Genomic DNA, 49,233 nt, shown 5'->3' on the forward strand with positions numbered 1-49,233 from the left:
GCCTGTTGGGCCTCGATGCGTTCGATCTCCGCGTCGATCCGTGCGAGGGCCAGTCGGGAATCAGCCGGATCGATGCTTGCCAGGATCTGCCCGGCGCGGACCCGTTGGCCCGCCCGGACATGGAGGTCAACGACGCGCCCAGAAACTTCGCTGCTGACCGCGATCACATGGGCGGCGATCCGTGCGTCACTGCTGTTCACCTTTCCAGCGCGCAGGGTCAACCAGCCGAATATCACCGCCAAGCCGATCAACAGCACGGCGATGATCACAACGAGCCTTCGTCGACCCGGTCTGGCCTTGCGGGCTTCGGAGGCGTGAGGGGGCAAGGCGTTGGCGCTCATAGGTCTTCCAGCCTTCTGTTGATATGCTCGATCACGCGCGAGGCCGTGGCCAGGTCCTCATCGGACAAGCCCTCGGTGATTTCACGCCGGACCTGCTGGGCGATTCTCAAAATTTCGGTCAACACGGGCGTGGCGGCCCCGGTCAGGTGGACCGCATTGACCCGCCGGTCGCCGGCGATCGCCTGGCGATGTATTAGGCCGCGGCGCTCCAGGTCGTCCAGCTGACGAACGAGCATCGGGGGTTCGATGCCGATCCGCGACGCCAGTTCCTTCTGGCTCAGCCCATCTCCGGCTTTCTCCAGCTCGAGCAGTGCGTGCCAGCGGGCCTGCGTCAGATCGGCATGCTTCAAGCGCTCGTCGAGGCGGTTGCTCATCGACGACCTGCAAGCGCGATGGCGCGGCCGAGAGTGAATTCAAAAGGCATCGTCCTGGCGAATAGCTTGCAAAATATTAGCATGCAAAGCATTGCTTCGATGCAATCCGGCTTGTCTGTCGGCGGCGACTGGGCCGCGAATGACCTCACATTCATGGTCTGGTTCGGCCTTTCCAGTGGCCGCGCGAGATTGCTGTCCGCACTTTGGGCAGCCCAGGGCGACCTTGTGGAAAGCCGGTCTCTTGGGCTTAGTCGGCACACTGTGTACGTCTATGTCTGCGATCTGCGGACGGCTTTGTATCCGGGGCGATCCACACAAGGTCGAAGTTCGGCTACGCCTTGACGATCAGCGGGCTGGCCGAGTGCGCGGCTGCGTTGGAAGCCATGTCCAGGGACGCGTTGGCGGCTGGCCGCGCCGCAAGACGAATTGCCGCCTGATCGCCTACTCAGGGCTGCTTTTTCCAGCCCTCACGGTCGTGGGGCTTCCGGTATCGACCGCAAGCTTCGAGCACGGCCACGACGACGACGGCGTTTGTGGACGCCACCTAGGCCAGGCGTTTGGCCACCAAAAGATTGGGTGGATTCGCCATAGGAACGTCTACGTGAGATGGATCGACGTGCATCCGTGTTGGAGGAAGATCGTTGCGAAGCTCCCTAGTTTTTGTTGTTTTGATTTCCAGTCTGGCGGCATGCCAGACGGCGCCCAAAGTCCAGTCTGGGTTCCTTTCGTCCTATGACGGATTGACGGAGCGTTCGGACACAATTCGCGCTTCCGTTCGCGAAAGGCGCGACGACGCGGCAGCCGAGGCCATTGATCAGCTGTTCATAGAGCCGAGCGTGCTTCAGCCCGGCGCCGCGGACGGCCTTTCCGACGCCGAGACGGCCTTGGTGTTGGCGGAGGCCGATCGTCAGATCTGCTATGAGCTCAGCGAGCGGTTCACTGTCCTGTCGGAGCAGGACTCTTCGGCCGCCCGGGTTCGGACGGCCGTCACCGGTGTGCGTCCAACTGGCCAGGCCGCTTCTGCGGCGTCAGCCGTGGCGGGGTTCTTCATTCCCGGTCCGATTGGAGTGCGCGCACCGGGTTCAACGGGGGGTCTGGCCGTGGAAAGTGAGTTGATCACGACGGATGGTCGGCAGGCGGCCGCCTTGGTCTGGGCGCGCAATGCGAACGTGATTGGTACGGATTCTCCATCACTCTCGCGGGTCGGAGATGCGCTTCAACTCGCCGAGCCCATGGGGGACGCGGTCGGCGATGCGTTTGCGCCGAGAGACCGGAAACCTCGCAAGATCGCCGATCCGGATCCGTGTCGCCGGTTTGGCGCACGCGTGCAGCCCGCCGGCTTTCTGGCAGGCATGGCCACGGGTCTGTACTTGCCTGAACTCAGCGGCGCGGGCGCAAGGCCAGGAGAGCTGACCGAGCCCCCAGAACATTCGCCTCTGACGGACCCTTGACTGGCCGGCGACCTCTCTGGTCGCCAGCCCGTGCTGGTTTCCGACAGAATGACTGGCGCGCGCCTCCCCGTCCTGACGTCACTCTCCATGGCGACTAGAACCGCACTGGCATGTTTGATGAACTGGATCTCCAGTGGCTTCCTGCCGCGTCCGGATCGCTTGCCACACGGGTCCCGTGGATTTTCTCGGCCAGGCGGTAGGTGTGGTCTATGACGATGGCCATGCTTCTCCCGCATGGTTTGATCGCCCTCCTCCGGAACACTGACGCCATCGTTTCAGGGGGGCGGTTCGGGACGCGCTTTCATCACAGCAACGTGATAATGAAATCGCCGCTGTGCGCCTCCAGCCTAATCAGGTCAGGACGTCTGGAAAGGTTCATTGGGGTTACGGAGTTCAGACCCGGCCCAAGCCAAAGCCGCCGCCAGGGCGTTCATGCCGCACCAGCGGTCATCCGCCATGAAGCGGGCCTCAAACTTATCATACGGCATCTCGGGGAGGAGGGACGATCGGCCCGTTGAAATTGTATTACAACATCGATCCAGTCCTCGGTCGTGTCCTCTCCAATGCGGCTGTCTTGCTGGGGGGACGGGTCGCAAATGCGGTCATGGGTCTGGCGGCCATCGCCCTGACGGCGCGCGCGCTCGGGCTGACGAGCTTCGGGGTGCTGATCCTAATCCACGCCTTCGCCCAGTTCCTTGGCGAGACGGTGAAATTCCAGTCTTGGCAGACGGTGCTCCATTATGGCGCACGCCCGCTGGCCGAGGGGCGACCGGCGGATTTCGGGAAGGTGCTGCGCTTCGCCCTGGCGCTGGACGCGATCGGGGCTGTCGTCGGGGTCGCTGTCGGGCTGATCGCCACCCTGGCGTTCGGGGATCGGCTGGGCCTGTCGCCCGAGCATCGCCCGGCGGCGGCCCTGTATGTCCTGTCGGTGGTCTTCATGGTGTCGGCGACGCCGATGGGATTGCTCAGATTGCTGGACCGGTTCGATGTCCTGGCCCGACAGACGGCGCTGGTCGCCCTGGTGCGGCTGATCGGGTGCGGGATCGGATTTGTGACCGCCGCGTCGATGCCGGCATTCCTGATCTTCTGGGCGGCAGGCGTGGTCGCCGGCTTCGTCTATATCGCCTGGGCCGCCTGGTCGGAGCTTAAGGCGCGCGGCCTGCTATCCGGCCCGACCTGGCGCGGCGGCCCTCTGACCGAAGGCATGCCGGGGGCCTGGCGGTTCGCCTGGTCGACCAACCTCAGCGCTACGGTCGACGTGGCCTTCACCCATGTGATCACCCTGGCCCTCGGGGCCCTGGTGGGACCGGCCCAGGCGGCGCTCTGGCGGATCGGACGTCAGGTCGCCGACGCCATCGCCAAGCCCGCCCGCCTGCTGACCGCCTCCCTCTATCCCGAACTGGCGCGTCTGCACGCCGGCGAGGGCGGACAGGCCGGGATGTGGCGATTGGCGCGAGCGATCGGCCTGCTGGCGGGAGCGCTGGGGGTCCTGCTGATGGGGCTGACGCTGGGCGGCGGCGAATGGCTGTTGCGGATCACCATGGGGCCGCAGTTCACCCAGGCCGCGACCCTGATGACCTGGCAGGTCGGAGCCGCCGTGATCGGTCTGGTCGCCCTGCCGTTCGAGCCGATGCTGGTGTCGCTTGGTCGGGCGGGCACGGCGCTTTGGGTCCGGCTGGTGGTCTGCTTCGCCTATCTGGCGTTGCTGGGACCGGTCGTGACGCATTACGGAGCCTTAGGGGCGGCGGTTACCTTGGTGATCGCCTCGGCCCTGATGGCTCTGGGTATGTTCATGTGCGTGTTCCATAATCGGAGGAATCACCCGCAGGACGGGGCAGACGACGATCAGAAGGCACAGGCTTGACCTCACCCACCCCGACCGCGCCGGACCGCCTGGTCCGCCATGCCGATTTCCGGACACTCACCCAGGCGCTGGATTTCGCGGCGATGGGTGAGACGGGCCTCACCCTGTATGGCGGGCGCGGGCAGTGGCTGCGCGCGATGACCTATGCCGAACTGCGGACCGAGGCCCTGGTCCTGGCAGGCCGTCTGCTGGCCGGCGGCCTGAACCCCGGCGACCGGGTGGGGCTGGCCGCAGAGACCGACGCCGACTTCATCCGCGCCTTCTTCGCCTGCCAGTATGCCGGTCTGGTGCCCGCCCCCCTGCCCCTGCCCGCGCCCCTGGGCGGACGCGAGGCCTATGTCGAACAGATCGCCCGGATGCTGGGCGCGGCCCAGGCCTCGGCCGTGTTCGGTCCGGCCGCCTATGCCGAGTGGCTGCGCGAGGCAGCGGATGAGGCGGGCGGCATCGCGATCGGGCCGTCGCTCGACGACCTGCCGGAGGCCGGGGATATGGCCCTGCCCGACATCGACCCCGACGACCTCTGCTATGTCCAGTTCTCGTCCGGCAGCACGCGGTTTCCGACCGGGGTCATGGTGACCCATCGATCCTTGATGGCCAATGCGGTGGCGATCACCCGAGACGGGCTCCAGGTCGTGTCCCGGGATCGTGCCGTGTCGTGGTTGCCCCTGTATCACGACATGGGGCTGATCGGCTTCCTGCTGGCCCCGCTGTGCTGCCAGATGTCGGTCGATCTTCTGCCCACCAGCGCCTTCGTGCGGCGTCCCTTGCTGTGGCTGGACCTGATGTCGCGGAACGGCGGCACCGTCTCCTACAGCCCGACCTTCGGCTATGAGCTGTGTGCCCGGCGGGCCGAGACCGCATCGAGCACATCTTTCGACCTGTCGTCCTGGCGGATCGCGGGGGTCGGCGGGGACATGGTGCGGGTCCGCCCTCTGACCGAGTTCGCCGAGCGGTTCGTCGGCTCAGGGTTCGAGCCGACAGCCTTCGTCGCCAGCTATGGCATGGCCGAGGCGACGCTGGCCGTCACCATGGCCCCGCTGGGGAGCGGCCTCAGGGTCGAGACGCTCAATTTGCTGGACATGGAAGGCGATGGCGACGTCACGCGTGCAGCGTGCGAGGAGCGATCGCGGGGTTTCGTCCGTTGCGGCCCGGCCCTGCCGGCGCACCGGATCGAGGTCCGCGATGCTGACGGTCGGCCGATGCCTGACGGCCAGGTCGGGCGCATCTTCATCCAGGGCCCCAGCCTGATGCAGGGCTATTTCGGCAATCCCGACGCGACCGCCGACGTCCTGTCAGACGACGGCTGGCTGGAGACCGGCGACCTGGGCCTGATCGTCCAGGGCGAGATCGTACCGACCGGGCGGGCCAAGGATCTGATCCTGATCAACGGCCGCAACCTGTGGCCGCAGGATCTGGAATGGAGCGTCGAGGCGGAGCTGGACAAGGTCCGCAGCGGCGACGTCTCGGCATTCCATGTCACCGACGGCGACGCGGAGCAGGTCGTGGTGCTGGTCCAGTCCCGTTCAGGCGATTCGGCGGCGCGCGAGGCCCTGACCATCGAAGTCGCGGCCCTTCTGCGCGCCCGGCACGGGATCGAGACGACCGTCCATCTGGTCGGGCCGCACGACCTGCCCAAGACGACCTCGGGCAAGCTGAGCCGGACCCGGGCACGGGCAATGTTCCTGGCCGGAACCTTCCACGAGGCTCGGGCCTGATGGTCGTGGCGCGGCGGGTCGCCATCACCGGCGCCACCGGCTTTCTGGGCCAGCATCTGCTCAAGGCCTTTGCCGACGCGGGTTGGACCGTACGTGTGCTGGCGCGGCGCGATCCGATCGCGACCTTCGGCAGTATGGCGAGGTTGGAGGTCACGCCGGGCGACATTGAGGACGAGGGTGCGTTGCGGGCCCTGTGTCACGGGGCCGATGTCGTGATCCATGCCGCCGGCTTGGTGAAGGCCCGGCGCGATGCGGATTTCCACCGCATCAACGCCGACGGAGCCGACCGGCTGGCCCAAGCCGCACAGGCCGTCGCACCGGCCGCCCATGTCATCTTGATCTCGTCTCTGGCTGCGCGCGAGCCGCAGCTGTCGCCCTATGCGGCCAGCAAGCGGGCGGCAGAGGTCATGATGGCGGCCCGGCTTGGAGACCGGCTGACCATCGTCCGGCCCACCGCCATCTACGGCCCCGGCGACCGCGAGACCTTCGCCCTGTTCGCCGCTGCGGCTCGTGGACAGCGCCTGCCGGTGCTGCATCCTGCGGCAAGGGTAACCTTTATCCATGTCTCGGACGTAGCCCGAAACATGCTCGCGCTTGCCGACGGCCGGCCTCGATCGACCCCCGTCACGATCTGCGACGATCGTCTGTCGGGTTACAGCTGGCGGGAACTGACCTCTGCGGCGGCACAGGCCGTCGGGCGCGAACCCCGGACTTTTCGCCTGCCCGAGATCGCTCTCCAAATCGCGGGCACCCTGTCCGGATTGTCGAGGATTTACGGGCGCGCTCCGGTGTTCACGGCCGGAAAGGCCCGCGAAATCCTGCACCGCGACTGGAGCGTTTCACCAGAAGAACGCGGGCCGGCACCTGCTGTCGTCTTCCCCCTTGTCCACGGATTCACCGACACCGTAGCTTGGGCGAGACGCGCGGGCTGGCTCTAATCGGACAAACGAGCATCAGACGTGTGACAGTTCTCTGGCAATTTGTCAGAGAGCCGATTAGGCAGTGGATGTTGGGGTTCCATGGGTAGGCGCGCGTGAGTCAGTCGGCAGTGACGGACCTGACGGTCCATCAGATTCAGCAGGCGGTCGAGCTGGTGCTCGGACGCGCAGTGACGATCGATCGTGACACCGACATCGCGCGCGATCTCGCCGTCGATTCCCTGGCCCTGATGAACATCGTCATGGAGCTGGAGGATGCGTTCGATGTCTCGATGCCGCTCGACCGACTGGCGACGGTCCAGACCATCGGCGACCTGGCCGACATCATATCCTCCCTGCGTCAGGAGGCCTGAAGAATGGCTCTGTTCGATCGATATCTGCCTCAGGTCGAGGCCTACCAGTCCATCCGCGCGTTCGGGGCCGACCCGTTCAGCATGCGGTTCGACGCCATCCTGTCCCCGACCGAGGCCGAATACGGCGGGCGACGCGTCATCCTGCTGGGCACGAACAACTATCTGGGGCTGACCTTCGATCCGGCCTGTATCGAGGCCTCCGTCGAGGCCACGCGAGCCTGGGGCACGGGCACCACCGGCTCGCGGATCGCCAACGGCAGTTTCGACGGGCACCTGGCCATGGAGACGGCGCTGGCCACCTTCTATGGTCGCCAGCATGCCATGGTCTTCACCACCGGGTACCAAGCCAATCTGGGCGTCCTGTCGTCCCTTGTCGGGCGCGGCGATCACCTGATCCTGGACGCCGACAGCCATGCCAGCATCTATGACGGGGCGCGGCTGGGCCATGCCGAGGTCATCCGTTTCCGCCACAACGACCCCGAGGATCTGGCCAAACGCCTGCGCCGCCTCGGCGATGCACCGGGCAACCGGATGATCGTGGTCGAGGGCATCTATTCGATGATGGGCGACGTCGCGCCCCTTCGCGAGATCGCCGCCATCAAGCGCGAGACCGGGGCCTATCTGATGGTCGACGAGGCCCATTCGCTGGGCGTTCTGGGGGCCACCGGACGCGGTCTGGCCGAGGCGGCGGGCGTCGAGGACGACGTCGACTTCATCGTCGGCACCTTCTCCAAGAGCCTGGGCGGGATCGGCGGATACCTGGTGTCGGATATCGCCGATTTCGACGTGCTGAGGGTCGTCAGCCGCCCCTATATGTTTACCGCCTCCCTGCCACCCGCCGTCGTCGCCGCGACGCTGACAGCGCTGGAGCGGATGCAGGCCGAGCCAGGCCTGCGCTCCAAACTGGCCGCCAATTCACAACGGCTGTTCGACGGCCTGAACGCCTTGGGCTTCACCACCGGGGCCACGGCCTCGCCGATCGTGGCGGTGGCCATGTCGGACACGGCCGAGGCCCTGGCCTTCTGGAACGGGCTGCTAGCTCAGGGCGTCTATCTGAACCTCGCCCTGCCGCCCGCGACGCCGGACAGCCGCCCGCTGCTGCGCTCCAGCGTCAGCGCCGCCCATAGTTTCGAGCAGATCGACGCCGTTCTGGACGCCTTCGCCACCGTCGGCCGGTCGATGAACCGGGTGGCTCCCGCCGCTCAGCGCGCGTCGCGCTGAGCCCGGCGTTTTCGCCGCCATAGCCTGTACAGCACCCCCGGCGAGGCCAGCACCGGATGGCGGATTCGCCAAGGAGTCAGCGGAACGACCAGTCCGGTGTGCCGCTCGATCTTCCACACGGCGTACTGCGTCGCGCCGGTGAAGGTGAAGGCCGCCTTGATCAGCCGGGCGATGTTCAGCGGCTTGCCGAGCCTACGCCGCCGCCGCCATTCGGTCAGGATGCGGTGACGCTCGGTCGGGCTCAGGGACGGGCTCAGACGCGCGCCGTCCTGCTGAAACGCGATCCCGCCCGCCGCCCAGGCCAGCGGCAGGATGGCGGCATAGCGATCCGGATCGAAGCCGACGATCTGGTTCTCGCGCCCGGCACGCTCGACCCGAAACTCGGCGCGATAGGTCTGGGCGAACAAGGCCCGCCACCATACCAGCGGTTCTCCGCTGCCGGGCCCCAGCACGGCGGCATAGCGGGCGGCGGTGACCGCCGCGTCGGCGACGGCGCGCGTCACCGCATCGCGGTCCGCTTCGCCCCTGGTCCAAACGAGGGCGCAGGGCTGAACGAACCGGGTCCAGATGGTGGTGTCCAGCCGCTGGCCCGCCGCCGCCTCGGCGAAGGTCGTCAGGGGCAGGACGGCGATCTTGGCCCTCAGCACCGTCTCGCTATGGGTACATTCGCGGAAATCCACCTCGGGCCACAGCTTGCGCTCACGCCAGCCGCGCAGGCCCGTCCGGTGCGGCCCGTCGGTCAGGATGTAGAAGTCCAGCACCCCGTCCAGATCACCCGTCCGCAGGATCGAGCCATAGAACAGCACCGCCGCCGTATCCTGTTCCGCCGCCAGAGCCTCGGCGAAGGCGTGCACGGCCTCCCGAACCGGCGTGGCCAGGTCGCGCGCGACCAGATCGATCAGGGGCACGGTCATGCGGTCACGAAGGTGAAAGCGGGCCCCTGACGCATCGTGACGTGCCCGCCCGGATAGACTTCGCCATCGAGCACGAAGGCCTCCAGACCGTGGAGCGAAACCGCCTGTGGGGTGTGCCGCCGATAGCCCGCCCGTTCGAGCCAGATCGGTTCACCCCCGGCCAGTATGGCAACCAGGGCCGGAATCAGCCGACGCGGCGGGGCATCGACGTCGAGCAGCTTCAGACCCGGACGCGGTCGTCCGAACGGCCGGAATTTCAGCGGGAACCGTTCCAGGGTGCTGGCCAGGATCAGGAACCGCTGGCGGGTCTCGCTCGCGCTGCCGTCAAGGGCCAGGGCCAGCCGCTCGCCCGCGCCGACCCCCTGCGCGCCGCCGAAGGCCGTGCTGAAGACGGCTCCGATCAGGGCCGCGCCCACCGCCAGGCTGTCAATGATCCCGATCCGGTGCGCGCCGGTCGCCATCCGCGTGGCCCCGACATAGGCCCCGGTGCCGAAGACGAAGCCCCGGAGCGCGGGCACGTTATCGCCATCGCCATCGCGGGTGACCTCCAGCATGGGCCGGGATGTTCGGTTGGCAAGCGATCGCGCCGCCGCCATCGCCGCCTCGACCGACCAACGCGCGGGGAGGCCCAGGTCGCGCGCCAGCACATTGGTCTTGCCGTGCGGGACGACGGCCAGCAGCGGCAACCGGCCCTCGAAGGCTGGCCAGGCCCGGGTCACGACGTCCCGCAGCGTTCCGTCACCGCCGTCGACGATCAGCAGATCGACCTTAGCCTCAGCCATGGCTTCAAGAGCTCTTGCCAGCGCCTCGGGCGTGTCGGGGGCGGCATGGATCACGTCCGGCGACACAGGCCCGGGCGACCGGGCGCGGTTCCTGTGGCTGCGCGGATTGTGGATCACCCCGACCCGCATCACCCCTCCAGCCAGGACACCAGCGGACGGCGGGCGCCCAGCCCCTGAACGATCTGGACCGCGTGGACGACCAGGCACAGCGCCGTCCAGACGCCGACGGCGATCAGGCCGATGTCGGGCCGACCGACCAGGGTCGCCGCGCTCAGCAGCAGCAGATTGGGGTTCCGCCGCGCCGTGATCAGCCGGAAGAAGCTGTCGAACCGCCGCCAGGCGTGCATATGCATGCCGAACAGCCGGATGAAGATTCCCTCCTCGATCCGCTGCGCGACATAGCCGCCGACGATGACGGCCAGCAGCAGTTCCGGATGCGGCAGGTCGAACCCTGACGCCTGTACTCCCACGAACCAGGCCCACCACCAGAACGGTGGATGGATCAGGTCGATTCCATGGTCGAACACATTGCCCCAGGGCGACGACCGCAGCGTGACCCGCGCCAGCTTGCCGTCGACCGTATCGAGAAAGGTCATGACCCAGGCCGCGACCAGCCCCCAGCCGAACTCGCCGACCCAAAAAAGATTCATCGCCGCCAGCACCAGGATCAGGCTGGCGAGGGTAACCTGGTTCGGGCTGATCCCGGTCAGGGCGCACCAGCGGGTCACGATACGCGCTGGAACCGGCCAGACGTATTTGGTCACCAGATCGGTGATTCCCTTGTACGATCCCTGGAACAGTCGGGCCTCGACAGCCCGGGCATTGCCGGCGTCCAGCCGCTCCAGCACCGGGGCCTCGCGTTTCCTCAGGGCGCTGTTGTAGGTCAGGTCTGCGGGGTCGAGCCGGGTCAGGTCGCGCAAGACAGCGGATGCGGCATTTCCAGCCAGCAGGGCCTCTGCGGCGACATGGGCGTCCGCCTCCCGCACATGGGCGGCGACGGGCGCACCTTCGGCGCCGATCATCACACTGTCGGGCCTTGAGATGACGGCCTTGATCAAGGCTTCGTCGAACACGTGGTCGGCCCGTGCCAGGACCACCGTGCCCGAACCCGCTGACTCGCCCTGCGAAACGCCTGCCCGCGCGAAGATGCGGCCCAGCCGTTCGGCCGAACTCATGCCCCAGATCCGCGCCGAGCCCTCACCCAGCACCCGCGCGCAACGCGTGGCATCCGTCATCTGCTATACGCCCCGTTGTCGGCCCGCTCGCGGGGCCCGAATCTTCATAAAACAACTGCGGCCCGCCGTGGCCAGAAACTGATACGATTGCCCCCTTTTCGTCTCGCCCACCTGTCGGATCCACACCTGCCGCCGCCTCCTATGCGGCTGGTCGAGCTGCGACTGAAGCGGCTGGTCAGCGGCCTGGCCTGGCGTCGCAAGGTTCATCATCACCGCCCCGAGGTCCTGGCCACCTTGATGGCCGACATCGCGGGGGCTGGACCGGACCACATCGCCGTCACCGGCGACCTGACCAATTTCTCGACCGAGGCAGAATACGACGCCGCGGCGAACTGGCTGACAGCGCTGGGGCCCGCCGCCGACGTCACCGTCTCGCCCGGCAATCACGATGCCCTGATCGGGTCAGCCGATCCCGCACGGTTCGCCCCTTGGCGGGCCTGGCTTGGCGATCAGGGCGACAGCTTTCCCTTCGTCCGGCACCGTGGCCCCGTGGCCATTCTGAACCTCTGTTCGGCCATCCCGACGCCGGTGCGTCTGGCGACGGGACGACTCGGGGCCACTCAGATCGCGCGGCTGGAGGCCGAGCTGACGGCGGCGCGGCAGGCCGGTCTGTGCCGCATCGTCCTGATCCATCATCCGGTGGTGGACGGCGTTGTCGCGGATCGCAAGGCCCTGACGGATAGGTCAGCACTTCAGGCCATGCTGGCGCGCACCGGGGCGGAACTGATCCTGCACGGCCATGCCCACCGATCGACCGTGTCGTCGGTCGCGGGACCGGACGGACCGATCCCGGCACTGGGCGTGCCGTCCGCTTCAATGTCGCCCGGTCAAGGCGAGGCGGCGCGCTGGCACGAGATCGCGATCACGCCCTGCGAGACGGGCTTCGATATCGACATCGCCGCACGCGGTATTCAGGCGGACGGCACCATGAACAGCCTGGGTGGCTACCAGTTGGCGACCCGCACCAGAGGCAAAAATCGGCTGACCTGACGGCGGCCGGCCAGAATGGCGTGACTGGCAGAACTAGGGAGACTAGCGATCGCGAAATGGTGCTATTATAAACAGGGCCGTGCACACTCAGGGATAGCGGGTCTGGATCCGGATCGTGTTGTCGCCCGGCGTCACCGCGAACCGCACCGAGCGGAACGACGGCAGCCCCAGCCGCGCCGGAGCGTCGTTGGAAAAACCGAACCCCTCGGTCGGGCGACCGATGGCGCTGCGGTCGAAATCGCTGTCGCCGTCGGCGTCGTGATAGATGACCACCGCATAGGTGCCCGCCTCCGGCAGGTTGAAACAGGCCCGCGTCGTCGGCGCCACCGCCCGCGTCCGCACCCGCAGCAGCTTGCCACCGGGAGCCAGGAACCGCCGCGCATTGTCGGGATAGATCGTCACTGCGATCTGGCCCTCGGCTGCCCGCACGCCGTTGACGATGACGTTCAGCCGCGTCCCGCCATCCGCCGCGCCCTCGCAGGTCTGGGCCTGGACGGACCCCGCCATGGCGATCAACGCCGCACCGGACACTAGGGCCGCGATCAGGAAAGGTCTGGCTTTCACGATTTGTCCCTGTTTCCTATAGGCCGCGCCGGTCCGGACCGGTTATCTTGGCCATCATGACGAATCCGACCGCAACCGCCTTTGGATATCCGCACACGCTTGTCGCGGAAACAACTCATTGGCTTGTTCTGGTCCGGCCGAAACAGCCCACATGGGGATCGCTGGCCCTGGTGTGCAAGGAGCCGGTCCAGGCCTTCGCCGACCTCAGCGCCGAGGCCTTCGTCGATCTGAAGGTCGCGACCACCGGCATCGAGGCCATGCTGGGTCGATTGGTGGCCTATGAGCGGATCAACTATCTGATGCTGATGATGGTCGACCGCGACGTCCATTTCCACGTCATCCCCCGGTACGACGGGACGCGCGAGGACGCCGGTCTGACGTTCGCCGACGCCGGATGGCCCGGCCCGCCCGCCGTGGGCCAGACGGTCGATCTGGACGCCGATCAGGCCGAGAACCTGGCCCGACGGCTTGGTGAAGCCTGGCCCCGGACGGAGGTGGCGGCGCAGTGATCCGGCTGCGCATCCTCGACCGCTATTCGCTCCGGCTGACGCTTTGGCCGATGGTCGGGGCGATCGTCGTGACGCTGGTGGCCCTGTTGCTGGAGCGGGTGCTGCGGCTGCTGGACGCCCTGTCACAGAGCGACGGACGGTTCGGTTTCGTGCTGGAGCTGACGGCCAATCTCGTTCCGCATTATCTGGGCCTGACCCTGCCTGCTGCCTTCTTCGTGGCCCTGTTCATCGTGGTGTCGCGGCTGAACGACGGGTCCGAGATCGACGCCATGCTGGCGAGCGGCCATTCCCTGACCCGGATCGCGGCTCCGTTTGTCGGGCTGGGCGTCGCCCTGATGGTCCTCAGCATCATCCTGTTCGGCTTCGTCCAGCCCTATAGCCGATATGCCTACCGCTCGGTCCTGCACAGCGCCCAAAGCGCGGGCTGGAGCGGGGCCGTGCCGGAACGGGCGGTGATATCCACTGACGACGGCCTGCTGATCACCGCCAACACTACCGATGCCTCAGGCCGGTCCTTGAAGGGCGTCTTCATCCGCCAGCTCAACCCGAACGGCGCCGAGCTGATCACTACCGCCGACCGAGCCGATGTCTCGATAAATCCTGAGAGCGGCACCGCCACCGTCACCCTGCACCAGGGTCGCCAGATCCGGATCGGTCGCGACGGCAGGCCCAAAGTCTTCGTCTTCAGCGGCTTCTTCGCCGACATCCCCCTGACAGGGGCCACGAAGCTGCTGCGGGATCGCGGCGGGGATGCGCGCGAGCTGACGCTGGTCGAGCTCGTGACCGGAGGAGGTCGGACCATTCCGCTGCAGGAACGGATGGCCGAGTTCTATGGCCGACTGGCGCGCGCCCTCGCTCTCCCGCTGCTGCCGCTGCTTGCGCTGCCGCTGGGTCTGGCGGCCAAGCGGGGCGGGCGGGCGCCCGGCGTCATCCTGGCCGGGGTCATCCTGATCGCGTTCCAGAACCTGCTCCAGCTCGGACAGGGGCTGGCGACCAGCGGGCGCGCCGACGCCATCGTCGCCGTGGGCCTGCCTTTCGCGGTGTTCGCCGGCCTGTGCGTCTGGATCTTCATGGGTAGCCGAAGGCGCCCCGGCGACACCCCGATCGCGCGCCTGACCCAGCGGCTGGGCGCGTTAGCGCGGCGTGTGATCCGGCTGATCCCGTCGCGGCGATCTGCCCGCGCATGATCCTGGCCCGGTTTATCCTCAAGGTCGTGGGGTTCCGCATTCTGGCGGCGCTTGCCGTGCTTTTCGCTGTACTTCAGGTGCTCGATCTGCTGGACGCGACCACCGACGTGCTGGAGCGCGGGCTGGGTGTCGGCGGCGTGATGAGATACGCCGCGCTGCGCGCGCCAAGCCTGCTGATCCAGGCCATGCCGATCGCGGTCCTGGCCGGCAGCTTGCTGGCCTTCACCCAGCTGGGTCGGGAGAACGCGATCATCGCCATGCGGGCCAGCGGCATCTCGACGTTTCGCCTCATCGGCCTGTCGCTACCCGCGGCCTTGATCGTCGTCGCGACCCATCTGGTGATCGGCCAGGCGATCGCCCCGCGCACCGATGCCGCGCAGGAACGCTGGTGGCGGGTCACCGAACCGCTGGCCGACCGGAAGGCGCCGGAGAGCCGCAGCTTCCGCGTCGGAGCCGACATCGTCACCGCAACCGCAGATCCCGACCTCGACACAAGCCTGAGCGACGTCCGCATTTATCGCAGGACGCCAGAGGGCTTGTTGCTGACCCGCACCACGGCGTCTACGGCCCGTTTCGACGACGGCGCCTGGACCCTGAGCGACGCAAGGACCGTGACGATCGCCCAAGGGGCGGAGGGCGTGCGCGATGCCGCGCGCCTGACCTGGCCGACCACCCTCCGTCCTGTCGACATCCAGACCGTGTTCGGCGACACCGCCACGACCACCTCGGCGGAGGCGCACAGGGCCTTGCGGGAGGGAGCAGCCCTGCGATCGCCCGCCTTCTACCAGATGACCTTGCAGCGGGCCTGGTCGGCGCCGTTCGCCTCGCTTGTCATGCTGCTGCTGGCGATCCCGGTGGGCCTGGTCAGCTATCGCGGCGCCCAGGCTCCCGTTGTGCTGGCGCTTTGCCTCGGGGCCGGGTTGCTGTTCCTGGTCGTCGACGGGCTGCTGGCGGCCGTTGGCGAGAGCGGGGTCTTGCCGGTGCTGCTGGCCGCCTGGGGCGGGCCGATCGTATTCGCCGCCGCCGCCATGATGGTCCTGTTGCGGGAGGAAGGCGCATGATGCCGTTGCAGATCGTCCCGGTCGTCACCCCGGCGGAGCTGGACCGGTTCATCGCGCTGTCCGACCGGATCAACGCGGGGGATCCGAACTATGTGCCGCCGCTGCGGATGGAGCGACGTGAGGCCCTGTCGCCCAAGAAGAACCCCTTCTTCGCGCATGCCGATGTCCAGCTGTGGCTGGCGATCCGCGACGGGCGCGACGTCGGCCGGATCAGCGCCCAGATCGACCATATGGCCCCGCCCAGCCCGGACGGTCCCCACGGCCATTTCGGCCTGATCTGCGCCGAGGACGACGCCGCCGTATTCGCCGCCCTGTTCGAGACCGCCGAGTCCTGGTTAAAGGCGCGGGGCTGTCGCCGGGCTCTTGGTCCGTTCAACCTGTCGATCAACGAGGAGGTCGGCCTGCTGATCGACGGCTTCGACACCCCACCGATGGTGATGATGGGCCACGACCCGGCCTATGCAGGGTCCCGGATCGAGGCCCTGGGCTATGCCAAGGCCAAGGACGTCTTCGCCTATACTTCGTCGTTCGAACACGACCTGCCCGAGCCGGTCACGCGGCGGGTGAAACGCGGGCCGCCGCCGGGCCTCGTGCTGCGCCCGCTCGACATGCACCGCTACGATGCCGAGGTCGATGCCCTGACCGACATCCTGAACGATGCCTGGTCCGACAATTGGGGTTTCACGCCCGTCACGGAGGCAGAGACCCGTCAGCTGGCCATTGCGCTGAAGCCGGTGATCGATCCGCGCCTGACCTGGTTCGCCGAGATCGACGGCGACGTGGCCGGTTTCGTGGTCTTCCTTCCCAACGTCAATGCGGCGATCGCGGATCTGAAGGGGCGGTTGCTGCCGTTCGGTTGGGCCCGACTGCTGTGGCGGCTGAAGGTGCGGCGCGTCAAATCGATCCGCGTTCCCCTTATGGGGGTCAAGCGTCGCCATGCCAGGACACAGAAGGGGATCATGGCGCCGTTTCATCTGGTGCATATCGCCCGTAGCCAAGCCCGCGCACTGGGCTATCGGCACTGCGAGATGTCGTGGATCCTGGAGGACAACACGGCCATGCGAGGCATCCTCGACGCGCTCGGGGCCCGCATCTACAAAACTTACCGCATCTACCACAAGCCCCTGGCATGAGCGGTTTTACGGCCTTGATCCTAGCGGGATCGCGCGGCGGCCCGGAGACCGTGGCCAACCACGCCGGCGTGGCGCACAAGGCCCTGATCCCAATCGACGGGACGCCGATGATCCTGCGCGTGGTCGCCGCCCTGGGCGAGGCTGGAGCCAGCCGAATCGCCGTCTCGACCAATGATGCCGAGGTGATGGCGTTGTTGGCGGGGTATGAGGTCGAATGCATGCCTCCACGGGCCCAGCCCAGCCTCAGCGTCCTGTCGGCCTTCGAGACCCTTGGGGCGCCGCTTCTGGTCACCACGGCGGACCACGCCCTGCTGCGTCCAGAATGGATCACCCAGTTCATCGCCGACATGCCGCCCGGGTCTGACCTGTCCATGCTGCTGGCCGAACGGCGGGTGGTGGAAGCGGATGCGCCACGGACGAGGCGGACCTGGTACCGATTCGCGCGACAGGCCTGGTCAGGCTGCAACCTGTTCTATCTGGCCACGCCCCGGGCCGCCGACGCGCTGGCGTTGTGGCGGACGGTCGAGGTCCATCGCAAGCAGCCGTGGCGCGTGGCGCGCCTGATCGGCCTGACGACCCTGGCGCGTTATCTCCTCGGGCGGCTGACGATCCAGGACGCCGTCGACCGTCTGGGAAACTCCATCGGGGTCCGGACTGCTGTCGTGGCCAGCCCCTTCGGCCTCGCTGCCGTGGATGTGGACAAGGCCGAAGACCTCGAACTGGTCCGTCGGATCGTCGAGGATCAGCGCGCCAGCCAGCCCTGAACCAGGGCCTCGTTGGTCGCCACATCGGCCAGGAAATCCATCTCCCCCCAGCCCAACCCCTCGATCGAACAGACGCTGACGCCCCCGCCTTCGCGAGCCAGTTCGTGGATGATGCTCAGATACCAGCGGCGCAGGTTTTCCGGATCGCGCAGCGCCGCCTCCATCGCCGACCGGAAACGGGCAGCGCCCCGGTCCGAGAACCGCAGGAAGCCGATCGATTCGGCGTCATAGGTCCGGATCGTCTTGCCGATGGCGACCAGATCGCCGCCGCGCGTCTCGACCTTCATGTCGTCGGCGTCATAGGTCGGCTTGCGGTCGACGGTCACGACGATGTCGGTCTCCGGGGCCGAGATCAGTCTGTCTGCAATAGCTGGCTCGAACAGGGTGTCGCCGTTCAGCAGCAGAACGCCCTCCTCGAACCGATCGCGTACGATCCAGCAGGAGGCGAGATTGTCGGCCACGCCGTAGAAGGGGTTGTAGACGGTCGAGACTGCCATATCCCCCAGTTTCAGTCTGCCGATCTCGTCCTCGACCAGCGAAGCCCCGAAGCCGGTGACCACGATAGCCTCTTCCACGCCCGCCGTCTGAAGATGCGACAGCTGCCAGGCCAGCAGGCTGCGCCCGCCCAGTTCGACCAGGCATTTCGGCCTTGCCTCTGTTAGGGGCAACAGCCTCTTGCCCTGGCCCGCGCTCAGGATGATGGCCCGTTTTGTCGTCACCCGGATTGTCCCTGCATGAAGTCCATGATCGCTCGCGCCGCCCGCTCGGAGGCCGGTTCGAGGCTGGTCGAGAAGGTCTCGGCGAAGCCTGCAGTCTGGGCGGCCAAGAAATCCCCGTGGTTCCCCCGTGCCGCATCGATGGCGCCGACGAGATCGATCGTGGTCTCCCGAACCGGCCCGAATCGCCAATGGCCATAGTTCTCGTCGCCCTGCCAGTCGACACCCCCCGCATTCAGGAAGACACAGGGTTTGGGCCTGCGCAGGAACTCGTAGACTTGGCTGCTGACGTCGCCAAGATAGACGTCGGCCAATGTGGTCCAGGTCATGTCGATCGACCGGTCGCTGCCGCGATCAATGTGGATGTGAGGCCGGCCCTCATAGCCGTCCAGCAGCCCCGCCCAGCGCGCCCTCGCGGCCCTGCCGTCCAGCAGTCGGACGTGAGGCGCCACGACCAGGTTGTAGCGATCCTGATCGGCGAAGGCGCTGAGCACATCCGCGCCGAACCGTTCCCACGAGCCAAGACTGGAGAAATGAGGATTGTAGAGCACCACGGGCCTGTCATCAGCGAACGGTCGAAAGCTCGGATCTCGGATAGCATCGGCCGCCTCGAACTTGGGGTAGCCGATGACGGCGTGATGACCCTCACGGATCAGGCCCTCGCGCTGCATCCGCGCCCGGTGCTTCTCGCCCGCCATCAGGACGAAGTCGAAATCCGCGATCCGCCGATCAAATCCGGCCGCCCGGTCCCCCGCCCCATGGTCCAGGTGAATGAAGCGAGGCCGGGTAACCCCCAGCCGCTTCAACAAGATAGACGTCCGCTCCGGCACGGCGATGGCGTCCGATTGGTTCAACCAGCCCGCTGCTGTCACCATCGTCAGGAGTTTTGGCGGGTTCCTGCGGCCCGAGACGGTCTGGCCGATAGAAAGAAAAGACGAACTTATTTTGTGATACTCAATCGCTGCGGGGCCCAGTCGAGCGGACGCTATCCGAGCGTATTCGAGCTGCCTCGCGTCCGCCGACGCAACAACGACACGCGCTCCGGGTTTCGCAGCCAAGCGCACTGCTGTCGGCAACCCATGCAGCAGTTGATGGTTCTGGGCATTGAATAGAAAAATAATCCGCACGTCGAGAATGTAGCCGCTCTTAAGTTTGACTAATCGGATTCACAACCGCCAAACAAAACAAGCGCCGTGCCGATCATCTGCATCCAACATGATTTCAATAAAGTTCCTTATAGATATCGATAATGCAACGGTTTTGTCCAGCATCGCGTCCGCCAGCATCCGCTTAAGCTTTGCCGCTGGCCCTCCGACACGTCCGTACCGCCGAACTTGGCCTTCCACTGAAGAAGGTCGCCGAGCTGACGCCGTGACGCCGGCAGGCCGCAGCCGTCGTTGGCCGTGGCCTCAGAGGCGTTCGGCGGCGTCTCGAGGCGGGACTGAGTTCCCCTGCAGGCTTGCGCACGCCCTTCAACGTCAGCCAGACCGTGGAGGCTGTCACCGTAGAATTCGACGTCCCGGGCCATGGCAAAGAAGGCCTGATCCTCGAAGTGGGACCGCAGCGTTTGCGACTGCAGGCTCTCAGCCGTCAACGCCGCTCCGGTGACATCGCAGCTCCCTTTGACTGCAGCGTCGATCTGCCGGACGCCGTCGATGCTGATCAGGTGAAGGCGACACTTGAGAATGGCGTGCTGGTGGTGGAAATGACCAAGGTCGCGTGGACGCGCGGCGACGCCAAGCGCGTCCCGGTGCGCGAAGCGTCAGTCCCGGTACAGACGGCGCAAGAAGGCGATCAGGCCGGCGCCCCCAAGGAGTAGAATTGCAACGCGCACGAGCGCGGCGAGTTGGTCGTCTTGCGCGACCGTGACTAAGGCGACTGCGACAAGCAGGGCGGCGACAACGATCCCAAGGGCGATGGTGTCGCCGGCGCGTCTCATGGCGCGCGGCAAGTCGGTGAAGTCGGAGCTCGACACTTGCACGACAAGGCCGTCGCGGCTGACCCGCCCAATTACACGCCGGAGCGCTTCGGGCGCCATCGCGAGGATCTGGTCCAGTTCCTTAAATGTGCGGAACGCGCGGGCGGCCAGCGCCTTAGGTTTGAACCGGGCGGCGAACGCCCTGACGACCACGGGGGCGATCGCGGCGATGACATCCAGGTCAGGATCGAGTGTCCTTGCAAGGCCTTCGGCGGTGCCAAGGGCGCGGAGCAAGAGCAGGAGGTCCGGCGGCAGGGTCAACGCGTTTTCGCGGGCGATCGTGATGAATTCGGAGATCGCCTCGGCGAGCCGGATCGGCCGCCCTGAGTCAGCGGCATAACGCAGGAAGAACCGGTCGACAGCTTGTTCAAGGCCCGGCGGCGGGGAGCCGGAGCGGCCAGACCAGTCCATCAGCACATCGGACACCGCCCGGACATCGGCGTCCACCAGTGAGCCGAGAACGACGAGGACTTGCTCTCGCCGCTTCGCCGAGAGCCGTCCGACCGATCCGAAATCCAGCAGAGCAAGTCTGCCATCCGCGGTAACCAGAACATTCCCTGGATGCGGATCTCCGTGGAAAACCCCGTCCAGCAGGATCATGCTCAGCAGCCCCCTCGCCGCTTCCGGCGCCAGAGCGCGCGCCAAGGCAGGCTCGTCCCTGCGAAAGGCGCCGTTCGGGCTGCGACCACGGGCGCGCGTGCTGACCATGGTCCTTTCCGTCGTGAATCGATCATGAACGAAAGGCACTTGGAACGCGGTTCCCCGCCGTCGTATCTCCGTCTGATTGCGAGCCTCGATCCGCAAATCGATCTCCTCCAGAAGGGCTTCGCCGAGTTCCGTCACGACGCGCACGGGCTTGTGGCGGCGCAGCGCGGGTGCCCGGCGCTCGACCACACGTGCGGCCGCCGCGAGCAGACGGAGATCGGCGCGCATGATCGTTTCGATCCCTGGCCTGCGGACCTTCACGACGACCTCTTCACCCGACCGTAGCCGCGCGGCATAAACCTGCGCGATGGAGGCCGCAGCAATCGGGGTTGATGAGAACTCAGCGAAGATCTCGTCCGGTGGCCCGCCCAGATCGACCGCCAGCTGATCGCGAATGGACTCGAAGGGTACCGGCGAGACGTCATCATGAAGCCGCCCGAGCCGATTCGTCAGTTCCGGTGGAAGCAGATCCGACCGCGTGGCCATGATCTGGCCAAGCTTGACGAACGTTGGGCCGAGCTCCTCAAGGGCCGCGACTAAGCCTTCGTACGCCGCGCCCGCCGCGCCCGCGGCGCCCGCGGCCACCTCGTCCAGCGCCGCGCCGCGGACTAGCCCCAACCGCACCAAAACAGGTCGAGCGCCGGTCCGCGCCAGGGTGCGGAGCACGGTCGCAAGACGGCGATAGTCGCTGGGCGAGAGGGTCAGGGGCACCATGGGATGTGGATGCTCGGATCGATCATGTGACGCAAGGGCTGCCGGTTTGAACCGCGCTCGACCGCTCACGCGTTGCAGGGGTGAAAGAATGCGAGAGGTCGGAATATAGAGCCGTCCTTGAGTGAAGTCACATCGTCTGCTGAGGGGGCACTGACACAGTTTGAATTTAGCCGTTGAGGGGTGTGCCACCCCGAGACACGACCTCCAGACCAACGCTGGAGATGTCCCAATGCGGCACAGAACTGATTTCGTCTCGATCCCCTTCGCCAACCTGGCTGTCCGCCGCCGCTGTGTGGACGGCTCCGTCCAGTTCGTCGGCGCCATCGATGGCCGCGACTGTGTTCACTCTCCCACTTTCGAAGGTGCGGTCCAGTCTTTGCTGCGTCGTGCCTGTCATGCCGCTGTCCATTAGGTCAATGTTATAGTAAAGACTACAGCGGAAGGAACGTTTTTCGGCTTAGGTCCGAGTCCATCTGTTCGGATATAGTGTAACGGACGCTTTCAATAATTAGGCTGGACTCCACGTTAACGATGTGAGAACGCTGCACGCGAAATGCGGACTCATGACGGCGTTTTTGGACTCGATCTGCGCAAGACGAGTCTATCGAGTGGTTGGATTTGGTCGCTCGGCACTATTTTGGTAAGAGTCGCCTTAGGCGCAGGAGGCAGTTGATGAACAAGGCAGAACGCGCCGCTCTCCTTCAGGAACTGAAACGCACCACCGGCCAGATCAACCCGGACGGCAGCCCGTTCATCGACGACGGGGAAATCACCGATCCGAAGGTGTTGTCCCGGTTCTCCCAACCCTCTCGCGAGAAGATCAAGGCGCTCGCCGAGCGTATGGCGCGCAAGCCGCCGACTGACCGGGTCAAGAACTAACCCGGCCTGACAGCGAGGCGCGCGTCACATGACGTATCTCCCGCTGGGCCACGGTCTTCGCCAGCACTTCCTCGGCCCGCAGGTCAAGCCGGGCGGACCGGAACCGTTCGTTGGGACCCATCGCTGCACGGAGGAGAAGTAGCCGCCGTGATCAGGATCAAACGCCCGGATGGGCGCCGGACCGCCGGACCGCCGGACCATTCCGGAGGATCAAGACGGCAGCTTGATTCCCTGGCGACTCAATCCGGCCCCGGGGCGGCGTTCGCGATGGCAATGTCCAGGCCCTGAGAGATCGTGCCAAAGCAAGGGCGCGGTTTCGTCGAACGTCGTTCTTTAAAAACGCGAGGGCGGGTGGCCGCTCCGGTCGATGCTCGCGAGACGGCAGATCAATCGGGACGGCTACGGCCTGAGATCAGTCCGGACCGGCCCGAGGCGCTAAGGGCCAGACGCCACGGCGCCTTGCTCAAGGATTGCGGGCACGCTAATAACCGACTGATCAGTTATTAGGACGACCCTCGATGTTGCCTCCTGGTGAACCCAAATGGCGCCGCCGCGCGGCTGACCGGCCCAAAGAGATCATCGCAGCCGCGCTTGAGGTCTTTTCCGAGCACGGCTTCACCCGAGCCCGGCTGGACGACATCGCCAGGGCGGCCGGGGTCTCGAAAGGCGCGCTATACCTGTATTTCGAAACGAAACAGGATCTGTTCAAGGCCGTGGTGCAGGACGCCATCGAACCGAGACTGCTGAAGATTCGAACCGGCGCCGGGACCGAAATCCCCTTCGACGAAGCCGCGCGGCTGGGCGTCGGCGTTCTCGTCTCCGCGATCCAGTCGAATCCCCGCATCGGCGGAGTGTTGAAGCTGATTGTCGCGGAAAGCCGGAACCTGCCCGAACTGGCCCTGATCTGGCATCAAACGGTGATAACGCCGCTGCTTTCTCTGATCTCAGACATCATCCGTCGCGGTCAACGGTCCGGCGAAGTCCGGTCCGGCGACCCCGAATTGTTCGCAATGGGGCTGTTGGGTCCACTGGTTCTGGGGCTGCTGTGGCGGGAAACCTTCGAACCCATCGGGGCCGATCCATTGCCGCTTGAGACGCTCGCATCCCAGCATCTGGACACGGTCCTCAAGGGAATGAAGGCGTGAGGCGCCGGCTCATCTACAGGATCGCCGCCGTTGTCGGTGTCGTCGCGACGGGGGCCGCGGTCTGGTCGTTTCTACGGACCGACCAGACGAACCGGCCCCTTTCCGGCTACATTGAGGGCGAGTCGGTCTATCTCGCGGCGCCCGCCTCCGGCGCCCTTGAAGCCCTGTACGTGCGGGAGGGCGACCGCGTCCAGGCCGGCGCGGTGACCTTCCAGATCGACCCCGGCGTGCAGGAGGCCCAGGAGCGCGGCGCGGCCGCGTCCGTCGAGGCCGCCCGAGCCCGCGCCGACGATCTTCGCACGGGACAGAGGGCGCAGGAGCTCGAGGTGTTCGACACCGAACTCGCGGCCGCCCAGGCGCAGCTCCGCGAAGCCGAAGCCAGCTATGCCCGGATCGAACCTCTGGTGCGCCGGGGCATCTACGCGCCGGCCAGACTCGACCAGGAGCGAGCGAACCGGGACACGGCGAGGGCGCAGGTCGAGGCCGTCCGCCGTCGGCGAGAGGTGGCCACGCTTGGGGCGCGGGAAGATGCGTTGCGGGCGGCCGAACAACAGATCCGCCAGGCCGAAGGCGGACTGAACGAAGCCGAGGTTCGCCTGCGCACCCTCTCTCCCCGGGCGCCGGTGGAAGCCCGTGTCGAGGAAATTTTCTTCCGCGAGGGCGAATTCGTCCCCGCCAATCAACCCGTCCTCGCGCTGCTGCCCGACGCAGAGGTCAAGTTGCGGTTCTTCGTGCCGGAGCGCGAGTTGATCCACTATCGACCCGGGGCCGTGGTCAGGTTCAGCTGTGATGGCTGCGGTGCGCCGCGCAAGGCCCGGATCACCTGGATCAGCCCGCGACCCGAGTTCACTCCGCCTATCCTCTACAGTCAGGGCAGCCGGGATCGGCTGGTCTTTATGATCGAGGCGGCGCCGGAAAATCCACGCTCGCTCCAGCCGGGTTTGCCGGTCGATGTCGAGCGGTTGCGGGGCTCAAGATGACTGTTGCAAGTCCGGTTATCGATGTGCGGGGCCTTAACAAGTCGTTCGGAGCCCTCCACGCGGTTCAGGACTTTGGCATCACCGTCGAGCGGGGACGAATATGCGGATTTCTCGGTCCGAACGGGGCCGGGAAGACGACCACGCTTCGTCTCTTGTGCGGTCTGCTGACTCCAGACAGCGGCCAGGGTGAGGTTCTTGGCTACAATGTCATGAGCCAGTCCGAGCTGATCAAACGCCGGGTCGGTTACATGACCCAGAAATTCTCGCTCTATGACGACCTGTCCATCGAGCAGAACCTGATCTTCACCAGCCGGGTTCACGAACTGGACCGCCGGGCCGCCCGGGTCGAGGCCGCACTCGAACGTTTGGGGCTGGTCAAGCGGCGGCGACAGTTGGCAGGCACCCTCTCCGGCGGCTGGAAGCAACGTCTGGCGCTGGCCGCCGCGACGCTGCACGAACCCGAGTTGCTCCTGCTCGACGAGCCGACCGCCGGCGTCGATCCCGAAGCCCGGCGGACCTTCTGGGACGAAATCCATGCGCTCTCCGACGAGGGCATGACCGTTCTGGTGTCCACGCATTACATGGACGAGGCGGAACGGTGTCACGAGATCGCCTATATCGCCGGAGGTCGAACGCTGGCCCGGGGTACGGCCGACCAGGTCATCGATGAGTCCGGCCTGACCACATTCCTCGCGGAAGGGCCGAACGTCGGGCGGCTCATTGCACGCCTCCGGAACCAGGCCGGCGTCGAGATGGCGACGGTGTTCGGCACGACCTTGCACGTCTCCGGCCGGGATCGCCCGGCGCTCGAAGACGCCATCGCGCCCTTCCGCGGCCCGCAAGTCGTCTGGAAGGAGACGCGGCCCACCCTGGAGGACGTGTTCATCCAGTTGACGGCCGACCTTCAGCGAGAGTCGGACTGATGCTCTCTGCGACCCGCATCTGGGCTGTGATGGCCAAGGAATTCATCCAGCTCACGCGCGATCACCTCGCCTACGCCATGATTCTCATCATGCCGATCCTCCAGCTGGTGCTGTTCGGCTATGCGATCAATGACGATCCGCGAAACCTGCCGACCGCCGTCTATGTGCAGGACCACGGAAGCTTTTCGCGCTCGTTTCTGAGCGCCCTGACGAACAGCGGTTATTTTCGCATAACGCAGTCGGTGAACAGCCAGGCCGAGCTGGACAGGTCCCTGGCTCGCGGCGAGGTCCAGTTCGCCGTGGTGATCCCGCAGGATTTCACGCGTCGGGTTGTCCGCGGGGAAAATCCCACGATCCTGATCGAAGCCGACGCCGCGGATCCTTCGGCGACGGGCGGAGCTCTGGCCGCGCTCGCCGGCCTTCCGGGCCAAGCGCTGGCTCGCGACCTGACCGGCCCGCTGGTCCGGTCGACCCAGGGCGCCCCGTTCGAGGTCATCGTTCACAGGCGTTACAATCCGGAGGGCATCACCGCCTTCAACATCGTTCCCGGCCTGCTCGGGGTCATTCTGTCGATGACCCTGGTCATGATGACGTCGCTGGCCATGGCGCGCGAGCGGGAGCGCGGTACGCTGGAAAGCCTGCTGGCGACGCCTGTGCGGCCGCTCGAAGTCATGATCGGCAAGCTCGCCCCCTATGTCGGTGTGGGCGTTGTCCAGGTGACCCTCTTCCTGGTGATGGCTCGGCTCCTGTTCGACGTCCCCATGGTCGGCGGCTGGGACGCCCTTGTTGTCGGCGTCATGCTCTTCATCGTGGGATCGTTGGCCCTCGGCTTCTTCCTGTCCACCCTCGCCCAGACCCAGATGCAGGCCATGCAGATGTCCATCTTCTACATCCTGCCGTCCATGCTGCTCTCCGGATTCCTGTTCCCCTTCCGCGGCATGCCGGACTGGGCCCAGGCCTTGGGCTCATTGATCCCGGTCACCCATTTCCTGAGGATCGTCCGCGGCGCCCTGCTGAAGGGCGTCGGTCTGGCCGACGCCTGGCCAAGCGTGATGGCGCTGGCCGCCTTCGTCGTCGTGGTGACCGCCCTCGCCATCGTGCGCTACCGGACCACGCTCGACTGATCCCAATTCCGGGTGGCCGTCGAATTGTCCGGCCGTCCGGGTTGCGGGACCCCGTCTCACATCCCACCCCGACGAGAATCCTTTGGTGGCCTGGGCCGTTGGAGTTGGCTTCAGTCGCGCCGCCGAGTCTCAGGCATCACGCGAGCGGGCGGCGGAAACCAGCAGAATGTTTCGCTCACCCGTGTCTTCTCCCGGAGCCTGCCGTCGTTGAAGCTCTCGTTGAATCGGTTCTGCTGCGGCCCGGCCCGGCGGGATACAATGCCGGCCCACGCTGGAGCGCGTCAGCTTTGCCATCACCAGGGCGTGGGAGTGGTCGATCAGGCGTTCCAGTTCGCCACGAGGCACGTCCCGGTCCAGCGCCACGCTGATCCAATGGCGCCGGTCGAGATGATAGCGATGCCCGATGCCTGAATATTGCTCGCGCAACAGGTCGGCCCGGTGGGGATCGCACTTCAGGCTGACGGCGGCATCGCCGCGCGCCGAGAGGATCGCGAACATCTTGCCCATCAGCTTGTAAGTGGTCACGCAGTGGAGCCGCGCCGGTTCGGCCGCGGCGCCCGGCATCGCGTCCAGCAACGGCTTGGCGAGGGCGACCTGACCTGCGGCGTTCATGCACTCAAGCCCCGAACCCGGATCGCGCAATCAGGTATGCGGCTGCGTATCATACTGCATGGCGCCCATATCGTTGCCCTCTGTATCGAGGAAGCGGATCAGTGCGCCGACGGTCGGGATCACCGACCTGGGGAAGATGATCTTTCCCCCGTTCGCTTCAACTGCGAGCGCGACCGCATCGACGTCGTCGACGGCGAAGGTCGCCTCGATCCCGTTCAGGCCGCCTTCGCCGCGAGGACTTCGCCGGACGTGCATCAGTCCCTGGATGCCCGGTGACGCCTCGTCTCCGGTATGGATCAGGTAGAAGCCGGGCGGCCCCCAAGGCTCGAACGCCCAACCAAACACGGCCTCGTAGAAGGCGCGGGCCCGATCAACGTCGTCGACGTGGATGGCGAAGGAGGCGAGGTTGCTTGGCATGGCGCGAACGCTATCAGCGATGGCCGAGCCGCCGCAATCCCGCTACACGATCAAACGATGTCGCGAAAACGTCGCTCTGCCGCCGACGAGCCTTTCCTGCTCGTTCGTTCGTTCGCATCGGAGCAGGCGAGCGGCGCCGTGATCGCCCACCACCGTCACGGATGGAATCAACTCGTCTATATCGCTTCCGGCGTGATGGCGGTGGACACCGAAAGGGGGTCGTGGATCGCGCCGCCCGACTGGGCGGTCTGGGTGCCGGTCGATAGCAGGCATGCAATCCGCTTCATCAGCCGGAGCAGCCTGCGAACGATCTATCTCCGACCGGATCAGCGCCCTGAACTGCCCGAAAATAGCTGTTCGCTCGCCGTGTCACCGCTGCTTCGGGCGCTCATCCTGCGAACTGTGGAGCTGGGCATGCTGGATGAGCGCAATGAAACGGAGGCGGCGATGTCGAGACTTCTGGTCGCCGAACTTGGACTGGCGGGGCCGCCGCCCTTTACGCTGCCACAGCCGACCAGCGAGGTCACGGTGCGGGCGGCCCGGTTGATCACCTGCGCCGCGCCGGGCACAGGCAACCTGGCGTCGGTCGCCAGGATCGTCGGTATCGGCGCCCGGACGCTCGAGCGTCGCTTCCGCGCAGAGACCGGCCTCACGCCCGGGCGCTGGCAACAGCAAGCGAGGCTGCTCAAGGGGCTGGAGCTCATCGCGTCGGGCGCGCAGGTCAAGACCGCCGCGGCGGACGCGGGCTTCGCGTCCGCGAGCGCGTATATCGCCGCGTTCAGGCAGTCATTTGGTACGACACCCGCACGCTACTTCAAAGTCCAAGCTTGAAGCCTCTGACGTTCCGACCTGGCTGCCGCCGCAGTGAGATGGCATTGTCCAGGAATGACAATTGTCGCATCTTGAAGTCTGCGTGAGTGCGTCAACGCTCGAGTTCCCGGCGGTAATCGGCGATCAGTAAATCGCGTCTCCAGACCCAGGTTCAACAGCTTCTGCTCTCAACCACTCTCGTCGTCGCGCTCGGCCAGGAAATCCAGCCCTGAGACCGGACCAACCGGACCCGGTCGATCCGTGACCAACATCGCGCGCAACTGGTCCTTCAGGATCTTGCCGTTCGGATTTCGAGGCAGGGGAGCCCCCGCAACCAGGACCCGAACCGGACGTTTATAGGCCGCCAGACGGTTCGCGGCGAACGCCAGCAGATCGTTCTCCGAAGTGTGGGCCCCCGGCTTCAGGGTGACGGCGGCGGCGGGCTCCTCCCCGAGGGTGAGGTGGGGCACGCCGAACACCGCGGCGTCCATTACAGCCGGATGTTCGTAGAGGACGTTCTCCACCTCGATGCAGAATATGTTCTCTCCCCCCCGGATCAGCATGTCCTTCAGGCGATCGACGATGTAGCAGAAACCCTCCTCGTCGAGCCGCGCCAGATCGCCCGTCCGCACCCAGCCGTCGATGAAGGTCTGGGCCGTCGCCTCGGGATTGTTCCAGTAGCGGCGCGCGCACATCGGGCCCGAGACCCAGAGTTCGCCGACCTCACCGATCGCCTTCTCGGTCACGCCGTCGGCCGGATCGATGATCCGGATCCGACCCACCGGCGAGGCGGGTCCGCAACTTGTCGGCCGCGCCTCGAAATCCTCGTCGGCATTGCTGGTGAAGGTCGCCGAGGTCTCCGTCATGCCCCAGCCCTGGCTGGCGCGAGTCTGGGGGAACACCTCGCGGATACGCCGCACCAGCTCCGGCGCGGACGGCGCGCCGCCCCACCCTAGCGAGACGAGCGACGACAGGTCATAGTCGCGCCGCGCAGGGTGTTCGATCAGCTGCCAGGCGATGGTGGGCACGCCGCCGGCCGAGGCGAGACGTTCGCGTTCGATCAGTTCGAAGGCCCTGACCGGGTCCCATTTGCGCATCATCGCCAGCTTGGAACCCCCATACATGGCCAGGTTGAGGATCGCGAGGCAGCCCGTGACGTGGAAGAAGGGCACCGAGATCAGTCCCGAGTACTGCGGCGCCGCCAAGCCTGTCGGCGGCGGCGTTTCGCCGCGGCGGAAATAGCCACGCTGGATGGTGCTGAGCGCTGTGATGATGTTGCTGTTGACCGCCCGCTGGCTAGCCAGCACACCCTTCGGCCGTCCGGTCGTCCCCGAGGTGTAGAACAGGGTCGCGTCGTCCTCCGGATCGACCTCGGCCAGGGATTCGCCATGCTCCGGCAGGTCGCCCCAGGTCTCCGGCGAGCCGATGATCGCGGCCAGATCGACGGCGCCGGTATCGGCCAGGGGGGCCACCGGTCGCGCGACGAACGCTCGCTCGACGCCGGGACAGGCCATAAGGTCGGCCCCGGAACGCGCATACCGCTCGCCGTCGAACACGATCACCTTGGCGCCGCTGTCGCGGATGGCGAAGACCAGTTCGGGACCGGTCCACCAGGCGTTCAGCGGCGCCACCACGGCGCCGAGCGACGCCGCGGCGTAGAAGGCGACCGACCATTCCGGCAGGTTGCGCATGATGATGGCGACCCGGTCGCCCTTGACCACCCCCGCGGCTCGCAAGGCGGCGGCGAACGCCATGGCGGCACGCCAGTGTGCCTCGAAGCTGACGCTTTCGTCCTCGTGAACCAGGGCGATGCGGTCGCCATACAGCCGGGACTGGGTCAGAACCGCGCCGAGGGACGGCGGGGCGTGCTTCCAGACCCGCGTCGGCCGCCCCTCGACCAAGACCTCGATCATTTCGCAAGGCATGCCCGGCGCGGTAACGCGGGCATTGGCTTCGGCCAGACTCATCGCCGGCCATGATCCGGGCGTTGCAGACAGGACAGGGTTGGGCATGCGATTCTCCAGAGATCGACCCGGTCGCGAAATCATGTCAATAATCGACATTACTGCCAAAGGTCGAGACCCGTGACACGATTTACGCTGGACGCCACCATGACAATGCTCAATCGACGAACCGCCTTGGCCGCCGGCCTGGGCTTAACATTGTGGCCCGGAACCGGATCAGCACAAGTCCGGGATGGGTGGGAGCAGGCCAGCCAGGCGCTGAAAGCCTTCGTCGACGACGGCTCCCTGCCCTTCGCCTCGATCCGCGTCGCCAGGCACGGCGAAACCCTTCTGGAAGCATTTCATGGCGGGGCGGGGCCGGTCGCCGCGGATAGCCTGTTCCGAATCTACTCCATGACCAAGCCGGTGGTGGCCGCGGCGGTTGTCCTGCTGTGCGAAGAGGGCAGGCTGAGCCTTGAGACGCCGGTTGGGGATATCATTCCGGCCTTCACTCGCCTGACCGTCGCCGTGGATGAGGCCGGAAACACCGAGCCGGCCCGACCAATGACCGTGGCTCACCTGTTGACCCATTCGTCGGGCATCAGCAACAGCTGGAACGGCGACGCGGCGTCCCGGGCCTATCGCGAAGCCGGCCTCGACGCCGGCACATGGATGTTCAATCCCGCCATCGGCGGTCTGGAGGGTTTCGCTGAAAAGATCGCCGCCGTCCCCCTGCGCTTCCATCCCGGTGACGGCTGGCTCTATGGCTACTCCCTGGATATCGCGGGGTTGGTGATTCAACGCGTTTCGGGTCAGAGCCTCGGCTCCTATTTGAGGGCCCGGTTATTCGACCCTTTGGGCATGCGTGACACGGGATTCTCCGCGCCGGCGGACAGCGCCGCCCGGATGACGGATCTCTGGACGGTGCGGAACGGGGCGGCCATCGTGGTCGAACGGGGAGCAACATCCGCCTCGCTGCGTGCCCCGCAGACCGAATCCGGAAGTGCCGGCCTTGTCTCCAGCCTGGGGGACTATGGCCGCTTCGCCGACATGCTGGCCTGTGGCGGGGCGCTCGGCGGCGTGACGGTGATGACGCCCGAGTCGGTCACCTTGATGACGTCCGCGTACGGCCCGCAGGACAAGGTGGCGGCGGGCCTGACCCGGTTTGCGGCCGTCGGGCTGGGCGGTTCAGGCGCCGGCCTCGCCCAGGCGCTCGGCGGGGTCTCAACCCTGACAGACGTCGCCGGCCCCGGGTCTCGCGGTGAGTACAGCTGGGGCGGCGCGGCGAGCACCACCTTCTGGGCCGCGCCCGACATCGGCCTGTCGGTGGTTGTCATGACCCAGAGGCTGCCATCGGGATCCGTCCCGCTCCGCGACACGCTCAGGCCCTTGATTTATCAGGGGGCGGGGGGGGCATGAGGACGCGGTCTGAATTTCTGATGTAGAATGGAGCCCGGATCGTGATGCCGATTCCGTGCCTATGATGGAGTCCAGCGCCTTTGCCTCCCACCCCGCCTTCTTCCGGCCGTCAGACGCACAAGGACGAAAGCCTCACCGGCGACAGTGTTTCGGACCTGTTTGTCGATCGGATACTTGAGGGGTCGAACGCTCCAGGAGCGAGGTTGACGGAGCGGGAGATCGCCTCGGTCGCGGGATGCACGCACGCCCGCGCCCGTGAAGCCCTGCATCATCTTGAGAAGGCGGGCGCCGTCCGGATGTTCCGACATCGGGGCGCGGTCGTCGTCAGCGCGGAGGACGCTCCGCCCCAGGAGATCGATGCGGTCTGGAGCCGCCTTCTGCCCCTGCTCGAAGAGCTGGCCGGAGATCGATTGTCGACATCGGATCCGGACCTGGACGCGCGCGCGCGGTTTACTGCGGAGACGGAGCAACTTGACCGCCTGGGCGCGCTCGCAGGTGACCTGAAGCTGACGATCCTGCTGAAGCGACTGGCGCTGCATCGGGCCATTGTGTCGGTGTCCCGGTAATGGATCCTGTTCGTGGCTATCTCGATGGGACTGAGGATCTGGTGGTCGGCGTGGCGCGGACGGCGTCGGTCGCCGATCAGATCGCAGCCTGGATCCGCGACCAGATCCAGTTCGGCCACATCAAGCCCGGCGACCCGGTGCGCGAGACCCCGCTCGCCGAACATTTCGCGGTCAGCCGGGGGCCGGTCCGTGACGCGCTGAAGATGCTGGACCGGGAAGGTCTGATCGACCTCGGTGGTCGCAGCGGCGCGGTGGTTCGCACGCAGTCGCCGATGGAGTTGATGTCCATTTTTCGTATTCGCGCGGAGATAACCGCCTTGACGATGAGGACTGCGGCGGAACGCCAACGGCGCAATCCGCGACACCTGGACGCCATCCGCGACGGCGCCGCCGCGCTCGTCGCACTGGCCGTGGACCGGGATGCGCCGGTATCGGACTACATTCGCGTTCGCCGGCGTTTATCGACAGTGATCAATCTGGTGGCGGATTCGCCGTACCTGAGCCGCCTCGGGCTCGAGCTCGAGCTGGAGATCGCGCTGCACTGGGCGGCGATGATGGGCAAGGCGCGGCAGCAACAGTCCTCACACGCCTGGCTGCGCATCGCCGACGCCATCATCGAACGCCGCCCGGATGAGGCCGAACGTGAGGGCCGCGCGATCGTCCTGAACTCGCTCAGCGAACTGCTGCGATCCGAAACCGGCGTCGTCACAACGCCTTAGGTCGACGACCCGGCAAGGAACGCCCCGATCCGGTCGCTCGCGGCCAAGGCTTCGGGAGCCTCCGGGACGGCCTGCCAAACGTGGAACAGGCCCTCGCCCACGAACAAGGTCGACCGGACGCCCTCCGCCAGCGCTTTGTCATGAAGGCGGGCGGCGTCGTCGAACAGGACCTCCTCGCTACCGACCTCGATCCACATCGGCGGCAGACCGGTCAGGTCGGCATGAAGGGGCGATACCAGCGGCCGCTCACGGTCCCCGACCGTCGCATAGGCCTCTGCGAAGGCGGCGAGCGCCGCTTTGCTCATATAGGGATCGCGCCCCGCCCGGTCTTGCATCGACGCCCCGCCCAGGGTCAGGTCCGTCCAGGGCGAGAGCACAGCCACCCGCGGCGGCAGGGGCCGGCCTTCGTCCCGGAGGCGCAGCAGCAGCGCGAGCGCCAGGCCGCCGCCGGCGGAGTCTCCGGCAAGCGCCGGGGGCTCGCCTTCGGTCTCGCACAGCGACCGATACACCGCCAAGGCATCCTCCAGCCCTGCCGGAAAGGGATGTTCCGGGGCCAGGCGATAGTCCGGCAAGACCCCGACGCGGTTCGCCGAACGCGCCAGTCGCCCGGCGAGCTCGCGGTGCGTTCGTGGCGAGCCGACGCAGTAGCCCCCGCCGTGAAGATAGAGAAGCGTTCCTTCCTTGGCCGTCCCGTTGAGGCGGTCGCAGGCCACACCGGAAAGCACCGTCGGCTCGGCCTCGACATCGGTCGCGGCGAGCGAAAGCTCGGCGTTGGCCTCGAAGGCGGCGCGACGCTGGAGCAGGGTCAGCTGAAGCGCCTCGGCCCTCGCCCTGCGATGACGCAGCAACTCCGCCGCCGCCTCCATGACTGGACTGGGCATCAGCCGGGATCACCCAGAGCCAAACGACGGACGTGGCTCGCGGCGAACTCGCGGGTGGTGCGATAGGCCGGCGGCAGCGGACGGCGGTTTCGGCGCAGGGTCGACCAGATGCGCAGCATGTGGCGCTTGCGCTCCGGTTCCGGCCATTCCTCGAATGTCGTGCGCGCGTGCAGCACGGCATGATTGCTGGCGATCTGTATGTCTCCGGGCTGCATGCGGAAGGTGTGGACATGGTCCGGATCGTTGAGGGCGGCGTCGAGCGCATCAAGCGCGCGCCTTTGCACCGGTGTGAGCGGCACAACCCCATCCATCTGCTGCGCCAGTTCGATATAACCCCGCTTGTACAGAATGTTCAGCCGCCCGGCATGGTCGGTCAAGATGGGCGCGGTCTGGAAGGGTCGATCCGGTCCCAGCTCCCCGCGGGCGTCGAAATGAAAATCCTGCTGCAGGACCATTGCCAGCTCGGGTTCACTGGCCAGCAGGGTGTTGAACGCCTGGCCCACGCTGACGACGCGGCTGAGCCCTCCCGACATGGCATTCTGAACGCAAAGAATGAACAAGGCGTCAGAGCCGTCCCCATGGAAATCCAGCTCGACGTTGGTCTGATACCCGCGAAGTGTTCCGCCCTGGAAGGCGGCGCGGGCGCTCGTCTCGTCGATGAAGACATGCGCCGCACGAACGTGATGCAGCCTCTGACCCGAGGCGTCCTGCGGCTCCGGATAGCCCATGTGCGAGGCCAGGCCCCAGAACAGGCTTTCGATGTCCGGCAACGACAGCCCTTCGATCGGTATTCCGCGCAACAGGGTCACGCCGCGTCCGCCCTCGATCTGCTCGATGACACCATCCAGCACGGGGCCGAGGGTAGGAAGAGGAAACTCGTCCGGGTCGATCCGGTCCAACGCCAGGCCCCGGACACGAGTATGTTCCAGCGCCGCCAGACATTCCGCTCTCTGGGGGGCGTCGAGCGTGTACGTCCAGGAGGGATCGGCTTGAAGCTGGGAGGCGGTCCAGACCGGGGGGCCGACGACAGGTTGGGTCCGCATGGCGTGATCCGATTGTTCGAAAGGCCAACAACGCCTCGCTCGCGCTATTGTCAATAATCTACATGCTGCCATAGTGATGGAAGGCCGAAAGGAGGGCTCCATGACCAAACCCGCCACCGCGCCGTTCGTCGCCGACCGCCCTCGCCTCGCCTACCGCCATATTCGGGTCCGCGCGCTGACGCCTGCGATCGGGGCCGAGATCGAGGGTGTCGATCTGACCACCGACCTGTCCGAGGCGGTCTTCGCCGAGGTCGAGCGTGCCTTCGCCGAGAACCTTGTCCTGTTCTTCCGCGACCAGCCGATGACGCCTGAGCAGCACCTGAGTTTTGGCCGACGGTTCGGCGCGCTGGACATCCATCCGGCGGCCCCCAGCGCGGCCGGCTACCCCGAACTAATGATCGTGGCGGCGGACGAGCATTCCAGCCGCGCTAACGGCGAGGCCTGGCACACCGACGTCTCTTGCAACGCTGAACCACCGATGGGCAGCATCCTGCACATCCGGACCTCTCCGCCGGTGGGAGGCGATACCCTGTTCGCCAGTATGTACGCGGCCTGGGACGCCCTGTCAGACGGGATGAAGGCCCGCCTGAGCGGGCTCAGCGCAGTCCATGACGGCGAGCATGTCTACCGCGGCCTGTACGCGGGCCAGGGTGTCGCGGACCGGCCGAAGTATCCGTCGTCGACCCACCCCATCGCGCGGGTCCACCCCGTCACAGGCAGAACCGCCCTTTTCGTCAATTCGGGCTTCACGACCCGTATCGTAGGTCTGGCTCCAGACGAGAGCGATGCCCTGCTGAAGTATCTGTTCCAGCACCTCCAGCATCCCGCCTTTCAGTGCCGGTTCCGCTGGACGCCTGACGCCGTGGCCTTCTGGGACAATCGCTGCACCCAGCATCATGCCGTCTGGGACTACTGGCCCGCCCGCCGGTTCGGCCACCGCGTGACCGTCAAGGGCGACCGCCCGGTCTGAACCCCGCCCCATCCTCTCTGAAAGACCTTCTGAATGTCACTTCTGCTGTCCCGTCGCGATCTCGAGTTCTTGCTCTACGACTGGCTGAAGATCGATGCCCTGACGGACCGGGCGCGCTACGCTGAGCATTCGCGCGAGACCTTCACGGCGGCGATGGCGCTTTGCGAGACGCTGGCGACCGATCACTTCGCCCCTCACAACCGCCTGAGTGACGAGAACGAGCCGGTCTTCGAGAGTGGCCGAGCCCGCATCATTCCTGAGGTCAAGGCGGCCACCGATCTGTTTTCCGAGGCCGGGCTGATTGCGGCGGGTGCCGATTTCGACCTGGGCGGCATGCAGCTGCCCCAGACAATCGTCCAGGCCGGGTTGGCCTGGTTCCAGGCCGCGAATGTCGGCACCGCCGCCTACCCCTTCCTGACCATCGCAGCCGCCAACCTGCTGATCGCGCATGGCTCGACTGAGCAGATCGATCGCTATGTTCGCCCCATGATGACCGGCCGGTTCTTCGGCACCATGTGCCTGACCGAGCCGCAGGCAGGGTCGTCACTGTCGGACGTGAAAGCCCGCGCGGAGCCGCAGCCCGACGGGTCGTGGCGGCTGTTCGGCTCGAAATGCTACATCTCGGGCGGCGAGCACGATCTCAGCGAGAACATCATCCATCTGGTCCTGGCCCGGACACCGGACGCGCCTCCTGGAGTGAAGGGAATCTCACTGTTCGTGGTGCCCAAACGCCTCGTCGGAGACGACGGCTCGTGCGGCGGGCGCAATGACGTCGCCCTGGCGGGACTGATCCACAAGATGGGCTATCGCGGCGTCACCAGCACGATCCTGAACTTCGGCGAGGGTGCTCATAGGCCGGACGATCAGCCCGGCGCGATCGGCTGGCTGGTCGGCGAGCGCCACCGCGGCCTGGCCTGCATGTTCCACATGATGAACGAGGCGCGGGTCGGCGTCGGGCTGGGGTCCACCGCCTTGGCCTACACCGGCTATCTGCATGCACTGGCCTATGCCCGCACGCGGCCCCAGGGACGCAGCCCCGTCAACAAGGACCCGACCTCACCGCAGGTTGCACTGATCGAACACGCCGATATCCGGCGGATGCTGCTGGCCCAGAAGTCCTATGTCGAGGGCTCGTTGGCGCTGAACCTGTACTGCGGTCGGCTGCTGGACGACGAACGGACGGCCGAGGATTCGGCCGATCGCGCCCGGGCCCACCTGCTGCTGGACATGCTGACGCCCATCGCCAAGTCCTGGCCGGCGCAGTGGTGCCTGGAGGCCAACAGCCTGGCGATTCAGGTGATGGGCGGCTACGGCTACACCCGCGACTATCCGGTCGAGCAGTTCTATCGCGACAACCGGCTGAACCCCATTCACGAGGGCACTCATGGCATCCAAGCCATCGATCTGCTGGGCCGCAAGGCGGTGATGCAGGGGGGCGCGGGGCTGAGGCTGTTGACGGACGTCATGCGCGAGACGTGCGCCCATGCCACCGAGGTCGGGGGCGAACCAACGGTCTTCGCAAGGCAGGTTGAAAACGGCATCGCCAGAATGGAAGCCACCACGGTGCGACTGCACGCGCTGGGCGATCCGGAACGCACCCTCGCCAACGCGTGGACCTATCTGGAGGCGGTCGGACACCTCGTCGTGGGGTGGATCTGGCTGGAACAGCGCCTGGCGGTCGGTGATGCGATCGGCGATTTCGAGGACGGAAAGCGGCAGGCGGCGCGATACTTCTTCCGCTGGGAGATGCCCCGCATCGACGTGGGCTTCGACCTGCTGGACAGCCTCGACGACACGCCGCTGACCATGCGCGACGCCTGGTTCTGAGCCGTGATCGGCCCCCCCGCCCTGCTGATCGAGGAGGCCGACGGCCTCGTTGTCGTGCGACTGAACCGATCCGACGCCTGCAATGCCCTGAACCCGCCCCTGATCGAGGCCCTGACCCGAACGGCCCAGGATCTGCGGCGGCGCGCGGACGTTCGCGCTGTCATCCTCACCGGGACCGAGACCTTCTTCTCGGCAGGCGTCGACCTGAAGGGCGAGCCCGACGGCGGCACGCTGTCAGAACGCCGGGCGCGCGCGCTGGCGGGACCGGACCTGTGCCGCGCCTGGGAAGAGATCGAGACCGTGACGATCGTCGCAATCGAGGCCTATTGCGTCGGCGGCGCCTGCGCCCTTGCGCTCGCCTGCGACTTTCGGGTCATGGGATCGAGCGCGATGATGCGATTGCCAGAAGTGGCGCTGGGCATGAACATGAGCTGGGGCGCGGTGCCCCGCGTCACGGCCCTGATCGGACCCGCCCGCGCCAAGCGCTTCATCATCGAGGGCGTCCCAACGACCGCCCAGACCTGCCTCGCCTGGGGGCTTGCTGATGACGTCGTTGCGGATGGCCAGGCCCTGGGCGCCGCCCATGCCTGGGCGTCCCGGATCGCTTCCCTGCCCCCCCTGCCCGTTCGAATGAGCAAGCAGGCGGTCAATGCCTGCGCCAACGCCCTTCACGGGGCCACGGCGTTCATGGACAGGGACCAGTTCCTGCTGACCCTGACGACCGACGATCTGCGCGAGGGCGTTGAGGCCTTCGTCCATAAGCGACCGGCGACCTTTCTTGGCGACTGAGGAGATCGGGATGACGACCAGTAAACGCTCGCGGTGGATCGTGCCGCTTGTGGCGATAATCGCCGCCTTGGCGACCGGCGCCGCATCCGGCCTGCTGGTCGTCCTTAAGGGCGAGCAGATCGGTCAGTCGAGCCACGACCACTGGCTGGGCAATCGCGGCGTCGGCTCGACGCGGGCCGATCCCTGGACCCGGGCCATCATCGCGCGCATCGGCCTGCTCGCGCTGAACCGGTCCGAGACGATCTATTTCACCCGTTATCGCGACAGCGAGGGGCGAGCCTTTCGAGCCGACTGCGCCTACGAAATATCCGGCACTGACCTGCCGGCCCGATGGTGGTCGGTGACCCTGTATGGTGCGGACGACTTCCTCCCTCCGAATGATGACGGCGCGTTCAGCATCGATGCGACCCGAACGTTGCGCGATGCCTCCGGTCGCTGGCGAGCCCGGATTTCCACGACCCGCGACGGTGCGCAGAACTGGATTTCCAGCCGCGCCGCCGACAGCTTCGATCTGTCGTTGAGGCTATACAACCCGACCCCGGATGCGCTGGCCGACGAGACGACGATCCCTTTCCCCACCCTCACCCGCCTGTCTTGTGAAGGAGATGAACGGTGAAGCCGTTGTCGTTCAGAGGGCTGGCCCTCCCGGCCTCGATCCTGATCGCCCTGGCCGTCGGCCATCTGGGCGTCGTGACGGCCTATCCCTATTGGGCCATGAGCACGGCGATGGACCGTATCAGCCAGGACGGGGCGGCGGTGAACCAGTGGCGGCATGGACAACGCGCAACGGGCGCGTCCCGCCGGATCGTCAGGCCATCGCCGGACCTGGCGAACTCCAGTTGCGTCTACGACCTGGCCGATGGTCCCATCCGGGTCACCGCGGCGGCGTGGGACGGATACATGTCGGTCTCGGTCTACAGCGCCAACAGCGACAATATTTTCGTCGTGAATGATCGGGCCGCACCCGGCGGGGTCGATATGATGATCTACGAGCGGGGCACAGCCCGTCCGTCCGGGGCTGACCTGGTCGTCGAATCTCCAAGCGAGAAGGGCATCGTTCTGCAACGCCGACTGGCGCCGACACCGGAGCGATTCGCGCTCGCGGCCGCCGCGCGCGCCTCCGACGTATGCGGAACTCTGGCCGATCGGGGCCTATGACCTGAGGCAGTCGCCATAGAGGCCGCGCAGGACCTTCTTGTCGATCTTCCCGGTCGCCGTCAGCGGTACGGTGTCGAACACGATCAGGTCCGGCATCCACCATCCCGCAATCAGAGGCGCCAGATGCTCGCGTACAGCCTGTTCGGTGACCGACGCCTCGGGAACTGCTTCGACCACAAGGACCGGCCTTTCCTCCCACTTGGGGTGAAACACGCCCACCACGGCGGCGATCCGTACGCCCGGGCAACCGGCTGCGGCGTTCTCTATGTCGATGGAACTTATCCACTCGCCGCCAGACTTGATGACATCCTTGGTCCGATCGGTGATCCGCATGAAGCCGTCGGCGTCGATCGTGGCTATGTCGCCGGTGTCGAACCAGCCGTCGGCATCGACGGCGCTGGCGTCCGCCCGATAGTAGCGTTCCAGGACCCACGGTCCGCGGACCTCAAGTGTCCCCGAGGTTTCTCCGTCGTGCGGACACGGGTCGCCGGCCTCGTCGATGATCCGTATCTGGATGCCGAACGGCGCGCGGCCCTGGCGCGTCCAGATGACCTCGTCGCAGACGTCCTGACCCCGATCCGCCAGACGCGGCGTCGGCGTCGAGATCGCGCCCAGCGGGCTGGTCTCGGTCATGCCCCAGATCTGCCGTACCGTAACGCCATAGGTCCGCTCGAAGGTCTCGGCCATGACGCGCGGCACGGCCGACCCGCCGATCACCAGCCGCTTCAGCGACCCCGTAGTGCCGCTCGTGGCCTTCAGATGAGCCAGATACATCGTCCATATGGTCGGCACCCCGCCCGAAAAGGTCACGCCTTCGCCCCCGATCAGCGTCTGCAGGCTGGTCCCGTCAAAGCGGTCGCAGGGCAGGACGATCTTGCAGCCGTTGATCAGGGCCGCGAACGGCAGGCCCCAAGCGGTTGCATGGTACAGCGACTGGCAAGGCATGATGCAGTCGAAGGCGGTGAGGCCGAGCGCTCCGTCCAGGCCGGCGGCGAGGGCGTGCAGCACCACGGAGCGGTGACTGTAGAGAACGCCCTTGGGATCGCCCGTCGTGCCCGAAGTGTAGCAAAGGAACGCCCCCGCATTCTCGTCGAAGCGAGGCCAACTGAAGTCCGGATTCATGTCCGCGAGCAGGGTCTCATAGCTTTCGGCCTGGACATGCCCCCGCAGGGGTCGTTCCGCGACCGCCAGCATGACGAACAGCTCGACCGTCGGCAGCCGTTCACGCAAGCGGTCGACCATCGCCGCAAACGAGCGGTCATAGAACAGCACCCGACTGCCCGCATGTGTGATCGTGAAGACGAGTTGGTCCTCCGGCAACCGCGGATTGGCCGTGTGCAGGACCGCCCCCATCCCGGGCACGGCGAAGAATAGCTCTAGATGGCGGTGAGTATTCCAGGCCAGAGAGCTGACTCTGTCACCGGTCGCAACGCCCATGGCCGTCAAGGCGTTCGCCGCACGGGCCGCACGCGTCGCCAGACCCCCGCAATCGTATCGCCAGACCGGCTCGTCGACCAGTCGCGAGACGATTTCCCGGTCGGAATGGCCCCGCGCCGCATGAGTCAGGATGTCGCTGATCAACAGCGGCGTCTGCTGCATCTGGCCCGCAAGCATGGACGCCTCCTTGGCTAGACCGCGCGGGAAAGCGTGGATCGGATCAGGTGCAGCATTCGGTCGGCCAGGTCGATGCAGAGGTCCGCCGAAACGCACGAAAGATCGTCGGTTGCGGTATGGTGAAACCGATGCGCCCCGAACACGCCGACCACCGACGGGTAGCCCGCCGTGGCGATATCGCCGAGTTCTCCGCCTGCGCCGTCGTTGACGTCGTGCGGAGCTTCCAATCCCGGCGCCCCGGCGAAGCTGTCCCGGGCCGCATTCAACAAGGATGGCGACACGGCCAGAAATCGCTGCGGATCCGCGCTGGGAATTGGTATCAGCCCGCCCGGCACCTCGCGCCAGTCTTTGGTCGCAGCATTGGCGCCGATGTGGACCCACAGGGCTGTTCGGTCGACCGGCGCGGGCTCACGGGAAAGATGCTCGCGCATCCCTGCGTATCCGCGCTCGTGGGCCGTCGTGCAAAGCGCCAAGATGTCGACGTCCGGGATGCTTCGCGCCGCCTCCTCCACCAGCAATAGCCAAGACGCCAATCCGGACCCCCGCTCGCCGACACAGGTCGACCAGCCCGACCGGGGGGTCGACAGGACGAGGGTGCGGCCGGCGCCGCGGTCGATCCGGCCGACGACGTTGAAGACCTCGCGCGGCTCGTCATTGCGTTCGACCCGGAATGTCGCCTCGACGCCGTCGCCCACTGGTATGGCGATAGCATCGCGCGGCGAGAGTATGGCGACCGGCACCGGGAAGTCATCGCCGGTCAGGCCGGTGTTCAGGGGGACCGCCAGACCACTCGGCCCGTGGGTCACCAGGACGACCGCCTTTGCCCCGCGATCCACCGCAGAGCTGACCCAGTCCTGGATGCGGCCGTCGCGGGCCGAAGACCACCGCGCATGAGGTAAATCGAGCACCGCGACAGTTCCAGCAGGCCCCGGATCCGTCACTTCAGCCAGTCGGCGGGTCATCGGACCCACCAGCCTTCCGGCGGGAGAGGCAGGGTGGGAGATCAGAGGGACTGCCCCACCCGACCATGCGAGGTACGTTGCGCCCGCGCTTGACCAGGTCGCCGTGAACCCCTCCACCGTCACCCGGTAGTCGAGCTCCGAAAGCTCCTCCGCGATCCAGGCAACTGCCGCCTGATCGCCAGGACTGCCGGCGCGCTTGTCGCCAAGTCGACAGTAGCGATCGAGAATCCAATCTGCGCGGTCCCGGCGATCAAACGAGCCAGCCCTTGGGGATGACAAACGTGCGTCGGTCATCCCGCCCGGCCGGTCGAAGGCAAGGCGCCGGCCGTCACCAGCGATACCGAACCTGGAAACCGAAGTTCCGGGGCTGGTTCAGGCGCTGGGTTGTCGGCGAGGCGAAGATGGTGAAGGTGCTGTCGCTTATATTGGTCCCGAACACCGAATACTCGATATCACCGACCTGAAGCGCCAGTCGGGCATTGAGGATGTCGATATCCGGCAGATCGTAGTTCGGTGTGACGGACCCGGGCCGCACCAGTTCCTGGAGACCACCCGTCTGACCATTGTAGTTCACATTGAGCCGTAGCTCGCTGTTTCCGAAGACAGGCCGAGCCCAGTTCAGGTCCGCGCCATAGATCCAGTCGGGCACCTGGGCCAGGGGCTGGCCGTCGTAGATCCCAGCGGTGATCTCGCCGTCCTGAGCCGAGACGTTGACGCCAAGCCGCAGAACGCCGCCCGCGAAGTCGAACCGGGTATTGGTTTCGAGTTCAATCCCGGTGCTCTCGGCCTCGCCCGCATTGGTCAGAAACGACACGGCGTTCAGAGAACAGACCGGCAGGCCGATAAAGCACCCGTTATCCGTCTGGACAATCAGGTTCTCGGTCTGGTTGCGATAGGCCGCGAGGCCGAAGTTGAGATGACGCCCGAGGTTTCCCTTAAGCCCGATCTCGATGGCGTCCGACGTCTCGTCGTCATAGGCGGCCACGACCGGAACCGGCTGTTGCGGGACACCCAGATTGGCGTTGAAGCCACCGGAGCGGTAGCTGGATCCGACCTTCGCATAGGCCAACAGGTCCTCGTTCAGGTCGTAGGAGGCGATGATGTTGTAGGAGACATTGTCCGGCGATGTCTCGGCGTCGAACGAGAACTGCGATCCCCCCACCGCCAGTCCGGTGCCTGCATCAAAGCGGCGCGCCTCGATCGATTTCTCATCCGAGGTATAGCGCGCTTCGACAGAGAGGTTGAACGCCTCTGACAGGTCGTAGCCGAGCGATCCGTAGACGGCCCACGATTTGTACTCCAGCAGCACCGGCGACCGCAGACCGGTCGATGGATTGGCCAAGGTCGGCGTCCGCAGGTTGGTGTTGTAGCTCTCACTCTCCAGCGAATAATACTCCGCGCCGATCAGCCACGACAGGCGGTCCTGAGCGGCCAATCCGGTAAGGTGGACATCCTGGTTGAAAATGGTGCTGGTGTCGCCGACCAAGGAATTGGCGGCGGCGTCGATCGGTATCAGCACCAGACCGGCTGCCCGGTCGGCGGCCAGGGTCGTCGGATTGGTCCCGTCGGCATCAAACTGGTAGTAGGACTTGCGCTCCCGCCAGGCCGTCGTGCTGGACAGGATCGCGGAGCCGAAATCTCGCTGGTAGCGCAGGGTGGCGGCGCTGAAGTCGAGCGTGGCGGCGGGGGCCAGGCTCCACGGATACTCGTACTCCGGTTGGGTCACGCCGCGGGGGAAGGCCGGCTGGGGTGCGATCACGACGCGATAGGTGATCGCCGGAATGTCGCCTTCGAGACGTTCCGCCAGGAAGGTGACGTCAGTGCCGTCATCGCGGTAGCGTATCTGGCCGCGAACGCCGAGCGTATTCTGCCTATCGAAATAGACGTCGTTCTGCGGATTGTAGAAAAAGCCGCCCTGCTGGTCGATATAGTCGGCGCCGACACGCACGGCGATGTTCTCATTGACGACCAGGTTGGCGACCGCCTGCACTTGGGGACTTTCGTTCTCGACCCCGTATTTGAAGTCGACGAAGCCCGTGTTCGAGAACACGGGCTCCTGGGCGATGATGTTGATGGCGCCCCCGACGGCATTGCGGCCGTACAGCGCCCCCTGGGTCCCTCGCAGGATCTCGACCCGGCCGATATCGAACAGATCATTCCGGTTGTAGCTGCGGCCGCCGACGGCCCCGCCGCCGATGTAGGCGCCATCTCGGTACAACCCCACGCTGGGGTCGGCGCTCGTCGCCCGCGCCGTTGGCGAGGCGCGAATGGAGATCTCCGAGTTCACCGGCGACGAGGTATTGAAGAAGCGCACACCGGCCTGACCTGACAGCAGATCCAGGGCCGACGATACTCCGCCGCGATCCGAGAGGGTCTGATCGGTCAGGACAGAGGCGGCCACCGGGACGTCGGACAACCTTTCCTCGCGACGCCGCGCGGTCACCACGACGTCATCAATAACGGAAGCGTCCTGGGTCTGGGCGGCGGGGCTGTCCTGAGCGGCCGCCAAGCCCGGCAGTGCGGACAGCAGGGCAGCGGCGCAGACGCCCTTCATTTGGTGACGCATAGCTTCCCCCCCAGAGCACGCGAACCGCGCTTCATCTGCGACTGATGCTTTGTCGATAATCGACAAGTGTCAAGGTCATACGGATCACACTTGTAAATAATCTACATCTGAGGTCATCTTGTCGCCAGCAAAGACACCGGGGCATGGTCCGGGGCGAGGGAGTCCACCGATGACGAAATCCGGATCGCGCCGCCTTTTGGCGCGCCAGCGACCATGAGCGAGACCCGCGAGCCGCCAGCCAGAGCGGTATCCATCGTCTGGTTCCTGTTCCTGATGTTTCTGGTTTCGACCTTGAACATGGCCGACCGCCAGATCATCGGGATCGTTGCCGAGCCCATCAAGCGTGAGTTCGGGCTCTCGGACACCCTGATCGGTCTGCTGGGCGGCACGGCATTCGCCTTGGTCTATCCACCGCTCGGCTTGCCCATCGCCCGGCTCGCGGATCGTTTCAACCGTCGCAACATCCTCACAGTCTGTCTGGCCTTCTGGAGCGGCATGACTATGCTCTGCGGCCTCGTCACGGGATTTTGGTGGCTCGCCTTGGCACGGGCCGGGGTCGCGGCGGGCGAGGCGGGCTACGCCCCAACGACCCACTCCATGATCGCGGATCGGGTCTCGGAAAAGCGCCGGGCGTCAGCGTTCGCCGTGTTGGTCACTGGCATTTCGGCCGGGGCGCTGCTTGCGACAGTGGCAGGCGGATATGTTTCCGAGCACTACGGCTGGCGGATGGCGTTCGTGGCGCTTGGCGTGCCGGGTATGATCGTCGCGATGATGGTCATGCTGACCGTGGCGGAACCCCCCCGTCGGGCTGCCGTCAAGACCGGCAGCGCCTGGGCGACCTACAGGCGGCTGTTGTCCAGCAAGCCCTTCACCTGGTGCGTGGTTGCATCGGCGCTGCATCTCATGGTGACCTATGCTGTGGGCGCCTGGGGCATCGCCTGGTTCATTCGCTTTCATGAGATGGGCTTGGCGAGGGCGGGCCTTGTTCTGGGCGGCCTCGCGGCCATCGCCGGGGTTCTCGGCAGCATCGGCGGCGGTCTGATCGGGGATCGACTGGCCCGGGTCGATCGGCGGTGGCTGGCCTGGTGGCCGGCGGTGACGGTCTTCGTCGCGGCCTTCGTCGGAGCCGGAGCCTTCCTGACCGGAAATCTGGACTGGGCCATTGGGGGCATTACGCTGGCCGTCTTCCTGAACGCTCTCTACCAGCCGTCCAGCTATGCGCTGATCCAGAGCGTCGCCGATCCTGCGGAGCGCGCCAGCGCTGCGGCGTTGATGATCTTCGTCCAGAACCTTATCGGCCTGGGACTCGGCCCCCTGCTGGTCGGAATCCTGAGCGATGCGCTCGCGCCCTCGCTGGGGGTTCGCGCGCTCGGCGTGGCGATGGCCGGCATCTTCATGGTCAACGTCCTGGCGGCGGGGGCCTACTGGGTGGCCGGCCGTCATTATGGTCGGGCGCCGGCCGATCATGTGGGAGGTTGATGCGATGCGTGCCTTGATCCTGTCGACCTTCGTGGCCCTGAGCCTCGTCACGATTCCCGCCGCAGCCCAGGAGGAGCGTCCCAGAGCCGAAGTCGCGCAAGGCGTCGTCGTCGGCGAGCGCACCGGAGAGGTCGAGGTCTTTCGGGGCCTGCCCTATGCCGCCGACGCCGGCGGCGCCAATCGCTGGAGAGCCCCTCAGCCCGCCCCGTCCTGGCCGGGCGACCGGGACGCCTCGGCCTTCGGGCCGATCTGCACTCAGCGGGTGGGTGTCTCCTCCCCCGCTCTGCGGGCGCGCCCGCAGAGCGAGGACTGCCTCAGCCTGAACATCTGGAAACCCGCCGACGCCGACGGCGCGCCGGTCATGGTATGGATTCACGGCGGAGCGAACAGCTTCGGATCCGGATCGGACGTCTACTACGACGGCACGCCCTTCGCGCGCCGGGGCGTAATTCTCGTGACGATCAACTATCGCGTTGGCCACCTGGGCTTCTTCGCCCACCCGGCCCTTGCTGAGGGCGGCGGCGACCTCGTGAACTATGGCCTGCTGGACCAGATCGCCGCGCTTCGCTGGGTCCGGCAGAACATCGGGGCGTTCGGCGGCGATTCCGCCGATGTCACGATCTTCGGTGAGAGCGCGGGCGGAGCCGCGGTCCTGAACCTGCTCGCCTCGCCTGACGCGCGTGGACTGTTCGCCAAGGCGGCTGTCCAGTCCGGTGGCGGCCTGCGCCTGCCGCGAGATGTCGCCGTCGTGACCCGCGAGGGTCGCGCCACGGTAGAGGCGGTCGGCTTGAGCGGCGACGCGGCGACCGCCGAAGCCCTGCGCGCCCTGCCCGCCGAACGGTTCACGCAGGATGGTGTCCGCCCCGCCGTTCCGGGCTTCGGTCCGGCCGTGGGGGGCGCGGCCCTGCCCGAAGCGCCGCTCGCCGCCATCCGGAGCGGGCGGTCGGCCGGCGTTCCCCTGATCATTGGCGTCAACAGCAACGAGGCCAGTCTGATGCAGGCCTACGGGATGCAGCCCGAGGCGGTCATCAACCAGTTCGGAGGCCGGCTCCCGGCCCTGCTCGACGCCTATGGCCCGTCGATCAACGGGGACGACGCCCTCTATGCCCGCAGGCTCTATGGCGATGTGGTCTTCGCCTATCCCGCTCGGGCCGTGGCCATCGCCCACAGTCGTAGAGCGCCGGTGTGGCTCTACTGGTTCGACTATGTCGCAGAGGGCCGACGGGGCGAGGTCACCGGCGTCGCCCATGCAGCCGAGATCCCCTATGTCTTCGACACGTCGCGGGAGGCGGCGGGACTACCGTCTGTCTCCCCGGCCGATCAGGCCTATGCCGAGGGAGTCAACGCATGTTTCGCGAGCCTTGCCCGGACGGGCAGACCGTCAGATGCTCCTTTGTGCGCCGGTTGGCAGCCCTATGACCGCCGGCGAGACAACTGGTTCGCCTTCGCGCCGACGCCGTCGGAAATCGAGCGACGCGACCGGCGTCCGCTCGACGCTATCGGAGCCGTCTTGTCACGGCTCGGCCTGGAGTGAAGGAGTCGGCCGACGGGATGCCGGGCGATGGGGGCCGGCGGGACCGCCAGCCATCCTCGTGATCGCCGCCTGCGTCTTGCGCGAAAGGGCTGTCGGCAAGATGACGCCGGCCGCTTTGCGGTCATGGTCACGGCCCGCGCCATCGGGCGCCGACAGCCAAGTTTGGCGGATGCCAGCTTGCGTGGATTGGCAGCGTTTGGCCGCTCAGGCTGCGATGTTTCTCGACGCGGCAGCCTCTGAAGCCCACCAGCAAGACATCGCCAGAAGCGCGGCCTCGCATTCGTCCAGGCCGGACTGCGTCAAGGCGTATCCGGCCTTCGATCGGGTATAAATCGCACCGGGATTCAACGCCGTCCGCAAATTTGAAACGTAGACATAAGCGCTACGGCGACTGAGACCGAATGAGCCGGCGCTCACGATCTCGCCTTGGGCTCGCCAGAGCATGGAAAGGACCCGGGCGCGGCCTGCGGAAAGACCGAACCATTGCACGAATGCAAGGTCTTCGGCGACCAGGACATCGTTCGCAACGAACCCAAAATGCATGTGCAGAATATGATTTGCCTGCTATTTATTTGCAACCTATATGGCGGGAATGACCACCACCACCAACATCCCGCTCGGCCGCGCGATCGCCTTGGCAAGCCGCAAATGGCGTCTGCGTCTGGATGAACGCCTCAGGCACCTCGACCTGACCCAGGCCCGTTGGCATGTGCTGCTTGAACTCAGAAAAGCGGACAAGATATTGAGCCAAAAAGATCTGGCGGCGCGCATCGGCATCGAGCCTCCCACGCTCGTCCGTCAGCTGGACGACCTCGAACGGCGCGGACTTGTTCGCCGAGAGGCGATCGAAGGAGACCGCCGGGTCAACGCTGTCTACCTGACAGAGGCCGCCGGGCCCGTTCTGGATGCGATTCTGGAGATCGCCGAACAGGTCCGGCGCGAGATCACCGGGGGATTGTCCAGGGACGACCTGACCACCGCCACCCGGGTCATTGCGCACATCAACGAAAGACTAGACGACAAATGAGCGACGCTCCCTCGCCTCCCCCCTCCGCCCCGAAGGAAAAGTCCAAACCAGGACGGCGCAGGCTGATCATCCTCGTCGGCGTCGTCGTGGCCGTCGTCGCACTCGTTTTCGGCTGGATTCACCTGCGGGCGGGAAGTGTGTCGACCAACGACGCGCGCATTGGCGCCCACGTCGTCGCCGTCAGCAGCGAGGTCTCGGGACGGGTGGTTGATCTTCAGGTCCGCGCGGGTCAACGGGTCCGCGCCGGGCAACTCCTGGCGCGAATTGATCCCGCGGACTCCCGACTGGCCCTCGAACGGATCGACGCGGAGATCGCGCGGATCGAGGCCCAGCAGAG

49 protein-coding genes and 1 pseudogene are annotated in these 49,233 nt (G+C 66.3%); 32 read left to right on the forward strand and 18 right to left on the reverse strand.

Features of this window, described 5'->3' with window-relative positions; translation table 11 throughout:
• Together ACO2Q1_RS16645 and ACO2Q1_RS16650 are read right to left on the reverse strand one after the other, a co-directional pair.
• A partial coding sequence (locus ACO2Q1_RS16645; protein WP_423330606.1) for a biotin/lipoyl-binding protein occupies window positions 1-341 on the reverse strand: 341 nt, incomplete at its 3' end.
• On the reverse strand, window positions 338-715 hold the full coding sequence (locus ACO2Q1_RS16650) for a MarR family transcriptional regulator (RefSeq protein ID WP_287900340.1): 378 nt from the start codon (window positions 713-715) through the stop codon (window positions 338-340). The genes ACO2Q1_RS16645 and ACO2Q1_RS16650, both read right to left, overlap by 4 nt.
• Before the next feature lie 641 nt (window positions 716-1,356).
• On the opposite strand from ACO2Q1_RS16650, the gene ACO2Q1_RS16655 reads away from it, so the two are divergent.
• The 6 genes from ACO2Q1_RS16655 to spt all read left to right on the forward strand — a co-directional run bounded on the left by ACO2Q1_RS16655 (window position 1,357) and on the right by spt (window position 8,257).
• The gene (locus ACO2Q1_RS16655) at window positions 1,357-2,166 is read left to right on the forward strand and encodes a DUF3313 domain-containing protein (protein WP_292133349.1); all 810 of its coding nucleotides are present in this window, start codon (window positions 1,357-1,359) and stop codon (window positions 2,164-2,166) included.
• Window positions 2,167-2,680: 514 nt separating this feature from the next.
• Window positions 2,681-4,030 (forward strand): lipopolysaccharide biosynthesis protein, encoded by a 1,350-nt coding sequence (locus ACO2Q1_RS16660; RefSeq protein WP_423330607.1) that lies wholly within the window; start codon window positions 2,681-2,683, stop codon window positions 4,028-4,030.
• Window positions 4,027-5,745 carry a fatty acyl-AMP ligase gene (locus ACO2Q1_RS16665; RefSeq protein WP_287902907.1) on the forward strand — a complete coding sequence of 573 codons (1,719 nt, stop codon included), beginning with the start codon at window positions 4,027-4,029 and terminating at the stop codon, window positions 5,743-5,745. The genes ACO2Q1_RS16660 and ACO2Q1_RS16665 overlap by 4 nt, the downstream gene beginning before the upstream one ends.
• Window positions 5,745-6,683: an NAD-dependent epimerase/dehydratase family protein gene (locus tag ACO2Q1_RS16670; protein WP_287902909.1), complete on the forward strand. Its 939-nt coding sequence runs from the start codon at window positions 5,745-5,747 to the stop codon at window positions 6,681-6,683. Before ACO2Q1_RS16665 ends, ACO2Q1_RS16670 begins: the two co-directional genes overlap by 1 nt.
• Before the next feature lie 95 nt (window positions 6,684-6,778).
• On the forward strand, window positions 6,779-7,036 hold the full coding sequence (locus ACO2Q1_RS16675) for an acyl carrier protein (protein ID WP_287902912.1): 258 nt from the start codon (window positions 6,779-6,781) through the stop codon (window positions 7,034-7,036).
• 3 nt (window positions 7,037-7,039) lie between these two features.
• Window positions 7,040-8,257, forward strand: coding sequence for a serine palmitoyltransferase (spt, locus tag ACO2Q1_RS16680; protein WP_287902915.1), 1,218 nt, complete (start codon window positions 7,040-7,042; stop codon window positions 8,255-8,257).
• Here the strand turns inward: spt and ACO2Q1_RS16685 are convergent.
• The 3 genes from ACO2Q1_RS16685 to ACO2Q1_RS16695 form a co-directional block, all read right to left on the reverse strand.
• A complete protein-coding gene (locus ACO2Q1_RS16685) occupies window positions 8,239-9,171 on the reverse strand; it encodes a hypothetical protein (RefSeq protein WP_287012038.1) in 933 nt (310 codons plus the stop codon). The genes spt and ACO2Q1_RS16685 overlap by 19 nt on opposite strands.
• Window positions 9,168-10,007 (reverse strand): diacylglycerol kinase family protein, encoded by an 840-nt coding sequence (locus tag ACO2Q1_RS16690; RefSeq protein ID WP_423330608.1) that lies wholly within the window; start codon window positions 10,005-10,007, stop codon window positions 9,168-9,170. The genes ACO2Q1_RS16685 and ACO2Q1_RS16690 overlap by 4 nt, the downstream gene beginning before the upstream one ends.
• Before the next feature lie 74 nt (window positions 10,008-10,081).
• Window positions 10,082-11,188 carry a CDP-alcohol phosphatidyltransferase family protein gene (locus ACO2Q1_RS16695; RefSeq protein WP_287902921.1) on the reverse strand — a complete coding sequence of 369 codons (1,107 nt, stop codon included), beginning with the start codon at window positions 11,186-11,188 and terminating at the stop codon, window positions 10,082-10,084.
• Window positions 11,189-11,275: 87 nt separating this feature from the next.
• On the opposite strand from ACO2Q1_RS16695, the gene ACO2Q1_RS16700 reads away from it, so the two are divergent.
• Complete coding sequence (locus ACO2Q1_RS16700; protein ID WP_288757436.1) at window positions 11,276-12,178, forward strand: metallophosphoesterase family protein; 903 nt, start codon at window positions 11,276-11,278, stop codon at window positions 12,176-12,178.
• Between the two features lie 87 nt (window positions 12,179-12,265).
• On the opposite strand, the gene ACO2Q1_RS16705 is transcribed toward ACO2Q1_RS16700, so the two are convergent.
• A complete protein-coding gene (locus ACO2Q1_RS16705) occupies window positions 12,266-12,742 on the reverse strand; it encodes a DUF2141 domain-containing protein (RefSeq protein ID WP_287902927.1) in 477 nt (158 codons plus the stop codon).
• 56 nt (window positions 12,743-12,798) lie between these two features.
• On the opposite strand from ACO2Q1_RS16705, the gene ACO2Q1_RS16710 reads away from it, so the two are divergent.
• The 5 genes from ACO2Q1_RS16710 to ACO2Q1_RS16730 are packed head-to-tail and all read left to right on the forward strand — an operon-like array spanning window position 12,799 to window position 17,396.
• Window positions 12,799-13,251, forward strand: coding sequence for an HIT family protein (locus ACO2Q1_RS16710; protein ID WP_287902952.1), 453 nt, complete (start codon window positions 12,799-12,801; stop codon window positions 13,249-13,251).
• On the forward strand, window positions 13,248-14,438 hold the full coding sequence (locus ACO2Q1_RS16715) for an LptF/LptG family permease (protein WP_287902930.1): 1,191 nt from the start codon (window positions 13,248-13,250) through the stop codon (window positions 14,436-14,438). The genes ACO2Q1_RS16710 and ACO2Q1_RS16715 overlap by 4 nt, the downstream gene beginning before the upstream one ends.
• Entirely contained in the window at window positions 14,435-15,499 is a 1,065-nt protein-coding gene (locus ACO2Q1_RS16720; RefSeq protein WP_287902933.1) for an LptF/LptG family permease, read from the forward strand. The genes ACO2Q1_RS16715 and ACO2Q1_RS16720 overlap by 4 nt, the downstream gene beginning before the upstream one ends.
• A complete protein-coding gene (locus ACO2Q1_RS16725; protein ID WP_423330609.1) occupies window positions 15,499-16,632 on the forward strand; it encodes a dATP pyrophosphohydrolase in 1,134 nt (377 codons plus the stop codon). The genes ACO2Q1_RS16720 and ACO2Q1_RS16725 overlap by 1 nt, the downstream gene beginning before the upstream one ends.
• Entirely contained in the window at window positions 16,629-17,396 is a 768-nt protein-coding gene (locus tag ACO2Q1_RS16730) for a nucleotidyltransferase family protein (protein WP_287902938.1), read from the forward strand. Before ACO2Q1_RS16725 ends, ACO2Q1_RS16730 begins: the two co-directional genes overlap by 4 nt.
• Here ACO2Q1_RS16730 and ACO2Q1_RS16735 read toward each other — a convergent pair.
• Window positions 17,375-18,115 carry a phosphocholine cytidylyltransferase family protein gene (locus tag ACO2Q1_RS16735; RefSeq protein ID WP_287902941.1) on the reverse strand — a complete coding sequence of 247 codons (741 nt, stop codon included), beginning with the start codon at window positions 18,113-18,115 and terminating at the stop codon, window positions 17,375-17,377. The two genes, ACO2Q1_RS16730 and ACO2Q1_RS16735, sit on opposite strands and share 22 nt — an antisense overlap.
• A complete protein-coding gene (locus ACO2Q1_RS16740; RefSeq protein ID WP_292133354.1) occupies window positions 18,112-18,987 on the reverse strand; it encodes a glycerophosphotransferase in 876 nt (291 codons plus the stop codon). Before ACO2Q1_RS16740 ends, ACO2Q1_RS16735 begins: the two co-directional genes overlap by 4 nt.
• 584 nt (window positions 18,988-19,571) lie before the next feature.
• On the opposite strand from ACO2Q1_RS16740, the gene ACO2Q1_RS16745 reads away from it, so the two are divergent.
• Window positions 19,572-19,931 carry an Hsp20/alpha crystallin family protein gene (locus ACO2Q1_RS16745; RefSeq protein ID WP_287902946.1) on the forward strand — a complete coding sequence of 120 codons (360 nt, stop codon included), beginning with the start codon at window positions 19,572-19,574 and terminating at the stop codon, window positions 19,929-19,931.
• Here ACO2Q1_RS16745 and ACO2Q1_RS16750 read toward each other — a convergent pair.
• On the reverse strand, window positions 19,875-21,509 hold the full coding sequence (locus ACO2Q1_RS16750) for an ABC1 kinase family protein (protein WP_292133358.1): 1,635 nt from the start codon (window positions 21,507-21,509) through the stop codon (window positions 19,875-19,877). The genes ACO2Q1_RS16745 and ACO2Q1_RS16750 overlap by 57 nt on opposite strands.
• A 672-nt stretch (window positions 21,510-22,181) precedes the next feature.
• Here ACO2Q1_RS16750 and ACO2Q1_RS16755 point away from each other — a divergent pair.
• The 6 genes and pseudogenes from ACO2Q1_RS16755 (at window position 22,182) to ACO2Q1_RS16780 (ending at window position 26,560) form a co-directional block, all read left to right on the forward strand.
• The gene (locus tag ACO2Q1_RS16755; RefSeq protein WP_092307178.1) at window positions 22,182-22,388 is read left to right on the forward strand and encodes a hypothetical protein; all 207 of its coding nucleotides are present in this window, start codon (window positions 22,182-22,184) and stop codon (window positions 22,386-22,388) included.
• 518 nt (window positions 22,389-22,906) lie between these two features.
• Window positions 22,907-23,092, forward strand: a pseudogene (locus tag ACO2Q1_RS16760) (TetR/AcrR family transcriptional regulator); the annotation flags it as partial.
• Between the two features lie 9 nt (window positions 23,093-23,101).
• Entirely contained in the window at window positions 23,102-23,533 is a 432-nt protein-coding gene (locus ACO2Q1_RS16765) for a TetR/AcrR family transcriptional regulator C-terminal ligand-binding domain-containing protein (RefSeq protein ID WP_423330634.1), read from the forward strand.
• Entirely contained in the window at window positions 23,530-24,513 is a 984-nt protein-coding gene (locus ACO2Q1_RS16770) for an HlyD family secretion protein (protein WP_423330610.1), read from the forward strand. The genes ACO2Q1_RS16765 and ACO2Q1_RS16770 overlap by 4 nt, the downstream gene beginning before the upstream one ends.
• The gene (locus ACO2Q1_RS16775; RefSeq protein ID WP_423330611.1) at window positions 24,510-25,436 is read left to right on the forward strand and encodes an ABC transporter ATP-binding protein; all 927 of its coding nucleotides are present in this window, start codon (window positions 24,510-24,512) and stop codon (window positions 25,434-25,436) included. Before ACO2Q1_RS16770 ends, ACO2Q1_RS16775 begins: the two co-directional genes overlap by 4 nt.
• A complete protein-coding gene (locus tag ACO2Q1_RS16780; RefSeq protein WP_423330612.1) occupies window positions 25,436-26,560 on the forward strand; it encodes an ABC transporter permease in 1,125 nt (374 codons plus the stop codon). The genes ACO2Q1_RS16775 and ACO2Q1_RS16780 overlap by 1 nt, the downstream gene beginning before the upstream one ends.
• Before the next feature lie 129 nt (window positions 26,561-26,689).
• Here ACO2Q1_RS16780 and ACO2Q1_RS16785 read toward each other — a convergent pair whose 3' ends face one another.
• Both ACO2Q1_RS16785 and ACO2Q1_RS16790 read right to left on the reverse strand, forming a co-directional pair.
• Complete coding sequence (locus ACO2Q1_RS16785) at window positions 26,690-27,172, reverse strand: MmcQ/YjbR family DNA-binding protein (protein WP_423330613.1); 483 nt, start codon at window positions 27,170-27,172, stop codon at window positions 26,690-26,692.
• 30 nt (window positions 27,173-27,202) lie between these two features.
• Window positions 27,203-27,589, reverse strand: a complete 387-nt coding sequence (locus ACO2Q1_RS16790; protein WP_423330614.1) for a VOC family protein — start codon at window positions 27,587-27,589, stop codon at window positions 27,203-27,205.
• A gap of 57 nt (window positions 27,590-27,646) precedes the next feature.
• On the opposite strand from ACO2Q1_RS16790, the gene ACO2Q1_RS16795 reads away from it, so the two are divergent.
• Window positions 27,647-28,420, forward strand: coding sequence for a helix-turn-helix domain-containing protein (locus ACO2Q1_RS16795; RefSeq protein WP_423330615.1), 774 nt, complete (start codon window positions 27,647-27,649; stop codon window positions 28,418-28,420).
• A 167-nt stretch (window positions 28,421-28,587) separates the two neighbouring features.
• On the opposite strand, the gene ACO2Q1_RS16800 is transcribed toward ACO2Q1_RS16795, so the two are convergent.
• Window positions 28,588-30,411, reverse strand: coding sequence for a class I adenylate-forming enzyme family protein (locus ACO2Q1_RS16800; protein WP_423330616.1), 1,824 nt, complete (start codon window positions 30,409-30,411; stop codon window positions 28,588-28,590).
• 126 nt (window positions 30,412-30,537) lie between these two features.
• On the opposite strand from ACO2Q1_RS16800, the gene ACO2Q1_RS16805 reads away from it, so the two are divergent.
• The 3 genes from ACO2Q1_RS16805 (at window position 30,538) to ACO2Q1_RS16815 (ending at window position 33,046) form a co-directional block, all read left to right on the forward strand.
• Window positions 30,538-31,761 (forward strand): serine hydrolase domain-containing protein, encoded by a 1,224-nt coding sequence (locus ACO2Q1_RS16805; protein ID WP_423330617.1) that lies wholly within the window; start codon window positions 30,538-30,540, stop codon window positions 31,759-31,761.
• An 80-nt stretch (window positions 31,762-31,841) separates the two neighbouring features.
• On the forward strand, window positions 31,842-32,327 hold the full coding sequence (locus ACO2Q1_RS16810; RefSeq protein ID WP_423330618.1) for a GntR family transcriptional regulator: 486 nt from the start codon (window positions 31,842-31,844) through the stop codon (window positions 32,325-32,327).
• The gene (locus tag ACO2Q1_RS16815; RefSeq protein ID WP_423330619.1) at window positions 32,327-33,046 is read left to right on the forward strand and encodes a GntR family transcriptional regulator; all 720 of its coding nucleotides are present in this window, start codon (window positions 32,327-32,329) and stop codon (window positions 33,044-33,046) included. Before ACO2Q1_RS16810 ends, ACO2Q1_RS16815 begins: the two co-directional genes overlap by 1 nt.
• On the opposite strand, the gene ACO2Q1_RS16820 is transcribed toward ACO2Q1_RS16815, so the two are convergent.
• On the reverse strand, window positions 33,043-33,927 hold the full coding sequence (locus ACO2Q1_RS16820) for an alpha/beta hydrolase fold domain-containing protein (protein WP_423330620.1): 885 nt from the start codon (window positions 33,925-33,927) through the stop codon (window positions 33,043-33,045). The genes ACO2Q1_RS16815 and ACO2Q1_RS16820 overlap by 4 nt on opposite strands.
• A complete protein-coding gene (locus tag ACO2Q1_RS16825; protein ID WP_423330621.1) occupies window positions 33,927-34,826 on the reverse strand; it encodes a TauD/TfdA family dioxygenase in 900 nt (299 codons plus the stop codon). Before ACO2Q1_RS16825 ends, ACO2Q1_RS16820 begins: the two co-directional genes overlap by 1 nt.
• 244 nt (window positions 34,827-35,070) lie before the next feature.
• Here ACO2Q1_RS16825 and ACO2Q1_RS16830 point away from each other — a divergent pair, with 244 nt between their 5' ends.
• Genes ACO2Q1_RS16830 through ACO2Q1_RS16850 form a run of 5 tightly spaced genes read left to right on the forward strand, consistent with a single transcriptional unit; the run spans window position 35,071 to window position 39,714 of the window.
• Window positions 35,071-35,940 carry a TauD/TfdA dioxygenase family protein gene (locus ACO2Q1_RS16830; RefSeq protein WP_423330622.1) on the forward strand — a complete coding sequence of 290 codons (870 nt, stop codon included), beginning with the start codon at window positions 35,071-35,073 and terminating at the stop codon, window positions 35,938-35,940.
• Window positions 35,941-35,973: 33 nt separating this feature from the next.
• Window positions 35,974-37,767: an acyl-CoA dehydrogenase gene (locus ACO2Q1_RS16835; protein ID WP_423330623.1), complete on the forward strand. Its 1,794-nt coding sequence runs from the start codon at window positions 35,974-35,976 to the stop codon at window positions 37,765-37,767.
• 3 nt (window positions 37,768-37,770) lie between these two features.
• A complete protein-coding gene (locus ACO2Q1_RS16840; protein WP_423330624.1) occupies window positions 37,771-38,556 on the forward strand; it encodes an enoyl-CoA hydratase/isomerase family protein in 786 nt (261 codons plus the stop codon).
• Window positions 38,557-38,566: 10 nt separating this feature from the next.
• The gene (locus ACO2Q1_RS16845) at window positions 38,567-39,172 is read left to right on the forward strand and encodes a DUF1214 domain-containing protein (RefSeq protein ID WP_305485525.1); all 606 of its coding nucleotides are present in this window, start codon (window positions 38,567-38,569) and stop codon (window positions 39,170-39,172) included.
• Window positions 39,169-39,714, forward strand: coding sequence for a DUF1254 domain-containing protein (locus ACO2Q1_RS16850; protein WP_423330625.1), 546 nt, complete (start codon window positions 39,169-39,171; stop codon window positions 39,712-39,714). The genes ACO2Q1_RS16845 and ACO2Q1_RS16850 overlap by 4 nt, the downstream gene beginning before the upstream one ends.
• Here ACO2Q1_RS16850 and ACO2Q1_RS16855 read toward each other — a convergent pair.
• From ACO2Q1_RS16855 to ACO2Q1_RS16870, 4 genes are all read right to left on the reverse strand, one after another.
• On the reverse strand, window positions 39,709-41,328 hold the full coding sequence (locus ACO2Q1_RS16855) for a long-chain fatty acid--CoA ligase (protein ID WP_423330626.1): 1,620 nt from the start codon (window positions 41,326-41,328) through the stop codon (window positions 39,709-39,711). The genes ACO2Q1_RS16850 and ACO2Q1_RS16855 overlap by 6 nt on opposite strands.
• A gap of 14 nt (window positions 41,329-41,342) precedes the next feature.
• Window positions 41,343-42,584, reverse strand: coding sequence for a hypothetical protein (locus ACO2Q1_RS16860; protein WP_423330627.1), 1,242 nt, complete (start codon window positions 42,582-42,584; stop codon window positions 41,343-41,345).
• A gap of 34 nt (window positions 42,585-42,618) precedes the next feature.
• On the reverse strand, window positions 42,619-44,856 hold the full coding sequence (locus ACO2Q1_RS16865) for a TonB-dependent receptor (protein ID WP_423330628.1): 2,238 nt from the start codon (window positions 44,854-44,856) through the stop codon (window positions 42,619-42,621).
• A 113-nt stretch (window positions 44,857-44,969) separates the two neighbouring features.
• The gene (locus ACO2Q1_RS16870) at window positions 44,970-45,155 is read right to left on the reverse strand and encodes a hypothetical protein (RefSeq protein ID WP_423330629.1); all 186 of its coding nucleotides are present in this window, start codon (window positions 45,153-45,155) and stop codon (window positions 44,970-44,972) included.
• Between ACO2Q1_RS16870 and ACO2Q1_RS16875 the strand changes: the two genes are divergently transcribed.
• The 4 genes from ACO2Q1_RS16875 to ACO2Q1_RS16890 form a co-directional block, all read left to right on the forward strand.
• Window positions 45,154-46,335: a spinster family MFS transporter gene (locus ACO2Q1_RS16875; protein ID WP_423330630.1), complete on the forward strand. Its 1,182-nt coding sequence runs from the start codon at window positions 45,154-45,156 to the stop codon at window positions 46,333-46,335. The two genes, ACO2Q1_RS16870 and ACO2Q1_RS16875, sit on opposite strands and share 2 nt — an antisense overlap.
• A 4-nt stretch (window positions 46,336-46,339) precedes the next feature.
• Window positions 46,340-47,869, forward strand: a complete 1,530-nt coding sequence (locus ACO2Q1_RS16880; RefSeq protein ID WP_423330631.1) for a carboxylesterase/lipase family protein — start codon at window positions 46,340-46,342, stop codon at window positions 47,867-47,869.
• A 592-nt stretch (window positions 47,870-48,461) separates the two neighbouring features.
• Complete coding sequence (locus ACO2Q1_RS16885; protein WP_423330632.1) at window positions 48,462-48,896, forward strand: MarR family transcriptional regulator; 435 nt, start codon at window positions 48,462-48,464, stop codon at window positions 48,894-48,896.
• The coding region (locus ACO2Q1_RS16890) for a biotin/lipoyl-binding protein (protein ID WP_423330633.1) at window positions 48,893-49,233 on the forward strand (341 nt) is incomplete at its 3' end. The genes ACO2Q1_RS16885 and ACO2Q1_RS16890, both read left to right, overlap by 4 nt.

The sequence above is a fragment of the Brevundimonas sp. VNH65 genome (assembly GCF_049445955.1).
Lineage (GTDB): Bacteria > Pseudomonadota > Alphaproteobacteria > Caulobacterales > Caulobacteraceae > Brevundimonas.

Bases quoted from the DNA above. Each gene is read 5' to 3' on its own strand.
- ACO2Q1_RS16650 (WP_287900340.1), bottom strand. From the start codon at position 715: ATGAGCAACCGCCTCGACGAGCGCTTGAAGCATGCCGATCTGACGCAG.
- ACO2Q1_RS16670 (WP_287902909.1), top strand. From the start codon at position 5,745: ATGGTCGTGGCGCGGCGGGTCGCCATCACCGGCGCCACCGGCTTTCTG.
- spt (WP_287902915.1), top strand. From the start codon at position 7,040: ATGGCTCTGTTCGATCGATATCTGCCTCAGGTCGAGGCCTACCAGTCC.
- ACO2Q1_RS16685 (WP_287012038.1), bottom strand. From the start codon at position 9,171: ATGACCGTGCCCCTGATCGATCTGGTCGCGCGCGACCTGGCCACGCCG.
- ACO2Q1_RS16695 (WP_287902921.1), bottom strand. From the start codon at position 11,188: ATGACGGATGCCACGCGTTGCGCGCGGGTGCTGGGTGAGGGCTCGGCG.
- ACO2Q1_RS16710 (WP_287902952.1), top strand. From the start codon at position 12,799: ATGACGAATCCGACCGCAACCGCCTTTGGATATCCGCACACGCTTGTC.
- ACO2Q1_RS16720 (WP_287902933.1), top strand. From the start codon at position 14,435: ATGATCCTGGCCCGGTTTATCCTCAAGGTCGTGGGGTTCCGCATTCTG.
- ACO2Q1_RS16725 (WP_423330609.1), top strand. From the start codon at position 15,499: ATGCCGTTGCAGATCGTCCCGGTCGTCACCCCGGCGGAGCTGGACCGG.
- ACO2Q1_RS16730 (WP_287902938.1), top strand. From the start codon at position 16,629: ATGAGCGGTTTTACGGCCTTGATCCTAGCGGGATCGCGCGGCGGCCCG.
- ACO2Q1_RS16740 (WP_292133354.1), bottom strand. From the start codon at position 18,987: ATGGTGACAGCAGCGGGCTGGTTGAACCAATCGGACGCCATCGCCGTG.
- ACO2Q1_RS16750 (WP_292133358.1), bottom strand. From the start codon at position 21,509: ATGGTGCCCCTGACCCTCTCGCCCAGCGACTATCGCCGTCTTGCGACC.
- ACO2Q1_RS16755 (WP_092307178.1), top strand. From the start codon at position 22,182: ATGAACAAGGCAGAACGCGCCGCTCTCCTTCAGGAACTGAAACGCACC.
- ACO2Q1_RS16775 (WP_423330611.1), top strand. From the start codon at position 24,510: ATGACTGTTGCAAGTCCGGTTATCGATGTGCGGGGCCTTAACAAGTCG.
- ACO2Q1_RS16780 (WP_423330612.1), top strand. From the start codon at position 25,436: ATGCTCTCTGCGACCCGCATCTGGGCTGTGATGGCCAAGGAATTCATC.
- ACO2Q1_RS16785 (WP_423330613.1), bottom strand. From the start codon at position 27,172: ATGAACGCCGCAGGTCAGGTCGCCCTCGCCAAGCCGTTGCTGGACGCG.
- ACO2Q1_RS16790 (WP_423330614.1), bottom strand. From the start codon at position 27,589: ATGCCAAGCAACCTCGCCTCCTTCGCCATCCACGTCGACGACGTTGAT.
- ACO2Q1_RS16795 (WP_423330615.1), top strand. From the start codon at position 27,647: ATGTCGCGAAAACGTCGCTCTGCCGCCGACGAGCCTTTCCTGCTCGTT.
- ACO2Q1_RS16800 (WP_423330616.1), bottom strand. From the start codon at position 30,411: ATGCCCAACCCTGTCCTGTCTGCAACGCCCGGATCATGGCCGGCGATG.
- ACO2Q1_RS16815 (WP_423330619.1), top strand. From the start codon at position 32,327: ATGGATCCTGTTCGTGGCTATCTCGATGGGACTGAGGATCTGGTGGTC.
- ACO2Q1_RS16820 (WP_423330620.1), bottom strand. From the start codon at position 33,927: ATGCCCAGTCCAGTCATGGAGGCGGCGGCGGAGTTGCTGCGTCATCGC.
- ACO2Q1_RS16830 (WP_423330622.1), top strand. From the start codon at position 35,071: ATGACCAAACCCGCCACCGCGCCGTTCGTCGCCGACCGCCCTCGCCTC.
- ACO2Q1_RS16835 (WP_423330623.1), top strand. From the start codon at position 35,974: ATGTCACTTCTGCTGTCCCGTCGCGATCTCGAGTTCTTGCTCTACGAC.
- ACO2Q1_RS16845 (WP_305485525.1), top strand. From the start codon at position 38,567: ATGACGACCAGTAAACGCTCGCGGTGGATCGTGCCGCTTGTGGCGATA.
- ACO2Q1_RS16855 (WP_423330626.1), bottom strand. From the start codon at position 41,328: ATGCTTGCGGGCCAGATGCAGCAGACGCCGCTGTTGATCAGCGACATC.
- ACO2Q1_RS16860 (WP_423330627.1), bottom strand. From the start codon at position 42,584: ATGACCGACGCACGTTTGTCATCCCCAAGGGCTGGCTCGTTTGATCGC.
- ACO2Q1_RS16865 (WP_423330628.1), bottom strand. From the start codon at position 44,856: ATGCGTCACCAAATGAAGGGCGTCTGCGCCGCTGCCCTGCTGTCCGCA.
- ACO2Q1_RS16875 (WP_423330630.1), top strand. From the start codon at position 45,154: ATGGCCGACCGCCAGATCATCGGGATCGTTGCCGAGCCCATCAAGCGT.
- ACO2Q1_RS16870 (WP_423330629.1), bottom strand. From the start codon at position 45,155: ATGTTCAAGGTCGAAACCAGAAACATCAGGAACAGGAACCAGACGATG.
- ACO2Q1_RS16880 (WP_423330631.1), top strand. From the start codon at position 46,340: ATGCGTGCCTTGATCCTGTCGACCTTCGTGGCCCTGAGCCTCGTCACG.
- ACO2Q1_RS16885 (WP_423330632.1), top strand. From the start codon at position 48,462: ATGACCACCACCACCAACATCCCGCTCGGCCGCGCGATCGCCTTGGCA.